Annotated in this window: 37 protein-coding genes and 1 tRNA gene (2 of these 38 running past the window's edge); 18 read left to right on the top strand and 20 right to left on the bottom strand. The window is 33.8% G+C overall.

Annotated features, from left to right (window positions below):
• The 6 genes from ABD935_RS07400 to ABD935_RS07375 all read right to left on the bottom strand — a co-directional run.
• Positions 1-136, bottom strand: the 5' end (the start) of a protein-coding gene (locus ABD935_RS07400) for a VCBS repeat-containing protein (RefSeq protein ID WP_345191132.1). The gene continues 3,161 nt to the left of window position 1, outside the view; the window shows 136 of its 3,297 coding nt (coding positions 1-136); the start codon lies at positions 134-136; the stop codon falls past the left edge of the window.
• An 11-nt stretch (positions 137-147) separates the two neighbouring features.
• Positions 148-996 (bottom strand): N-acetylglucosamine kinase, encoded by an 849-nt coding sequence (locus ABD935_RS07395; RefSeq protein ID WP_345191130.1) that lies wholly within the window; start codon positions 994-996, stop codon positions 148-150.
• Between the two features lie 15 nt (positions 997-1,011).
• A complete protein-coding gene (locus ABD935_RS07390; protein ID WP_345191129.1) occupies positions 1,012-3,057 on the bottom strand; it encodes a beta-N-acetylhexosaminidase in 2,046 nt (681 codons plus the stop codon).
• A gap of 10 nt (positions 3,058-3,067) precedes the next feature.
• Positions 3,068-4,996 carry a glucosamine-6-phosphate deaminase gene (gene nagB, locus ABD935_RS07385; RefSeq protein ID WP_425550207.1) on the bottom strand — a complete coding sequence of 643 codons (1,929 nt, stop codon included), beginning with the start codon at positions 4,994-4,996 and terminating at the stop codon, positions 3,068-3,070.
• A 98-nt stretch (positions 4,997-5,094) separates the two neighbouring features.
• A complete protein-coding gene (locus ABD935_RS07380) occupies positions 5,095-6,681 on the bottom strand; it encodes a RagB/SusD family nutrient uptake outer membrane protein (protein WP_345191127.1) in 1,587 nt (528 codons plus the stop codon).
• A gap of 11 nt (positions 6,682-6,692) precedes the next feature.
• A complete protein-coding gene (locus tag ABD935_RS07375; protein WP_345191126.1) occupies positions 6,693-9,707 on the bottom strand; it encodes a TonB-dependent receptor domain-containing protein in 3,015 nt (1,004 codons plus the stop codon).
• Between the two features lie 236 nt (positions 9,708-9,943).
• On the opposite strand from ABD935_RS07375, the gene ABD935_RS07370 reads away from it, so the two are divergent.
• Genes ABD935_RS07370 through ABD935_RS07355 form a run of 4 tightly spaced genes read left to right on the top strand, consistent with a single transcriptional unit; the run spans position 9,944 to position 14,215 of the window.
• On the top strand, positions 9,944-10,984 hold the full coding sequence (locus ABD935_RS07370; protein WP_345191125.1) for a sensor histidine kinase: 1,041 nt from the start codon (positions 9,944-9,946) through the stop codon (positions 10,982-10,984).
• Positions 10,981-11,709, top strand: coding sequence for a LytR/AlgR family response regulator transcription factor (locus ABD935_RS07365; protein WP_345191124.1), 729 nt, complete (start codon positions 10,981-10,983; stop codon positions 11,707-11,709). The genes ABD935_RS07370 and ABD935_RS07365 overlap by 4 nt, the downstream gene beginning before the upstream one ends.
• A gap of 23 nt (positions 11,710-11,732) precedes the next feature.
• Positions 11,733-13,058 carry a sugar MFS transporter gene (locus ABD935_RS07360; RefSeq protein ID WP_345191123.1) on the top strand — a complete coding sequence of 442 codons (1,326 nt, stop codon included), beginning with the start codon at positions 11,733-11,735 and terminating at the stop codon, positions 13,056-13,058.
• Positions 13,059-13,117: 59 nt separating this feature from the next.
• On the top strand, positions 13,118-14,215 hold the full coding sequence (locus ABD935_RS07355) for an acyltransferase family protein (protein WP_345191121.1): 1,098 nt from the start codon (positions 13,118-13,120) through the stop codon (positions 14,213-14,215).
• A gap of 19 nt (positions 14,216-14,234) precedes the next feature.
• Here ABD935_RS07355 and ABD935_RS07350 read toward each other — a convergent pair whose 3' ends face one another.
• The 10 genes from ABD935_RS07350 to mce all read right to left on the bottom strand — a co-directional run bounded on the left by ABD935_RS07350 (position 14,235) and on the right by mce (position 31,015).
• Positions 14,235-17,537, bottom strand: a complete 3,303-nt coding sequence (locus ABD935_RS07350) for a CRTAC1 family protein (protein WP_345191120.1) — start codon at positions 17,535-17,537, stop codon at positions 14,235-14,237.
• 16 nt (positions 17,538-17,553) lie between these two features.
• Positions 17,554-19,230, bottom strand: a complete 1,677-nt coding sequence (locus ABD935_RS07345; protein WP_345191118.1) for a glycerol-3-phosphate dehydrogenase/oxidase — start codon at positions 19,228-19,230, stop codon at positions 17,554-17,556.
• Between the two features lie 10 nt (positions 19,231-19,240).
• A complete protein-coding gene (gene glpK, locus ABD935_RS07340; protein WP_345191117.1) occupies positions 19,241-20,722 on the bottom strand; it encodes a glycerol kinase GlpK in 1,482 nt (493 codons plus the stop codon).
• A gap of 17 nt (positions 20,723-20,739) precedes the next feature.
• The gene (locus ABD935_RS07335; RefSeq protein ID WP_345191115.1) at positions 20,740-22,395 is read right to left on the bottom strand and encodes a solute:sodium symporter family transporter; all 1,656 of its coding nucleotides are present in this window, start codon (positions 22,393-22,395) and stop codon (positions 20,740-20,742) included.
• A gap of 6 nt (positions 22,396-22,401) precedes the next feature.
• The gene (locus ABD935_RS07330; RefSeq protein WP_345191114.1) at positions 22,402-24,171 is read right to left on the bottom strand and encodes a glycoside hydrolase family 36 protein; all 1,770 of its coding nucleotides are present in this window, start codon (positions 24,169-24,171) and stop codon (positions 22,402-22,404) included.
• Positions 24,172-24,300: 129 nt separating this feature from the next.
• A complete protein-coding gene (locus ABD935_RS07325; protein WP_345191113.1) occupies positions 24,301-25,875 on the bottom strand; it encodes a RagB/SusD family nutrient uptake outer membrane protein in 1,575 nt (524 codons plus the stop codon).
• An 11-nt stretch (positions 25,876-25,886) separates the two neighbouring features.
• The gene (locus ABD935_RS07320) at positions 25,887-28,901 is read right to left on the bottom strand and encodes a SusC/RagA family TonB-linked outer membrane protein (RefSeq protein ID WP_345191112.1); all 3,015 of its coding nucleotides are present in this window, start codon (positions 28,899-28,901) and stop codon (positions 25,887-25,889) included.
• A gap of 170 nt (positions 28,902-29,071) precedes the next feature.
• The gene (locus ABD935_RS07315) at positions 29,072-30,088 is read right to left on the bottom strand and encodes a GntR family transcriptional regulator (protein WP_345191111.1); all 1,017 of its coding nucleotides are present in this window, start codon (positions 30,086-30,088) and stop codon (positions 29,072-29,074) included.
• A gap of 240 nt (positions 30,089-30,328) precedes the next feature.
• Positions 30,329-30,402 (bottom strand) — tRNA-Ile (locus ABD935_RS07310).
• A gap of 202 nt (positions 30,403-30,604) precedes the next feature.
• The gene (gene mce, locus ABD935_RS07305) at positions 30,605-31,015 is read right to left on the bottom strand and encodes a methylmalonyl-CoA epimerase (RefSeq protein ID WP_345191110.1); all 411 of its coding nucleotides are present in this window, start codon (positions 31,013-31,015) and stop codon (positions 30,605-30,607) included.
• Between the two features lie 167 nt (positions 31,016-31,182).
• Between mce and rbfA the strand changes: the two genes are divergently transcribed.
• Both rbfA and ABD935_RS07295 read left to right on the top strand, forming a co-directional pair.
• Positions 31,183-31,587 (top strand): 30S ribosome-binding factor RbfA, encoded by a 405-nt coding sequence (gene rbfA / locus ABD935_RS07300; RefSeq protein ID WP_345191108.1) that lies wholly within the window; start codon positions 31,183-31,185, stop codon positions 31,585-31,587.
• 1 nt (position 31,588) lies between these two features.
• Positions 31,589-32,794: an ABC transporter permease gene (locus ABD935_RS07295; protein WP_345191107.1), complete on the top strand. Its 1,206-nt coding sequence runs from the start codon at positions 31,589-31,591 to the stop codon at positions 32,792-32,794.
• A gap of 683 nt (positions 32,795-33,477) precedes the next feature.
• Here the strand turns inward: ABD935_RS07295 and dusB are convergent.
• Entirely contained in the window at positions 33,478-34,473 is a 996-nt protein-coding gene (gene dusB / locus ABD935_RS07290) for a tRNA dihydrouridine synthase DusB (RefSeq protein ID WP_345191105.1), read from the bottom strand.
• Positions 34,474-34,630: 157 nt separating this feature from the next.
• Between dusB and lepA the strand changes: the two genes are divergently transcribed.
• Entirely contained in the window at positions 34,631-36,427 is a 1,797-nt protein-coding gene (gene lepA, locus ABD935_RS07285; RefSeq protein ID WP_345191104.1) for a translation elongation factor 4, read from the top strand.
• Between the two features lie 52 nt (positions 36,428-36,479).
• On the opposite strand, the gene ABD935_RS07280 is transcribed toward lepA, so the two are convergent.
• Positions 36,480-36,734, bottom strand: coding sequence for a hypothetical protein (locus ABD935_RS07280; protein WP_345191102.1), 255 nt, complete (start codon positions 36,732-36,734; stop codon positions 36,480-36,482).
• A 772-nt stretch (positions 36,735-37,506) separates the two neighbouring features.
• On the opposite strand from ABD935_RS07280, the gene glgA reads away from it, so the two are divergent.
• The 6 genes from glgA to ABD935_RS07250 all read left to right on the top strand — a co-directional run bounded on the left by glgA (position 37,507) and on the right by ABD935_RS07250 (position 48,406).
• Positions 37,507-38,709 (top strand): glycogen synthase, encoded by a 1,203-nt coding sequence (gene glgA, locus ABD935_RS07275; protein ID WP_345191101.1) that lies wholly within the window; start codon positions 37,507-37,509, stop codon positions 38,707-38,709.
• Positions 38,710-38,782: 73 nt separating this feature from the next.
• A complete protein-coding gene (locus tag ABD935_RS07270; protein ID WP_345191099.1) occupies positions 38,783-40,048 on the top strand; it encodes a glucose-1-phosphate adenylyltransferase in 1,266 nt (421 codons plus the stop codon).
• Positions 40,049-40,176: 128 nt separating this feature from the next.
• Positions 40,177-42,114, top strand: a complete 1,938-nt coding sequence (locus ABD935_RS07265) for an alpha-1,4-glucan--maltose-1-phosphate maltosyltransferase (RefSeq protein ID WP_345191098.1) — start codon at positions 40,177-40,179, stop codon at positions 42,112-42,114.
• 3 nt (positions 42,115-42,117) lie between these two features.
• Entirely contained in the window at positions 42,118-43,749 is a 1,632-nt protein-coding gene (locus ABD935_RS07260; protein WP_345191097.1) for a trehalose synthase, read from the top strand.
• Between the two features lie 3 nt (positions 43,750-43,752).
• Positions 43,753-45,660, top strand: coding sequence for a 1,4-alpha-glucan branching protein GlgB (glgB, locus tag ABD935_RS07255; protein ID WP_345191095.1), 1,908 nt, complete (start codon positions 43,753-43,755; stop codon positions 45,658-45,660).
• 343 nt (positions 45,661-46,003) lie between these two features.
• Positions 46,004-48,406 (top strand): glycoside hydrolase family 31 protein, encoded by a 2,403-nt coding sequence (locus tag ABD935_RS07250; RefSeq protein WP_345191094.1) that lies wholly within the window; start codon positions 46,004-46,006, stop codon positions 48,404-48,406.
• A 94-nt stretch (positions 48,407-48,500) separates the two neighbouring features.
• On the opposite strand, the gene ABD935_RS07245 is transcribed toward ABD935_RS07250, so the two are convergent.
• Positions 48,501-50,369, bottom strand: coding sequence for a cation:proton antiporter (locus tag ABD935_RS07245; RefSeq protein ID WP_345191092.1), 1,869 nt, complete (start codon positions 50,367-50,369; stop codon positions 48,501-48,503).
• 98 nt (positions 50,370-50,467) lie between these two features.
• Between ABD935_RS07245 and ABD935_RS07240 the strand changes: the two genes are divergently transcribed.
• Both ABD935_RS07240 and ABD935_RS07235 read left to right on the top strand, forming a co-directional pair.
• Entirely contained in the window at positions 50,468-51,316 is an 849-nt protein-coding gene (locus ABD935_RS07240; protein ID WP_345191090.1) for a universal stress protein, read from the top strand.
• On the top strand, positions 51,313-53,517 hold the full coding sequence (locus ABD935_RS07235; RefSeq protein ID WP_345191089.1) for a SulP family inorganic anion transporter: 2,205 nt from the start codon (positions 51,313-51,315) through the stop codon (positions 53,515-53,517). The genes ABD935_RS07240 and ABD935_RS07235 overlap by 4 nt, the downstream gene beginning before the upstream one ends.
• Positions 53,518-53,529: 12 nt before the next feature.
• Here the strand turns inward: ABD935_RS07235 and ABD935_RS07230 are convergent, their stop codons facing one another.
• Positions 53,530-53,856 (bottom strand): DUF202 domain-containing protein, encoded by a 327-nt coding sequence (locus tag ABD935_RS07230; protein WP_345191088.1) that lies wholly within the window; start codon positions 53,854-53,856, stop codon positions 53,530-53,532.
• Positions 53,857-54,036: 180 nt separating this feature from the next.
• Here ABD935_RS07230 and ABD935_RS07225 point away from each other — a divergent pair, with 180 nt between their 5' ends.
• From ABD935_RS07225 to ABD935_RS07215, 3 genes are all read left to right on the top strand, one after another.
• Positions 54,037-54,897, top strand: a complete 861-nt coding sequence (locus tag ABD935_RS07225; RefSeq protein WP_345191087.1) for an MBL fold metallo-hydrolase — start codon at positions 54,037-54,039, stop codon at positions 54,895-54,897.
• Between the two features lie 14 nt (positions 54,898-54,911).
• The gene (locus tag ABD935_RS07220) at positions 54,912-56,516 is read left to right on the top strand and encodes a S8 family peptidase (protein ID WP_345191086.1); all 1,605 of its coding nucleotides are present in this window, start codon (positions 54,912-54,914) and stop codon (positions 56,514-56,516) included.
• Positions 56,517-56,624: 108 nt separating this feature from the next.
• Positions 56,625-57,671 carry the 5' portion of a M1 family metallopeptidase gene (locus ABD935_RS07215; protein ID WP_345191085.1) on the top strand. Its footprint extends 816 nt past the window's final position, so only the first 1,047 of its 1,863 coding nucleotides appear in the window; its start codon is at positions 56,625-56,627; its stop codon lies off the right edge, out of view.

The following is a 57,671-nucleotide window of genomic DNA, read 5'->3' as shown; positions in this document are numbered from 1 at the left end:
TATGTTGATTTTCAATTAAGTCGAATAACGTTAAGTTTTCTATTTCCTTTGGGTTTTCACAAGCACAGAATATCACAAAAAGTAAGCATAAAAATGCTTTGATTGGAGATAATAAATTTTTAATCTGTGCCTTCACAATCTTAAATATTAGTTAATCGTACTTTGTTGCTTAATTATATTATCAATCGGGCTTTTAATAAAGCTAGATGCTTTCAAACCTTTTTTACTAAGGGCTAGCTGTATATAATCTTGTGCATAATATGCTATAGAGCCTACAAAATGTAACGGAACCGTTTTTAATTCTTGGTTATATAATGAAATATGATTATTAACAAAGGTGTTCATGCCTCCCATTATTAATTGTTTTATAAAAGGATGGTTTTCATTTTTAAATAAGAAGCGAGCAAATTCTGCTAAATATTTATTTGGAGTTGGGGATTTGTATAATTTTTTAACGACTTCTTTTTCTTTTAAATTATAGTCCTTCTCAAACAGAAGTCTTAACTCTTTAGGCATTTGTTTATAATAATAGGTTTTTAAAAGTTCTTTGCCAAAGTAGTTACCACTGCCTTCGTCCATTAAAACATAACCTAAAGCCGGAGATTTTAAATGTGCTGTTTTCCCATCATAATAGCAACAATTAGAACCTGTACCTAAAATACAAACTACCGCAGGCTCTTTTGTTGTAGCCATAATAGCGGCCATGGTATCTTCGCTTGTTTCAGATTTAGCATTTTGAAAATAGGACTCTAATATTTTATTTACTTTATTTTGACTCTTTTTTGTGCCACAACCAGCTCCGAAAAAATGAATGTTTGTTACTATATCTTTATATTCATTTAGGGCTTCACTTTTGTTTAAAATCTCAGAGAATTCTTTTTTAGACAAAATAGCCGGGTTAAGCCCTTTAGTCTTTATTCTAATTGGTGCTTTTCCTGAGTTATCACAAAGAATCCAATCACATTTGGTAGAACCGCTATCTGCTATTAAAATCATGTTTTTAAAATGGTATTAGTTCGATAAATATTTTGTTTCGCAATAAGCAGTCAATGCTTTTAATGTATCTATGATAACGACCTCAACATCTACTAAAGGATTGTTTAAAATTTCAATATGATTTTTAACTGCGTTGAGGTTTTCAGTTGAAATACTTTTGCTTTGAATAGCATTTGAGAGTAAAAGTGATACTTCGGAAAGGTTTTTTGATAAACTTTCTAGAGGTTGAATTTTAGGATTTTTTTCAAGCTTCATATAGTTATCATGATTTTTTGCCCAATTATTCAAGTAAAACAAAACCTTATTCGTATTGTTTTCATCATTAATAAAACTAATTACAGTATGGTTGAAAGCTGAAGCATCTGTGGCATTAACAACACAAGCATCGGCAAATAGCATAAAAGAAGAATACGTTTTATATTCTATCCCATCCTTATTCCTAGCATATATTTTTAAAGGTTCGCAAATTTTTGACAACGTTATAAGCGCAGTAATATCTTGATTGTTAGTCATACTTCTTAAAATAACATCTCTATTTTTAATATGTGTTAGCCCTAATTCTTCTAAATGAAAAGACACCTTTTTAAGGCGTTTTTTCATGTCATCAACATTATTGATGTTTTGCGGTGACCAAAAGCGTTCTGCTATAGCTGCCGTTCTGGGCCATATTCTAGAGTCTATCGTTAGTGGTGTAACCAATTCACTCCACATCGTCGCTTCTCCACCTAAAATACGAGATTGCTCGGCTTCAGTTAGTTGTGCATTTCCTATAGGGTCTACAGTGTAGTGATGTTCTATTGGCAACATTCTATCAATATAATAGCCGTTGGAAAGTACGGTTTGATAGCCTTTTTTAGCAGCAGCTATTAAAGAACCACCATTTGGAAGTCCCTCATTTTCGCCTCGCCATGAATGTATTACAGCGGTTGTAGGCATATTAGGCGTCATTATTTCATCCCAGCCCATTAGCTTTTTACCTAATTTATTAAGGATTTTTTCAAGCTTAATATTAAAATAGGTTTGTAAATCGTGATTGGTTTGTAAACTGTTTTGATTTTTGAATTTTTGAATATCTATGTTTTCATCCCAATGTTTACCTTCGTTTTCATCGCCTCCAATATGAAAATAAGTGTCTGGAAAAAGTGGCGTGATTTCTTTGAATAAATTTTCTAAGAATTCATAGGTAATATCTTTTGTAGGATTTAAAGTGGGGTCAAAGACTCCGGAAAATCGTTCAATATGGTATTCATATCCATCTTTGCTTCCTAATTCTGGATAAGCGGTTAGAATAGCTGAAGCATGACCAGGAACATCAAACTCAGGAATAACACGAATCCCTAAATTATCAGCATAAGCCACCAAATCTTTAACTTGTTCTTGTGTGTAGTATAATCCATCTGAAGCTAATTCATGAAGTTTTGGATATACTTTAGATTCAAATCTAAATCCTTGGTCATCGGTTAAGTGCCAATGAAAGACATTCATTTTAACAGAAGCCATAGCATCTAAATTTCGTTTTAAAACATGAATGGGCTGAAAATGTCTTGAAACGTCAATCATTAACCCACGCCAAACAAATCTTGGCGCATCGTTGATGGTAATCCCTGGGAAAAAATAATGGCTTTCGTTGTTTTGTGTTAGTTGAAGCAGCGTTTCTAAACCTCTAATGGCACCAACGTCTGTTTTGGCGGTTATAGTTATAGAAGTATTATTTACATTGAGCGCATAAGATTCGTCATTTTTAATACCTAGTTTAGCAATGGTGCTAAACGTTATATGAATACTGCCTTTTTTATCTGTTGTAGGAAATCCTTCATTTAAAAACACTCCAGTTCTATTGCTTAAACGCCTTAAAAAATTAACAGCGGCATTACGAACTCGCCCTCTATTATAAGGACTTAATGAGATCGTAACGTCGCTATTAATAATAAACTTAGCAGGGTTTTCTTTAATATCTTTAGGCCAAGGCATCAAATTAAATGTCTGTGATAACTCATTTTGAGAAACCAATTGCCCGCTAAAGACATTACATAGAATTAAAAGCAATAGAATTTTTTTCATTTCAGGTTTTTTAAAAGTGATAGCGCTTAAAAGCTTCTATGGCTGCATAATCTGCCAATCCTAAATCATTATATTTTTTAGCTGTTAATCTATTTCTATCTTCAACACGTACCCAAAATTCACGAGAATCTCCACCTTGGAACATAACCCCGTCTTTTTGTGATTGGTGATAAAAAATGGCATGTCGTTTTTTAAGGACTTGATCTGGGCTCATAGGAACCGCCATTTCAATTTGGTAGGATTCCCATTCGTGCCATGCACCACGGTATAACCAAACCCAGCAATCATCCATGTATTTGTTATGTTTTAATTGCTCTAATGCTATAAACAAGGCATCTAAACACACTTTATGCGTGCCGTGTGGGTCTGCTAAATCTCCTGCGGCATAAATTTGATGTGGTTTTATATTTTCAATTAAACTACACATGATATTAACATCATCATCAGAAATATTATTCTTTTTAATGGTGCCTGTCTCATAAAAAGGCAAATCAAGAAAATGAACGTTTTCATCGTTAAGACCTAAATATCTTGTGGCTGCTAATGATTCACTTCGTCTTATTAATCCTTTTAATTGTCGTACTTCATTTGAGTCAATATCATTTTCTGTTTTAAGTTTTAGAAAATTGATAATGCTTTGTGTTTCTTCACAATCAGGACAAAGTGTTTGGGTTATTTCAGCAAATTTTAACGCTTCTTCATCTGAAACCGCAATATTTCCTGAGGTTTGGTAGGCAATATGCACATCGTGTCCTTGTTCTACCAATCTATCAAATGTACCCCCCATAGAGATAACATCGTCATCAGGGTGCGGGCTAAATATAATCACACGTTTTTTCGGGATATTGGCGCGCTCTGGTCTGTTAGAATCGTCTGCGTTTGGTTTTCCACCTGGCCATCCCGTAATAGTATGCTGCAACTTGTTAAACATTTTTATGTTTAAATCGTAAGCTGTTCCCTCTTCAGTAAGAAGACCGGACATACCATTATTATTATAATCCTTATCAGTTAATTTTAAAATAGACTTGTTTAAAAGCTCAGAAAGCCAAACTACGGCCTTCAATTTTAAAGGTTCATCCCAAACACAAGAGGTTACTAACCAAGGTGTTTTTACTCTTGTTAATTCCGAGGATGCACCTTCATCTATAATAAATGTGGTGTTATTGTGATGTTGTAAATATGTTGCTGGAACTTCGGAAGTTATTTCGCCTTCAATGGTTTCTTTAAGAATTTCGGCCTTATTCGCTCCCCAACCTAAAAGGACTATGCGTTTGGCAGCTAGTACAGTGCCTATTCCCATAGTAATGGCTTTTCTTGGCACATTATCAATCCCTAAAAATGCAGGTGCGGCATCTACACGTGTAATATGGTCTAGAGTAATGCTTCTAGTGCCCGAATTAAGATGCGATCCAGGCTCGTTAAAACCAACATGACCCGTTCTACCAATACCTAATAGTTGAAAATCTAATCCGCCAACGGCCTTAATTTTCATTTCGTAATCAATGCAGGATTGGTATAAATCTTCGCTCCTAACCTTTCCGTTTGGTATGTTGATGTTTTCAGGTAAAATATCAATATGATTAAATAGGTGTTCGTGCATGAAATAAAAATAACTTTGAATGTTACTTTTATCCATAGGGTAGTACTCATCTAGGTTAAACGTAATGACGTTTGCAAAACTTAAGCCTTCTTCTTGGTGTATTCTAATTAACTCTTCATAAACCTTAATAGGCGAAGAGCCAGTAGCCAAGCCTAAAACGCAAGGTTTATTTTGACTTTCTTTTTCCCTTACCAAATCAGCAATTTCTTGAGCAACAAGAATTGAAGCCTCCTTGGAATCTTTGAAAATAATATTGTGTATTTTTTCAAAACGTGTTTCTTCAAACTTTCCTGCTTGTGTGTAGGCTATATTTTTATGGCTTGCAATTTTCACGGTAATATTATTTTGTGGTTAATAATTTTGTTATAGCAAACGGAAAACCTAAATCTTCCGTTTGCATAACATCAAACTAAACTAAACTAATTTCAACTTCATTATTAAAAATTTGGCGCTCCAGTGTCCCACCATAGGCGAGTTCCAGCATTATCAGCACCTCCAAGTTTAGAGACTGCGCCTAAAACACCATCTGGATTTGTTGAAAGCTCACTATCTACAAATGGAATTCTCCTAATTTGTATATCGGTATCAACTGTACCGCCACTTTGGTTGCTAGCTACTGGGAAAATTTTAGGGTAACCTGTACGTCTAAATTCGCTCCAAGCCTCTTGTCCTTCTGGAAACATGGCAATCCATTTTTGAGTGATTATTTTTTCTAATCGTTCTTCATCACTTGCAGCGTCAGCCCAAGCAATAGTTACATCACTTAATGCTGCGATATTATTTACAGGGTTGATTGTATCGACATAATCTATAAAAGTAGATGAGTTATCTGCTGTATAACCAGCAGCTCCACTAACACCATGTTGATCGAATGATAATTGAATTCCTGTTTCATAGTTTGCTTGCGCATCTCCTGCTCCTGCCCAACCTCTTAATGCTGCTTCAGCTTTTAAGAAAGCTACTTCTGCGGCAGTCATTAATTGTACACTTGAGGTATGAATATTATCATTAAGTGCAGAATAATTAATATAATCAGCTTTTTGAGCTAATTCATCTGCGTAACCTGGTAATAATGGTAAACCACCTCTTACACCTTTAAGGTCTCCAGTAGCTACAGAATTATCAAAATAAGCATTACCTCTAGGGTCATTGTATCCAACTAATATAGATTCCATAGAAGCATTCATTCTAATATCTCCCCAAGAATTATCAATGGTTTGTAGCGGGTGATCTAAAGCACTATTTACAAAGAAACTATCTGTATTTGCTTCCATAACACCTAAGCTTTGACTTAAAGCTTTCTCTCCTTCAGCTTTAGCTTTAGCAGGATCTACTTTAGAGATTCGGATAGCTAAACGCAATCGTAATGAATTTGCTAATTTTACCCATTGTGCGTAATCTCCATCATAGGATAAATCAAAAGCTGTAAATCTTGGGCTATCAATATTAGCCATAAGGTTAGCTTCTGCTGTATCTAAATCTACAAAAAAGGCATTATAAACTTCTTGTTGAGAGTCATAGACCCCAGCGTTTGATAAGTCTCCAAAGTTAGTGTACACTATAGGTCCAAAAACATCTGTTACGCGATGCATTGCTGCAACTTTTAAAATTAATGCTGTACCATGAAATGTTGGAAAATCATCTTTTGTTAAGTCACTAATTGTTTGTACGTTATTCATAACATTAGAATAAGGTACATCCCAAATAAAACCATTCCAACCACTTACTAAGTTGTAAGTTGTATTGTTTGCACCAGACACAAATGGTCTTGGTGGCGTTTGATAACCTGAAAATACATCAGCATTCAAATTTTGCTGTAATTGGTAAGACCATGCTGGAGTATATTGGTAAATACTCTCAAAAATAGGTCTGTATTTTGAGCCTACATGTTGGAAGTCAACCTCCAACTGCTCTTGTGTAATATTTCTATCGTTTTCGTTAAATTGTTCTAAATCACTACACGATGTACTAACTAGACCCAATACAACTAAACATGCTAATATTTTACTTATATTTTTCATCATTTTAATTTTTTTTAGAATGTTAAATTAAGGTTCAGACCTATGCTTCTTGTTGATGGAAGCGCTAAAACATCTACGCCTTGTAACGAATTCCCTGTACTTAGAGATAGATTAGGATCATGTGGTGCATCTTTATAGAAGAAAAATAAATTGTTTCCTACCAAAGAAGCTTTAATTCTTGAAAAGAATGAATTTTCTGCAAGGTTGAAGTTATATCCTAAAGCAAATTCTGCTAATCTAACATTAGTTGCGCTATAAACATATTCTCCCGTAAATCCATTTCTACCACCTACTTTTCCATAATAATCTTGTGCAGATATTGTAGTAGCAGCACCATCGACTTGTACATTTACAGTGCCATTTGAAGTTTCTCTAGCTGAGTTGTTACTAAACCCTTCAACAATAGCTTCTGTCATACTCATAGTCTCGCCACCAAATTTCCCGTCAATTAAGAAATCTACAGTAAAGTTTTTATACTCAAAAGAGTTGTTCCAACCTAAAGTAAAATCTGGGTTAGCGTTTCCTACTTTTGTTAAACCATCAATTGTATTATCATCGTTTGCTATTACAGCATCACCTTCTATAATTGGTAAGCCATCTGCATTACGTCTTACAACTTGAGCATAAATATCTCCAAAAGAACCACCTTCAACTAAGTATGATCCAAATGTATTTACACCTTTAGCCGAAAGCGTAAAGAACTCAGGTTCTATTAAACCTTCTAATACTTGACCATTATAGATTTTTACAATCTTGTTTTTATTTGAAGCAAAGTTTACGTTTGTTGTCCATTTGAAATCTTCTTTTTGAATTGGAATAGCGAAAGCCGAAATCTCCAGACCTGAATTTGAAATTTCTCCTGAATTTAAGTAAGCTTGTGGCGCCCCAATAATAGATGCAGAAGTTGAAAAAGCGTAATACTGATCTACTGTTTTAGTGTTATAGTATCCTATATCAAAACCAACTCTATTATTATTAAATTTCCATTCCGTACCAATTTCAAAAGATTTTTGTCTTTCCGGTTTAGGTGTAGAACCTGGGAAAGGTTTGATAGGGCTTAGTGGATTTATACCGCCACCACCAAAAATAATGGTCTCGTCAGGGGTTATTTGATCTGCAGCAAAACCATTCCCTACTTCTGCATAAGATGCTCTTAATTTAGCAAATGATATACTTTCTGGTAATTCAAATAATTCACTTAAAACACCTGTTACACCTACAGATGGGTAAAAGAATGAATTGTTTGCTGCTGGCAAAGTAGAAGTCCAGTCATTTCTTGCTGTTAAATCAACAAAGATTCTATCATTAAAGCCTATTGTTGCACTTGCAAACACAGAGTTAACTCTAGTTTCTAAAGAATTTTGAGTAAAATTAACTGAAGGGTTACCATTAAAGTTTTGGTATGAAAATACATTTGCAAATTGCAAACCACCATTAGTTCCAGAATCTGCAACTAAGGACTCTGTAGTATTACGTGTTGTACTTGTTCCTACTATTGCTGAAAGAGAGGTGGTCTCATTAATTTGGGTGTTAATATTTGCAATAACATCGCCATATAATTGTGTGAAATCAGTTTCATTTACAATATATCTACCATTTAAAGGCGCTAAAGTGGCCTCAGTTGTAGCATAAATCTTTTTTTCGAAGCTAAATTGAGACTTATCATAAGTTCCTCTAGTTTGAAGTGATAACCAATCATTTATCTTGAAATTCAAATTTAAAGAGGCCACCAATTTATTATTAACATCTTTACTGGCATTACGGTTTATTACCCAATATGGGTTTTGTTCAATATCAGATGTGCCTCTAAACCAACGTTGAGCCATAATATTTCTATTAGGATCTAAAGCTTCAAAATTTGAATAATCAGATAAACTTTCTGTAGCAGACTCAAAAGCATAAGCACCAACAAGCGGATTAAAATACAATCCAGAAACTGGTCTGTTCTTTATGTTTTGCGTAGATGCCATTACACTAGCATTTGCAGTTACTTTACCATCAAAAAACTTAGCAGTTTCTCTAACATTAAAGGTATGCTGCTTTAACTCATTTGTTGGCAATACGCCTTCTGCGAATGTGTTACTGTAAGAAAAATACGTTTGTGCATTTTCAGTTCCACCAGATGCAGATATTGAGTTAATAGTAGTAATACCAGTATTTAAAAAATCGTCAATATTATCTTGTGTAGTATCATTAAAATCCATAGTATAAGCTGCGCTATCAACCGTTATGTTTGATGAGAAATCAACTTTAAAACTTCCAGATTTTCCTTTTTTAGTAGTGATTAATATAACACCGTTTAAACCAGCACTACCATATAATGCAGATGCAGATGCGCCTTTAAGTACCGTTAAAGATTCAATATCATCTGGATTTATTAATGCTAAAGCATCACCGCCATCTCGATTACCACCGCTAATATCACCAAAAGTTAGTGTTGGTTGGCTAGATGTGGGATTAGATAATGGCACCCCATCAACAACATAAAGTGGTTGATTGCTCCCTATAGAAGAGTTTCCTCTTAATGTTACTTTAACAGATCCACCGGCACCCGATGAACTACGTGAAATAGCAACACCAGCTACTTTACCCGATAAACTATTAATAGGGTTCGTTTGCTTAACCTTGTTTAACTCATCTGCATCAATGTCTTGCGCAGCATACGTTAAAGATTTTCTCGTTTTCTTGATGCCTAGTGCGGTTACTACAACTTCGTTAAGTTGCTCAGCGTCCTCTTCTAATTGTACGTTAATAACATTGGAGTCGCCAATAGTAATCTGAATAGTTGTCATGCCTACATAAGAAAAATTTAATACATCACCAACGGAGGCGGTTATTGAATAATTCCCATCAAAATCTGTTTGGGCACCATTAGTGGTTCCTTGTACAATAACATTAACTCCAGGAAGGGGAATGCCATCTGCTTTGGAGGTTACTGTTCCTGTAATCTCTAATTCCTGCGCAAAACTTATTTGTACAGTCAATAATAAGAAAGAAAACAAGAATAGTGTTCGTAAATTTTTTTTCATAATTTGATTATTTTGAGTTTTAAGTTGAGCCAAACTATTCATTATCAAAATAGTTTTAAAAAAAATTATATAAACGACATGGTTTTACACACAGACAACATTTTATGTTCGATAAGTGATTTTACCTAAATAAACAATAGTCAAATTAATTGCTAGTTAATGAATATATCACTAAAATTGCTCTAAATTAATAAGGTTTTAATAAAAAAATCTGTTTAAACTTAAGAATCATTTCATTGTTTAACAAGAAAATAGGCGATACAATTCCCATCAAATATCATGTGATATTTTGGTTGGGCTACTTCCTTTTTAATGTTGTGAGATGGGGAAGTTACTTTGATGATTACTGGTATTCATTGAAATCTAATTTAGTGGAATTTCCAATTCATATTATAATAGTATATATAAATGTCTATTATTTGATTCCTAAATTTATACTTCGGAAAAAATATTGGACTTATGTTTTATCGTTAGTCCTTATGTTAGCTTTGGTATATCTTGTTAGAACGGGCCTTAATTACCTTTTGGTTACAGAAGACATTTGGCCTGAGGCCGAAGATCCAGCAAATTTTTTGGAATTAAATCATATAATAGCCGTGGTACTAGGTGAATTATATGTAATTGGATTTGCTTCTGCTATTAAGCTCGTTATAGATTGGTCTATAGAAAAACGAAGAAGTGAAGATTTGGCAAAACTTCAAATGAGCACGGAGCTTAAGTATTTACGTACTCAAATACAGCCTCATTTCTTTTTTAATACTTTAAATAATTTATATGCTCTAACTCTAAACAAATCAGATAATGCGCCACGATTGGTTATTAAGTTATCCGATATGATGCAATATATTTTGTATGAAGTAAAAAGCTCTAAAGCAAGCTTATTGAAGGAAATAAACCATATAAATAATTTTATTGATATTGAACGCCTTCGGTTTGAAGATAGAGTGGATGCTGAAATTGATATTACCGGAGATATTGAAGACGTTTATGTACCTCCTTTGTTATTGCTTTCTTTTGTTGAAAATTGTTTTAAACATGGTATGAAAGAAAACGACAAATTAAAGATTAATATGAGTTTTGATGTTTTGAACAATGGCTATTTAGAATTTACTTTAGTCAATAATTTTAAGCCAAAAGCCTCGCAAGAAGATAGCCTAGGTATTGGTAACGAAAATGCTAAACGACGATTGAAATTACTGTTTTCAAACGATTTTATTTTAGACTCTAAAATTGAAGGAGATACCTATAACCTGTTCTTAAAAATTCCTGTCAAATGAAAATTAAGTGCATTATTATCGATGATGAGCCCCTAGCGATTTCTGTGATTGAAAATCATTTAAAGAATTTTGACCATATTGAAATTGTTGAAACATTTAATAATCCGTTAAAGGCGTATCGTGTTTTAGAGCAAGAAAAAATAGACCTTATTTTTCTAGATATAAATATGCCCCAAATGACGGGTTTTTCATTTATAGAAAACCTGAGTTACAAACCTTTAATTGTTATTACAACGGCCTATCGAGAATATGCCGTTAAAAGTTTCGAGCTTAATATTTTAGATTATTTGGTAAAACCAATTCCTTTCAATCGGTTTTTAAAAACCATAAATAAGGTATATCAACAGGTTTATGTTAGTAGCATCAAAACAGATGCTAGTTTACAGCAGGAACCACATATCTTTTTAAAAGTCAATAAAAAGCTTATCAAAATAAACCTAAACGATATCCTTTATATAGAAAGCCTTAAAGATTATATTAAGGTCATTACTACTTTAGGAGATTATGTGGTCCATAAATCGCTTACTGCTATAACCGAAGAATTACCACAATCAAATTTTATACGTATTCATCGGTCTTATACCATTTCAATCAATAAAGTTATTGCCCTAGAAGGTAATACCGTTGAAATTTCAAATAGAAAAATCCCGATAGGGCGCAATTATGTAAAACAAACCAAAGAGCGCATATTTAATATTAAAGACGATAAAGAAAATAAAAACTAACCATAAAAATAACATAAATAATTATGTCTAATACTCAAGAAATACCTTCAAAAAACAAAACCTTCATACCTATACTTATTATAGCTGGATTATTTTTTATTTTCGGATTTGTTACATGGATAAACGGTGCATTAATTCCATTTATGAAAACCATAAATGAATTGACCGATGCACAGTCCTATTTAGTAGCATCTGCATCGTATATTTCGTTTGTTGTTATGGCTTTACCAGCTTCTTATATTATAAACAAAATTGGTTATAGAAAGGGAATGTCGTTAGGATTAATAATAATGGCAATAGGAGCATTGGTTTTTATCCCTGCTGCTGAAGCTAGAACCTATTGGATGTTTTTAACAGCTATTTTTATACAAGGTACTGGTATGACTTTATTACAGACAGCCTCAAATCCTTACATAACTATTTTAGGGCCTATTGAAAGTGCAGCAAAGCGAATTGCTATTATGGGAATAGCAAATAAGGTAGCAGGAGGATTAGGTTCTGTAATATTTGGTGCCATTTTGTTATCAGGAATAGATGGGATTAAAGAAAAACTAATCCTTGTAGATGATGCTGAAAAAGCCAGCTTATTAGATGCTATGGCAGATAGTGTTGTAACTCCATATATAGTTATGGCAATTGTGTTGTTTTTATTAGGTATTTTAATTAGAAAAGCACCTCTGCCACATGTAGAGGCAGAACCAATTAAGGAAGAAAAATCTGGAGAAAAAACAAAATCAAGTATTTTTCAGTTTCCACATTTATGGCTGGGCGTTTTAGCACTGTTTGTTTATGTAGGCGTTGAGGTTATTGCTGGGGATACTATTATTTCATATGGAATTTCACTTGATATTCCTGTCGAGCAAGCTAAGTTTTTCACCTTATTTACATTAATGGCCATGGTGGCTACTTATGCTTTAGGCGTGTTTTTAATCCCTAAATATATAAGTCAAGCCTTAGCTTTAAAAGCAAGTGCTGTTTTAGGGATTTTATTGTCATTCTGTATAGTATTTACAAATGGTTTTACATCGGTACTATTCGTTGCTGCTTTAGGTATTGCAAACGCTCTGGTTTGGCCAGCCATTTGGCCACTGGCACTAACAGGTTTGGGTAAATTTACAAAAACAGCTTCGGCATTATTGATTATGGCTATTTCTGGTGGCGCTATTCTTCCGCCTTTATACGGCGCTTTAGTGGATAATAAAAAGGAAGGATTGTTGGCAAGTGGTGTAAACGAAGTGAATGCCATGGCAGAGGCGGCCTCTTTTGGGTATTGGATTTTATTGCCTTGCTATATTATCATTCTTTACTATGCGTTTTGGGGACATAAAGTTGGATTGAAAAAAGCGTAGTTAAAATAGACCTGTCAGGTTTTGAAAACCTGACAGGTCTCAGAAAATGAACTCCATTTATGAATACAACAAAACGTATCGAATCTGTTGATATTTTAAGAGGGTTTACTATTATGGCTATGATTTTGGTAAATACTCCAGGCGATTGGAGCCATGTATATGAACCTCTATTACATGCTGAATGGCATGGATTAACACCAACCGATTTAATATTTCCTTTTTTTTTATTCATTGTTGGAATCTCCATTTATTTCGCTTACAAGAATAAACCGAATAGTAAATCAACATATAAAAAGATAGCTATTAGGAGCTTAAAGCTTATAGGCTTAGGGTTGTTTCTAAATGTATTTTTACCTTATTTTCCTTTTATCCAAGATTTTGAAACCATGAGATTTCCGGGTGTTCTTCAACGCATAGGGATTGTGTTTTTTATTTCATCTGTATTATATCTTAATTGTAATTGGAAAAGTTTACTCGGTATTTCAATTTTTATTTTACTTGGATATTGGCTGTTTCTTGGGTACATGCCTTTCCCAAATCCAAACGATATAGCACCAACCTTTGATAGAGCTCCAAATAATTGGGCTAATTATATAGATTTAAATATTTTAGGAAAGCATATGTGGCAACCCGATTATGATCCAGAAGGTGTTATCAGTACAATTCCTGCAATTGCAACCTGTGTTTCAGGTGTTTTAATAGGTAAATTGTTAGATGGACTTGCTCAAATTAAACTATTGTTTTTTATAGCTTTTGGATTGTTAGCTTTAGGATATATTTTTAACATCTACTTTCCAATAAACAAAGCTATTTGGAGTAGTAGTTTTGTTTTGGTAACAAATGGTTGGGGTACTTTGATTCTTGCTATTATCTATTATCTAAAAGACATGAGGCAGTATAAATTCGGAACTGTTTTTAAATATGTTGGGATGAACGCTATTACTATTTATTTTTTGTCAAGCTTCATCTCTAAATCTATGTATTTAACTCAAGTTGGAGCAGATAGTAATATCCATTCACGGGTTTATAATACCGTATTTATACAAGATTTTGTAAGTCTTAAGTTTTCTTCATTATTATATGGACTTACCGTGACAATGTTCTATATAACACTGGCTTATTTAATGTATAAGAGAAAGATATTTATAAAAGTATAGAAAATGAGTTGCTTCTTTTTTAATCAAATTTAATAAACTGAAGTGAATCGTTATTTTTTCCAGCTATAATGTAATTTTTACCATCAACAGAGATAGGCTTTAAATCTTTTACATCACCACGTGTAAAAAACCCGCTTTCTGAAGATTCAATAGCTTTAAAATTTCCAATATTATTTCCCTTTAAAAACAACCCATACCCTGCATCGTTTCTTGGAGTCTCTACTTCAGAAGAAAATAAATTTCCTGCTATTAAAGCATCGAGGATCCCATCGTTATCGTAATCATCTACTAATATTGTATTGATACTAGAAATTTGTGCTTCTACGGGTAATTCATGACTAATAAATTTTCCGTCTTTATTTTCTAAATAAACACTAGCAAAAGATTTTACTTGATAGTGAATAGCAGATTCTAGAGCCTCCTTTTCGTAAACATCAACAAGTGTGGCATTAGAAAATGTCTCATAGTTTTTGAATTTTTCTTTAATCTCTGGAATTTGCTGCGATGAACATTCACGGCCTCGAACTGGATATTGCTTGCCTTCATTGTAATAACTTAATACAATATCTTTTTTGTTGTCGTTATCAAAATCATTTACATAAATATCAAAAGTTTCATCTTCTGTTGCTTTGTATTTATAATTTAAACCGTTATTTCCAACTATATAGTCCATATCACCATCGCCATCAAAATCACCCTGATTAATACTCCACCACCAACCTGTAGTGTCTTTATTAAGTCCCAGGTCTTCTGAAACTTCAATGAAAATTCCATTTGTATTTTTAAAAACTCGAATGGGCATCCATTCACCTACAATGATGATATCTTCTGCATTATCATTATTAAAATCGGTTACAATTGCTGCCGTAGCCATTCCTAAATTTTTAAACGCTTCCGCGGAAGCAATAGTAGCATCTTCAAATTTCACAACACCGTTTTCAGTTTTGTTTTCTAATAAATACGTATTAGCAGGAGCAGGATAATTTCCAGGAACTTGCCTGCCTAAAACCAGTAAATCTTGTTTTCCATCTTTGTTAAAATCAAGATTATAGACCTTTGAACCACTTGTAATCATTTCAGGAAGTGTGCTTGATTTTGTGAAGTTTCCTGAACCATCATTCACATAAAGTCTGTCTTGAAGCATTTTAGATTTAGGTGAAAACTCATAACCACCACTAACTACATACAAATCGTTGTCGCCATCATTATCAGCATCAAAAATTAATGCTCCAACGTCTTCACTAAGTTTATCATCTTCTAGGAAGATGCTTTCTTGCTTTTCAAATCCATTTTCAGTCTGAAAAAACAAACTTCCTATCCTGTTAAACGCACCTCCAACAAAGTAATCATCCAGTCCATCGTTGTTTAAATCGCCTACCGTAAGTGCTGGACCAAAGGTTGACATTTTATGAGGCAGTAATACTTGGTATTTAAAATCATCAAAAGTGTTTTCGTCGTGTTTGTGCTGAGGAAAAACATCTATTATATTCGAATCAAATAATGATTTTTTTTGATTAATAATTTCATTTTCTTGACTAGCATCGGTATGTTTTAAAGTGATTTTTTGGTTAACAAAAATATTAGATTTAGTCTCTATTTTACCATCTGTCCAAACGACTTTTAATTCATCAATTTTTTCAGATTGACCTAAACCGAAGTGCAATTCTGGAGCTACAGAAGATTGGAAACCACGTGTTAGAGTCAACTCCTGCATTTGTATTTCTCCATTTGCAGTGATAAAAACACGATTTCCTAAACCTAATTTATTATTAGAAACACCTTCAAAATTTATAGTGATATAATTATTAGTTTCTGAACTGTTGTTTTGAAAAACTGAAGCTTTATCGTCAATATTATTTGTGATGATTTCTAAATCACCATCATTATCTAAATCGGCGTAAGCTACACCATTTGAAAAACCTTTAAACTCGATTCCCCAATCATTATTGGCTTGTTTAAAGTTTAAATTTCCGTTGTTTTTATAAATGAAATTATCAATGCGCTCTGAAGGAATTTTTAAGCTCATCTCTAAAGTTTTGTCACTATCAATAGTAAATGCATCATCAATTTGATTGAAAAAATCGCGATTGTTAACTTCACGACGTGTCCCGTTGGAAACGAATAAGTCCTTTAACCCATCATTATCAAAATCGGCAAAAAGTGGCCCCCAGCTCCAGTCTGTGGACGACACGCCTGTAATTCTGGACACATTTGAGAAAAATGGATTTCCTTCCTCGAAAACTCCCGTATTCATCTGCAAACAATTCTGCATGTATTGGTAATGAAAACCAGCATCTACAACACCCCAAAACAAATCAGGGTTCATACCTGCCATATTTGCTTTTTTGCGCCTGTTGGTTTTGGCGTCCATATCTACTTGAAAAACATCTAAGTTTCCATCATTATTAAAGTCAGAAATATCAACACCCATACCATAAAAAGCCGTATGCGACGTTGCTTCTTTTATAACTTCTCTAAACGTACCATCTTGATTGTTCATATATAAATAATCAGGAGAAGCGAAGTCGTTTGAAATATAAAGATCTGGCCAGGAGTCATTATTCAAATCGCCAACGGTGGCACTTAAGGTTAAGCCAAAACTTTTAACACCAGATTCATCTGTAACATCTACAAAACTAGAGCCATCATTTCTATATAAATGGTCAGTTTCAACGTTGCTTACAGTTTTCATTTTTTGCTCATAAACATAAACCGAAGCATTGAATTTTGTAATGGGATAGTTGGCTACATACACATCTAAATCCCCATCTTTATCATAATCAAAAAAAGTAGCTTGCACGCTATTTCCAATATCTGCTAAACCGTATTCTTGAGCTTTTTCAGAAAACGTTCCATCTTGATTGTTGATGAATAATTGATTTTCTTTAGGGCCAGATTTTCCTGCCACAGAACAATAAATATCCAAAAAACCATCAGCATTTACATCTCCCATGGTTACTCCGGTATACCATCTTTTATCTCCTGAAATACCTGCCTTTTCAGTAATATCTTCAAATTTAAGATTGCCTTTGTTTAAGTATAATTTATTAGATACTTGGTTTCCTGTGAAGAAAACATCTTTTAAGCCATCGTTATTGATATCGCCAACAGCAACACCACCGCCCATGTATAAATAAGAATAGGTAAAGTAATTTAAGCTATCGTTTTCAGTAAGTGTGTTTGAAAAATTTATCCTAGAAATTGAAGCATCAAGAGTTTCAAAAATTTGTTTTGACGAAGTTGTCCCCCCTTCTTTTTCACAATTAAAAAAAAGTATCAATACAAATAAACAAGTTACTAGTTTTAACGTTCTATTTTTCATGTTACCAATATGGATTTTATTCAAATTCTTCGTTGTAATATGTTGATGCATCTTGTAAAAATAGTTCTAGATTTTCTACTTCTGAAGCGATACGTTTGGAATCCCAATTTAAATAATTTGCACAATCATCGGAAATGATTTTCATATACTTTTTCACACTAGGGATATTAAAGTACAATCGACCCGTTCTGCGCACAAAAAAATCTGTTAAACTATTAGTCATTTCGTGATGCATACCGTACCAAAGTTCGGCTCTAATTAATCGTTCTAAAGCATCTTTATTATCGAATGTTTTTGATTTATCGATAATAATATCCGATTGTTTACCATAGGTTGTGCACAAATACCAAGCATGATAAGCATCTGAAATATCCAATTCTAGAAGTTTTATTTCTAATTCTTTTTGATAAATTTCTACGTTATGTGAATTTTCAAGTGAAGGGCTAACCAAAGGAATTTTTTCTGTTTCAGACTTTTTTAAGTCTTTTTTTTGCTTACTCTTCATGGTTTTTAAAACCGCTTCAATCACACGGTCTGCCATTCTACGATACCCTGTAAGTTTTCCTCCAGCTATAGAAATCAATCCGCTTTCAGAAATAAACAATTCATCTTTTCTTGATAATTCAGAAGGGTCTTTATCTTCTTCATGGATTAATGGTCTTAAGCCTGCCCAGTTAGATTCAATATCATTAATAGATAAATTAACGTCTGGAAATGTAGCATTTATGGCATTTAATAAATATTCAGCATCGTCTTTAGTGGCAACAACACGGTCTAAATTTCCTGAATAATTTGTATCGGTAGTACCAACATATGTGGCGCGACCTCTTGGAATGGCGAAAATCATTCTACCATCAGGCACATCAAAATAAAGCGGTTGCTTTACGGGTAGTTTTTTAAACGGAAATACTATATGAACGCCTTTGGTTAAATGTAAATATTTATTGTTCATGGAATGGTCTTTGGCACGTAATTTATCCACCCAAGGACCAGCAGCAGACACATAATTCCTTGCTTTTATTTTAACCGTATTTCCTGTATTTCCATCTATACAATTCAGACTTTTAATTTTAGAATCATCATTGTAATTAAATGATTCCATTTTGCAATAATTAATGATGGTTGCTCCAAAAGATGCTGCTTTTTTTAATATTTCGATAGTCAATCGAGCATCATCTGTTCTATATTCTGCATAAAGACCGCTGCCTAAAACGGCATCTTTATTAAGTAAAGATTCTTTCTCTAAAGTTTCTTCTTTATTCAGCATGCGGCGTCTGTCATCGCCTTTCACATCAGCTAAAAAGTCGTAAACTTTCAGTCCGATGGAGGTCATCATTTTTCCATAAGTACCGCCTTCAACTAAAGGCAATAACATTTTTTCAGGAATGACTAAATGTGGAGCTAATTTATGAACTATGGCACGCTCAGAACCTGATTCGCGTACTAAACCAATTTCAAATTGTTTGAGGTAACGTAATCCACCATGAATTAATTTTGTAGATTTATTACTGGTGCCTGAGGCAAAATCATTTTTTTCTACAAGACAAACTTTTAAACCACGAGAAGCTGCATCTAAAGCTATTCCTGCCCCTGTAACACCACCACCAATAATGGCTAAATCAAATTTTGTACTTTGTAATTTTTCGATTTGAGCCGTTCTATTTAAAACTGAAAATTCTATGGTTTTTTCCATCTCCAACATCTTACTTTCTTTTTGTTCGTTTAATAGCTTTTTTCCAGCCTTTATATTTATTTTTTCTTGTTTTCTTATCCATTTTGGGAGTAAAAACAGTATCTATTTCTCTTATTTGTGCAATGTCCTTTTTTGTCCAAATCCCTGCTTTTATACCTGCTAATAGTGCCGCTCCAAAAGCGGTAACTTCAATCATTTTAGGTCTGTCAACTTCTACATTTAACAAATCTGATTGAAATTGCATCAAGTAGTTGTTTGTGCTTGCACCTCCATCTACTTTTAAAGTTACCATTTTTTTATTGCTATCCTTTTCCATAGCGCCAATAACATCTTTGGTTTGATATGCTAAGGCTTCAACAGTTGCTTTAATAAGTTCTTCTCGTCCTGTATCTAGCGTCATGCCGTAAATACTACCTTTTGCTTTGCCGTCCCAATGTGGAGCGCCCAAACCAGCAAAAGCGGGCACTACATACACGTTTTTTAATGGTGGAATGCTATTGCAAATGGCTTCTGTATCACTAACATTTTCTATAATTTTCATGCGGTCTCTAAGCCATTGAATGGAAGCACCTCCTGCAAAAACACTGCCTTCTAAAGCATAATTTATTGGTTCAGAATCTAAGCTACAGGTAAGTGTTGTAAGCAATCCTTTTTTAGATTTCACTTGCTTTGTTCCTGTATTTAAAAGAATGAAACAACCTGTACCAAAAGTGCTTTTTGCAATACCTGCTTCAAATCCGCCTTGCCCAAATAACGCCGATTGTTGGTCGCCAGCAACACCATAAATTGGAATTTTATTCCCTTTATAATCTATAGTTCCAAAATCTGAAGATGACGTTTGAACTTTTGGTAATAAAGATTGGGGGATGTTTAATTCGTTTAATAATTTTTTATCCCAATCTAATTTTTTGATATTATAAATCATGGTACGCGATGCATTGGTATGGTCGGTAACATGTTTTTTTCCGTTTGTGAATTTATAAATTAGCCAAGAATCAATGGTGCCGAACATTAATTGACCAGCTTCTGCTTTGTCTTGCGCCCCTTTAACATAATCTAAAATCCATTTTAATTTGGTGCCAGAAAAATAAGAATCTATGACTAATCCTGTGTTCTTTTTGATATAATTTGAAAGCCCTTTGTCTTCTATATTTTTACAGATATCAGTGGTTCGTTTATCTAACCAAACAATAGCTTTATGAATGGGTTTTCCTGTTTCTCTATCCCAAACAACGGTGGTTTCTCTTTGGTTAGTAATGCCAATTGCCGCAATGTCTTTTGGATTAATTCCTGAATCTGAAACCGCTTGGTTAAAAGTCTCTAATTGGTCGTTATATATTTCTAAAGCATCATGTTCTACCCATCCAGGTTGCGGATAATATTGCTTTAATTCTTTTTGTGAAATTGAAACGATTGCACCTTTTTCATCAAAAACAATGGTTCTAGTGCTTGTAGTACCTTGATCGAAGGCTATAACATATTTTTTGTTCATGTTTTGCAGTTTTCAATTTAAAAAATTAAATAGGTGCTTAATACTAAAATAGTAATAGCTACACCAACTACTTTGGCATACTTCCAAGGTGTAATATCAATTTCGTCTGTAATTTTAGGAGTGTACACATTTTTATTAGGGAAGAGATTACCCATTATTAACATGAACCCTACATTAATTACGAATAAAATACCCATAATATGTAAGAAATGTGGATATGCTTTTGCTTTTATAATGCTCAGCTCCTTAGCATCTGTAATGCCGTTTGCAGCAGCTTCTGCTAAAGCGGCGTCCACAAAATGCGGACTAAGTACAAACTGACTTATTAAATACATCATTACGCCAACGGTTAATACAATTTTTGCGCCCAAAGCTGGCACATTTTTGGTTGCCATACCAACAGCAACAACTGCTAAAATTGGCACACTTAAACTACCTAAAGATTCTTGAATGTATGAAAATAAACCATCTGGAGCGTTTGCAATAAATGGTGCGATACTCATAGAAATCAATGCGAGTAAAAGACCAAATACCTTTCCGGCTTTTACCATTTTGAGTTCGGAAGCATTTTTATTGAAATATTGACGATATAAATCGACTCCAAATAGCGTTGAACTGCTATTTAATAAACTATTAAAAGAACTTAAAATTGCTCCAAATAACACAGCGGCAAAAAATCCTAAGAATGCCCCTGGCAATACTTTTCTAACCAAAGCAGGGTATGCTTGGTCTGCATTTTTCAAATCATTCCCAAAAACATGCCACGCAATAACACCTGGTAGTACTACAATTATAGGGATTAAGAATTTTACAAATCCTGCCAATATCATTCCTTTTTGCCCATCGGCTAAACTTTTAGCACCAAATACACGTTGTAAAATAGACTGATTTGTGCCCCAATAATACATTTGGGCAATCATCATTCCTGTGAAAATCGTGCTGAACGGTATAAAAGAGTCTATCTCGCCTTTAGCATTAAATTTTTCGGGGTTTTCTGTCCATAATTCACTTAAACCATCTGAAACACTACCGTCTCCAATAAGCATCAAGCCAAAAACCGGAATTAAAAGCCCCCCAATTAATAGTCCAATGGCGTTTACCAAATCTGAAACAGCTACAGCTTTGAGTCCACCAAAAATGGCATAAATAGAACCAATAATACCTATAGACCAAACGCATATCCAAATAACTACAGATTGTGATATTCCTAAGGTTTCAGATAAATCGAACATGGTGCTAAATGCTAAAGAACCTGAATATAAAATGGTTGGTAGCAATACGATACCAAATGCCACTAAAAAGAGAATGGATAATATAGATTTTGTTTGTGCATCAAAACGTTCCTGAACAAACTCTGGTATGGTAGTAATTCCCGAACGCATATATTTTGGCAACAAATAAATGGCTGTAACTATCATAGAAATAGCAGCTAATGTTTCCCAAGCCATTACCAAAACGCCTTGTGCAAACGACTGTCCGTTAAGTCCAACAATTTGTTCTGCAGAAAGGTTAGTTAAAAGCAAAGAGCCTGCAATGGTTATTGCGCCAAGACTTCTGCCTCCAAGGTAATAACCATCGGCTGAATTTTCATCAGTCTTGCGGGTTGCATACCACGCAATAAAGGCTACCAATAAGGTGAATCCAAGAAATGAAACAATTGATAGCGTATCCATAAGTTGTTATTTGTTTAAAGTTAGTTGAACTAAACCGCATACTGGGACATTAATTTCAATAATACCTTTGTTTAATTTTATATTTATTTCCTTTACTAAATCTCCTTTGCATTTGAATATACGGCAATTATAGCTTCCAAAATCCGCATCAGTTTTAATTATAACACTGTTTGATAATTTTGCATTTAGAATATCAATACTATCAAATGATTTATCAAGTTGAGCAACATGGTCATCATGTAAACCAATAAGCAGTTTTTCATCATTGCTCACTTTTTGAATAGGATAATTGGCTAAGGGTCTATAAGGTGTAAAATGTCCTTGAGTGATTAATTTTTTGTTTGAATTCCAATATTCTGTGTAAAACTTCACCATTTCTAAATGGTCTTTAGGAATGTCTTTAAGAACCACTGAAATTTGAGGCACACCAAAAAGCGTGTTTACCATTTGTAAAGCAGCTACTTCTAAATCTTCATCATTATGCCAAGTAATCATATCAGAATGAACAGCGGTATTTCCAGCTAACATTCTAATATCTGCAATTCGAACACGGTTCATAGTAGCATCTCCAGGACAATCAAATGCTCTGAACATATTACCATATTTTCTCATGGCAGGACCAACATATTTTTGTCTGAATTCTATAAAAACTTCAGGGTTAATATTTTTTAGAGTTGTAATGACGTCTGTTAATAATCTATCAACGGCTGCATTAATGGAAATAAAATCCATGTCATCATTAGCTTCTGGTGTGTCACCATACAATCTGAAATCATCAATAAAATCGAGTTTAAAACCATCTAAATCCCAATCAACTATTGCATTTTTATAAATATTGATAAGGTATTGCCTAACTTCAGGATAACGTGGGTCAAAAACAGGTGCCCAACGATGGTTTTCGGTTAAAAATTTTCCTTTAAAACGCTTATATGCCTTTGATTTTTTTCCGCAGAAAGGTACTGAATACCAAAAACCAATTTTCATACCTGTAGCATGAATATCTTCAACAAATGCTTTGGTTTTATTTAAACGTTCTGGTTCCCAATCGCCTGTAAAATCATAACCTCTATTACCGTCATTGGTTTGCCAGCCGTCATCTATAATAATAGCTCTATAACCTAAGCTGTAAGCTGTTTTACATTCTTCAATTAAAACATTTTCTTCTAAAGTTTGATGAAAATTGTACCAAGTAGAATATAATGGTGCTAGTGCAATATCTGGAACAGAAGTTGGTTTTAAATTATCAAAAGTCTCCCACCATTTTGATACTTCTTTTAATGCTTCAGAAAAGTGTTTTTCGCCTTCATCGATTCTTAACTGAATGTTGTAATTGTCTATTTTAGAGTGTTGTTCTAAAAACAAAGTAACATGGCAGTAGAAAAAATCATCTTCTTCTCTAATTTCGGCATTAAGTTCTAACTTATTAATGGCATTAGAACAGGCAAACGTATGACGATTACTATCATCATGACCAAACAAACTAATAACTGGCGCATCAATTGAGACTCTAGATTCCATGTGATCTAGTTCCCAATCTGCTTGAATACGTTTAGCAAAATCTGTTGTTGGTTTCCAAACACCTTTTACATTATGTGCAGGAATCTTCCATTTAAGCGTTAATGGTTCAGGTTTTTTTGGTGTATCAGAAGTGATTTGAATGTTAAATATGGATACATTCGAATTTTCAGAAACAGTAATTATTTCAGTTTTAAAATTATTACACCCACTTTTTATAGTGATGTCTTTTTTGGATATAGTATCGACAGTTTGTGTCATGTTACTAATAGAAATTGATAATTAATGTCATGTTTTTTGAAATATACTTTGCACAATTGATTTGAGTAAAAGCCGAGTCAAACTAAAAACTCGGCCTTTATTCAATCAAACTAAACTAAATCAAATATTTTATTCATAACCAGGATTTTGGTCAAGGGTTGGATTTGCATCTCTTTCAGAGTTTGGAATCCATATTAATTCATGTTTTCCGTTTTCAAAAGATCCACCACTTAAAGATTTTGGATGAGCACCATGTAAAGACGTTGCTCCCATATAATCATCAGCAAGTCCCCAACGTACCAAATCAAAGAAACGGTGTCCTTCACCTGCTAATTCCATAGCGCGCTCTTCGATAATTGCTTGACGCATATCGGCTTGGCTTATTGTTGGATTTGTATCTGCAATTAATGATAATCCTGCTCTATCTCTAACCTCATCGAAATGAGGTATAGCCTCAGCAGTACTACCATCTTCATTTAAGGCTTCTGCTAACATTAGCAACACATCAGCATAACGAATTATTCTCCAGTTGTTACCTACGTTAGTTCCTAGAAAGTCAACTGCATCTCTTTCTCCTAAATCCATTCCAGAATATTTTCTTGAAAAAATAGGCTCAACTCCAGCATCATTAGCCGCAATAATATCATCAACCATATCTGTTGCAAATGCAACACCTCCATATCCAGTAGCACCAGGATAATCATAAACTAATGTTTCATTTCTACGTGCCGTATCTCCGTTAGCTTCAAATAAATCTTTTAACCAAGGGTTTACAACATGACTTCTATCAGGTGATTTAGAAGGTGGTGCATAATCAATATGGAAATTCCCCATACTTCCAGTACCAGGGATATCAGACCCCCATACAAATGTATCTTGCCCTAAAAATTGCAATTCGAATACCGATTCACTATTATTTTCGTTGGTCGTTGTAAAGTTATCTCCAAATTGAGCAGCTGGCAATAAACTATATTTACCCACTAAACTGTTTAAGGCTGTAGCTGCAAGCCCATATTCTTTCATGAATAAATAACTTTTTCCTTTTAGAGCTGTTGCAGCACCAGATGTAGGTCTTCCTAAATTGTCTCCTGTCCAGTTTTCAGGTAACATGCTTTCGGCCATTTCTAAATCTGAGATGATTTGCTTCCAAACGGCATCAGTGTTTACTTGCTTTACCAACAGATTATCTAAATCTGGTAAGTCTGTAATTAACGGTACATTACCATATAAGTTTGCTAAGTACCAATAATCAAAAGCTCTTAAAAAATAAGCTTGACCAACTAAATTTTCTCTAGTTGTTGTATCTGAAATACCTTCTTCAGTAACATTAATAATGATGTTGTTACATCTAGCAATCGATTTGTAAAGCTCTTGCCAAGGCTCTGTTGCCCAACGATCTCCCGGGTTTCCTTGAAAGGTTGACATTGCCGTATTAGAACCAAATGGAAATACGTTGAATTCATCTGAACGTAACATGGCGCCTGTATGCACAATTCTACCCCAGAAAAAAGTTCCTGTTATTGGGTGAAAGGCACCATTTATTGCAGATTCTACTTGCTCGACAGAAGTACCAAAGTTTGCTGTTGAAGTAGCATTGTTGTTATTCTGATCTAAAATATCATCAGAACAAGCAACACCAATTGTCATTAATAACGTTGTCGCTATTATGCCTAAAGAGGACTTTATTTTTATTAAATTTTTCATATTCTATATTTTTAAAACTTAGCTTGTAAACCTAACATGAATGTTCTTGCATTTGGATATGCTCTTTGGTCTAACCCTCTACCCAGTAAAGGGTTTACATCTGATCTTACGCCTGGTACACCAGAGTTAATATTGGCTCTACCGCTATTTGTTGATGCCACATCTGGATCGTAACCTGTATATTCAGTAATTACAAAAACGTTTTGAACGTTTAATGATAACCTTACGCTTTTAATCCAATCTACACCAAGGGCATCTTCACCAAAATTGTAACCAATTTCCATGTTTTTAAGTCTGAAGTAAGATCCGTTTTCTACAAAGAATGAAGATGGTTCTTTATTTCCTGCAGAGTCATCAACAGAAGCTCTAGGAATGCTAGTATCTGTATTACTAGGTGTCCAAGAATTTAAAACATCTGTTAGTTTACCACCATCTTGCCATAAGATATTGTAATATCTACTTAAGTTATAAATTTCATTACCAGAAACCCCATTGAAATTTAAAGCAATATCGAATTTTTTGTATTTCCCGTTGAAATTAAGACCATAAGTAAAGTCTGGAGTTGGATTACCAATAATAGTTTGATCGTCAGATGTTATACCAGCAACACCATCTGTATCTACTCTAATAAAATCTCCTGTTGCAGGGTCAACTTTATCTTCAACAATGTAACCGTAAAATGCGCCTACAGGACCGTTAGCTTCAGTTCTATTAACTACACGTAAATCTTCATCAATTCCAGGACCTAATATAGTTGCAGGAATATCTTTTGCTTCATTTTTAAGGTTGAACGAAAAGTTTGTACCTACGCTATAAGTGAAGTCGCCTTCAGATTTTCTGTACGTTACATCAAATTCAAAACCATTGTTTACCAATGTACCCGCATTTCTAGTTACAGGTAAACTTACCCCTGCCGTTGAAGGAATACTAATTGGAACTAGAGCATCTTCAACATCTTTTGAATAATAATCTGCTGAAAGTGTAAGCGCACTATTTAGTAAAGACATATCAACACCAATATCGAATGTTTTTGTGGTTTCCCAAACTAGATTCTCATCAGCTAAAGTTGTTTGTGCTAAACCATTAGCAGTTCCGCCACCAAAACTTGTGTTAGATTGGTTGGCTAGAAACACTGCTTGTGTTGGATAAAACACATCAGGATAAGATCCTAATTCACCATAAGACACTCTTAATTTGAAGAAATTGATAGTTTCAGATTTCCAGAAATCTTCGTTTGAAATATTCCATCCTGCAGAAACCGCTGGGAAGTAACCTACTTGATTCGCTTTTGCAAATCTAGAAGAGGCATCACGTCTTAACGTTCCAGAAAATAAATATTTATCATTATAATTATAGTTTAATCTTCCAAAATAAGATATCAAACCTGCTTCACTATCTTGACCTAATAATATATTTTGATCGTTTGAAGGTAAAGCACCAACGACTCTAATGCTGTTTGCCGGCGTACCTTGACCGTAAATACCGCTACTATTTTGATTTTCAATAAAGCGCGTATAACCAACTACTGCTGATACCTTATGAACATCATCAAACGTTTTATTATAAGATAACGTTGGTTCAAATAATAGATTAACGTCTTCTTGATTAAATTCAGTAAGATCATTTAAATCATTCACGTTTCTTACAGCATCAACAGTGCTCATAAAGTATGTTGGTGTGAATTGAAAGCGTTTTTGAGTTGTATAATCAACACCTAAATTAATAGCAGCTGTTAATTCTTCAGTAATTTCATAATCTAATTTTAAACTTGCAAAAAGTGTGCGTGTAGTTTCTAAATTGTCTTCTAAAGACGCCAATGCAAATTGGTTAACACCTCCAGGACCGTGTATATCAGCTGAAGGCGCTTCAAAGCCACCATCGTTAGCAGCATTTCTTAAAGCCACTGTTGGAGCAGTAGTACCATCAAAGCCATACCAGTTGTTCTCTTGTAATTTCCCTTCTGCCAAACCTAAAGATTGAGTTAATTTGAATTTACCAAATTCATGGCTGCTATTAAACCTTGCATTTAATCTTTTAAATCCAGAACCTACTAATATACCATCTTGATTAAAATAGTTTATTGAAGAAAAGAAAGATGATTTTTCACCACCACCAGATATAGATAATCCGTAATCTTCAATAATTCCGCTTTGTAAATTTTCATCTTGCCAATCGGTATTCACGCCATTAAACGAAACATTTGAAGAACTTCCATCGTTTGCAAAACGTTGATTTAAATAATCGGTGTATTGTTGCCCGTTTATAAAATCCAGTTTTTTACTTGGTGTATCAAAACCTATTCTAGAGTTGAAAGTAACTTCTAAATCTCTATTTTTTCTACCGTGATTTGTTTTAATTAAAACCACACCATTAGCAGCTCTAGAACCATAAATTGCAGCAGCAGCAGCATCTTTAAGTACAGAGATGTTTTCAATATCTTGTGGATTAACATAACTCATATCATCAACAAACAAACCATCAACAATATATAATGGATCTGCGTTACTTAAAGAGTTTACCCCTCTAATAAAAACGTTTCCTTTAGCTCCAGGTTTACCTCCTGGGTTTTCTACCTGAATACCAGTTAGTTTTCCTTGTAGTGCCGAGGTAGGGTTACCAGCTACAGTTGTTGCAATAGCGTCGCCTTTTATAGTACCAACAGAACCCGTAAGTTCTCTTTTGTTAGAGGTACCATAACCTACAATAACTACTTCGTCTAAAGAAGCAGCATCTTCAACTAATACCACATTTATAGTGGTTTGATTTCCAATAGTAACTTCCTGCGTTTTATAGCCTACATAGCTAAAAACAATAATGTCAGTTGAACTAACATCGTTCAAGGAATAGTTTCCGTCAAAATCTGTTGTTGAACCATTGCTGGTGTTTTTAACAATGATGTTTACCCCAGGAAGCGGAAATTCACCATCTGTAACTGTTCCTGATACAGTTGATGTTTGAGCAATAGCATTAATCCCAGATAGGGAAAAGACTAAGCAAAACAATAGTCTTAGTACGTTTTTTTTCATAAGTTAATAATTAAGTTAGTTTTATTTGTGATACAGTATGCTACTTTTAATATTAAGTATGCTACTCTATGCTACTTTGCAAATATATACTTTTTTTTCACAAAAACAATAAATATGCAAAAATACGTGTGGACTTTTATGAATTATTTTTAAAATAGCCTATTTTACTGCTATAATGACTTTCTTTGAATAAGCTGTGAGGGAATTATTTTTCGGACAGGTTCTTTTAATTTTATGTAATTAGCAGATTCTTTAGCCATTTTTTTAAAGTCGATAGAAATAGTTGTAATGCCTCCAAATATGATTTCTTTAATGGCATTATCGTTATGGGCCAATAAACCTATATCTTTTCCTATGATATAATTTTTAGGTTTACTATCTTTCAGAACTTCCCATAAATCACTATCATTAATAAAAAAGTATAGCCTGTCTTTTTTTATACTGCCCGTTTTATATTGGGCTTCTACTTTTGCGTTGATATTGAATTCTTTAATAAATTTATTAAAGGCATTTAATATACCAATTGGATAATCAGAATCGTTTTTAAAGAATAAAACGAATTGCTTGTATTTATTTATTTCTGGAAGCAATTTTTTTAATTGCTCGTAAGTTGAGCTTTCAAATTCTTGGGTTATATATGAGTAATCTTTTGGTAGAGGAATATGCCTATCGACAACCAACAATTTTTCAGAAGGGATTTTTTTTAATAATACACTAACTTCGGGAGTTTGTATTGGAGCTATAACATACATACCATATCTGCCAGAGATTCTAGTAAGAATATCTTTAAATATATCTAAATTATTGTGATGAAAAAATACGTTAATAATGTACTTTTTACCTAGTTCTTCTCTAAACGTATTATAGAAATCTTCTTGGAAAGTATGAAAAGCATAAAGCACAAGAGCAACTCTTAGCTTTGTTTTGGTATTAACATCTGCAATATAATAGCCCTTAAAGTTTTTAGATTCTACTAAACCTCTGCCTTTTAAATCTTCATAGGCTTTAACAATAGTTTTACGAGCAAACCCAACTTCAGCTACCATTTTATTTATTGAAGGTAAACGATCTCCTTTTTTTAATTCTTTAGATTCAATTTTGCTAATTATTGCATTCACTAACTGTTCGTGTTTAGTTAGCGGCTTAATTTGTTTTAAATCATTTATTTTTTCAAATAAAAATTTCATAATTTAATATTTCTGGGGCTTTATAATTAACTCGTATATTTTTGTCTTGAATCAAAAGTAAATAAAAGATTGAAGAATCGATAGTTTTTCAAGATTTTAAGCTAAAAACAGATCTAACTCCTGTGTTTAGCTAAATCTGTATGTATATTATATAAGGGTTTATAATCTGCTAATGGTCCATCCTATTAATTATACAAAAAAAAGCCTCACATTGCTGTAAGGCTTTACAATTTCTAAAAGTGGTCCCACATGGACTCGAACCATGGACCACCTGATTATGAGTCAGGTGCTCTAACCAACTGAGCTATAGGACCGAAATTGGAGTGCAATATTACTACTTATTTTAATTGTTAGCAAGAAAATTATTCCTTTATACCAAATGAATTTTGAAATGATTGATAGTAAATTCGAATTGTATTTTCTTTAGATAAAATAGAAAATATAAGCATAGCCTTAGTTATGCTTTTATTTTATATTGAAATATCAGGGAAATAGAAACGAATTTAATCGATTATTTTAATGTTTATTTGGTATGTCTTGGCATAACTCAATTAAAACGCCATTTGAAGATTTTGGATGTAAAAAAGCCACTAACTTATTGTCTGCACCACATTTTGGTGTTTCATTTAAAACTTTAAAACCCTCTTTTTTAAGACGCTTTATTTCTGCTTCAATATCATCTACATCAAAAGCTATATGATGAATGCCTTCGCCTTTTTTTTCTAAAAACTTAGCAATCGGGCTATCCTCTTTTGTGGCTTCTAATAATTCTATTTTATTACCGCCTACTTTAAAAAAAGAGGTGTTAACACCTTCGCTTTTAACTTCTTCTGTTTTATAATGGGGTTCTCCAAAAAGCTTAGAAAACAACTCATTAGAGTCCTTAAGGTTTTTTACCGCAATACCAATATGTTCAATTTTATTCATTGGAAATTATATTTTTTCATTTCCTCGAATCCCGATAGCTATCGGGAGGAAATCTTTTCAAATTAACTCAATTTCCATATCAAAATACGAAAATAGCACGCTAAAAGTAACATAATCTTTAAATATCCGTTATTTTTGCATCCTAAACCTTTAATAGGTATTTACAAATGAGTGATATAGAGGAAAGTCAAAGACAAAAAAAAATAGGAACTGTTTTACAACAAGATTTAGTTGAAGTCCTTCAAGGTGCTGCCACACAAGGCGGTATGCGTGGTGTTTTAATATCGGTTTCTAAAGTAAAAGTAACTGTAGATTTAGGTGTTGCTAAGGTCTATTTGAGTATTTTCCCTAATGATAAAGCTAAAGAACTTCTTGAGGGTATAAAATCCAACACGCCATTAATTCGTCATGAATTGGCACAACGTACCAAACACCAATTAAGACGTATGCCTAATTTAGAGTTTTTTATAGACGATTCTTTAGAGTATATAGACCAAATTGAAAAATCTCTAAAAGGAAAAGAAAACCCTATTAAAGACCCTACCATTTTAGATAAAAGAAAAAAATCTTAGATTGAGCTTCCCTCTCTATATAGCAAAACGTTATTTACGCTCTAAAAGCACTAATAATGCTATTAATTTTATAACATATATTGCTATTATTGGTGTTATTTTGGGAGCAGCATCGTTGTTCATCGTGCTTTCTGGTTTTGCGGGTTTAAAAGATTTTACACTTCTGTTTTCAAGCGAAATAGACCCCGATTTAAAGGCTGAAACCGCTACAGGAAAATCATTTTTTCTAACAGAAAATGATATTAACAAGCTCAATGATTTAGATGATATTGCCACCTATTCAAAGGTTATAGAAGAACGTATTATCATTTCTTCTGAAGACAAAAATACTTTGGCAACCATAAAAGGTGTCGACGAACATTTTCAAAGCGTGGTTAATATAGATTCCGTTATAGATTATGGCAGTTGGCTTGACCAAAAATCAAATCAGATAGTAGCAGGTTGGGGCATTTCAAATAACCTGTCATTTGGCGTTTTAGATTACACGAAAGCTATAAAAATCTATGTCCCAAAACCCGGAAAAGGACAAATAACATCTACAAAAAATGCCTTTAATACGGTTAATGCCGTAAACGTAGGTGTATTTTTTATTAACGAAAAACTAAACGATACGTATGTTTTTGCGCCTATAGATTTAGCAAAAAACCTTTTAAATTATAAAGACAACCAAGTATCGTCCATAGAGTTTAGGCTTAAAAAAGATGTTGATGAAGATTTAGCAAAAGCAAATATACAAGCCATTTTAGGCGATAAAGTCATTCTAAAAAACAGAGAGCAATTAAATGATGCGCTTTACAAAATGCTAAACACCGAAAATTTAGCCGTTTACTTAATTTTCACACTCGTTTTAATCATTGCATTTTTTAATGTTATTGGCTCGTTAATTATGATGATACTCGATAAAAAACAAAGCTTAAGCACGCTTTTTAACATGGGAGCCACCGTAAAAGATATTCGAAAAATTTTCTTTTTTCAAGGCAGTTTAATGAGTGTTATAGGCGGACTTATTGGTTTAGGCGTAGCACTAATAATAACCATACTTCAAAAAGCGTTTAATTTGGTTATGATAACCCCATCACTCGCCTACCCAGTAGCCATAAGGCTTGAAAACTTTTTTATTGTGTTTTTAACCATTTCCGTTTTAGGGGTTATGGCTTCAAAAATAGCATCGGTCCGGATTACAAAAAAATTGGTTCAAGGGTTTTAAAATTTGGGCGATCCCGAAGAAAATTCGGGACAGGCTTTCCGCTATATCTTTCTTGTGCTGAACTTGTTTCAGTATCTCATCAAGTTTTTTCTGTATATCTTAAAATCAGTTTCTACACCAAACTTATCATTTAGCACAAAAAAGGATGCCGCTGCAATCCTTCTCGCGGGATTATCCGCTAACTTAGTTTTTCAAAAAAAAACCAAGTTTATTTGCTCTAATCATCACTCTAAAAAAAATTATAAATGTACACTAAAATATAAATGCTACTTGAAATTTCGACACAGTCGGAATCAACGGTTTTCAGAAATAATGAGCTCTAAGCATTGTTATAATGCTCTATCTAGGATTGAAACTCTAAAGCTTTTAAAAAATCGAAACTAAAAATGCATTAGCAAATGGTGCGCAGCAATTTCCTAATAAATCGTTTTGATTTTTTGTTTTTTGTATTTAGTCAAAATGTCTACTAGACATTCTTAAGACTAAATAGTGCATCAAGGCAAAATGAAAAGAGGAAAATTTTAATTAAAGGTATTTGGAGATACATACCCAATTTCACCTTAAAACAAGCTCAATAAAAACACCCCTAAGGGCTTCCCTCGGTAATTTCTAAACAAAAAATATTTGTTTCTCATTAACCTCAAGGGGACAACCCAAACCAAGAAACATCACGTATAAAAAACCTACTCCGTAAACTGATGTCCAGCAAAGTTTTCAAGAACTTCATCGAAAGCAGCAAAAACATCTTTAGAATGGTCTGAAGTTACCATTTTCATGCGGTATTCCTTAAAATGCGGAATCCCTTTAAAGTAGTTGGTATAATGGCGTCGGGTTTCAAAAACACCAAGAATTTCACCTTTCCAATCAATGGCCATTTGTAAATGCCGGCGTGCGGCTTCCACACGTTCTTCCAAAGAAATAGGAGCTAAATGCTCGCCAGTTTCAAAAAAGTGTTTTACTTGTTTAAAAAACCATGGGTTTCCAATAGATGCGCGACCAATCATGGCACCATCTAATCCGTAATCATCTCGCATTTCCATAGCACGTTCAGGGCTGGTTATATCGCCATTTCCAAAAACGGGAATATGCATTCTTGGGTTGTTTTTTACTTGTGCAATAGGTTTCCAATCGGCATCGCCTTTATACATTTGCGCTCTAGTACGCCCATGAATAGCTATGGCTTTACAGCCTACATCTTGCAGGCGCTCGGCAACCTCAACAATTCTTATAGAATCATGGTCCCAACCTAAACGGGTTTTTACGGTAATAGGAATGTTGGTGCGTTTAACCATTTCGGCAGTAAGTTTTTCCATCAAGCAAACATCTTTTAAGATGCCTGCACCTGCGCCTTTACTCACTACTTTTTTTACGGGGCAACCAAAATTAATATCGATAATATCTGGTTTAGAAGCCGAAACAATATCTATGGTTTGCAGCATACTATCTAAATTAGCTCCAAATATTTGTATGCCCACAGGGCGTTCTTTTTCATAAATATCAAGTTTCATAACGCTTTTTGCGGCGTTACGAATTAAGCCTTCGCTAGATACAAACTCGGTATAAACCACATCGGCACCTTGCTCCTTGCATAACGCACGAAACGGTGGGTCGCTAACATCTTCCATAGGCGCTAAAAGCAATGGAAAGTCAGGAAGTTCTATGTTGTCTATTTTTACCAAGTGTTTTAATTTGGTCGCAAAATTAATCTTTTTTCCTTAAAGACCTGTGAAATTAGATACTGAAACAAGTTCTGCACAAGAAACCTGACAGGTCTAATCGTAAACCTCATCTAAATCAACTATCTTTGCCAAATCTTTTTTATGAAGATTGTTGACTATGAAGAACATCAGAAATTTTTGCATTATTGCACATATAGATCACGGTAAAAGTACGCTTGCAGACCGTTTGTTAGACGCTACAGGATCCGTAACCGCTAGAGAACAACAAGCCCAATTACTGGATAGTATGGACTTGGAGCGCGAACGTGGTATTACCATCAAGTCGCACGCCATTCAAATGGACTATGAATATGAGGGCGAAAAATATATTCTAAATTTAATTGATACACCAGGCCACGTAGATTTTTCTTATGAAGTATCGCGTTCTATAGCTGCTTGCGAAGGCGCTTTATTAATTGTTGATGCCGCACAAAGCATTCAAGCGCAAACTATTTCTAATTTATATTTGGCTTTAGAAAATGATTTGGAAATTATTCCTATTCTTAATAAAGTCGATTTACCAAGTGCAAATCCAGAGGAAGTAACCGATGATATTGTAGATTTATTAGGCTGCGACCCTGAAGAAGTTATTCACGCTAGTGGGAAAACAGGTTTTGGTGTCGATAATATTTTAAAAGCTATAATAGAGCGTGTTCCTGCGCCAAAAGGGGATCCAAATGCACCTTTGCAAGCTTTAATTTTTGATTCGGTCTACAACACCTTTAGAGGGATTGAAACTTATTTTAGAGTCTTTAATGGCGAAATTAAAAAAGGTCAAAAAATTAAATTTGTTGCTACAGATAAAGAATATTACGCCGATGAAGTTGGTACCTTAAAACTAACACAAGTAGCTAAACAAAGTGTAAAAACAGGTGATGTTGGTTATTTAATCACTGGTATTAAAACCGCTAAAGAAGTAAAAGTAGGTGATACCATTACAGATTTCGACAACCCAACCACAAATATTGTTGAAGGTTTTGAAGATGTAAAACCCATGGTTTTTGCAGGTATTTACCCTGTTGATACAGAAGATTACGAAGAACTCCGTAACTCCATGGAAAAATTACAACTTAACGACGCATCATTGGTATTTGTTCCAGAAAGTTCTGCTGCCTTAGGTTTTGGTTTCCGTTGTGGATTCTTAGGGATGCTGCACATGGAAATTATTCAAGAACGTTTAGAACGTGAGTTTGATATGACGGTTATCACAACTGTTCCCAATGTATCATACCACGCCTACACCAATAAAAATCCAGACGAAGCTTTTATTGTAAACAACCCTTCCGATTTACCAGAACCTTCCACCGTAAATCGCGTTGAAGAGCCTTATATTAAAGCTACTATAATTACCAAAGCAGATTTTGTTGGTAACGTGATGTCGCTTTGTATTGAAAAACGAGGTATTATTACCAATCAAACCTATTTAACTACTGAGCGTGTTGAGTTAACTTTTGAAATGCCTTTAGCAGAAATTGTTTTCGATTTTTACGATCGTTTAAAAACAGTCTCAAAAGGTTATGCTTCATTTGATTATTCGCCAATTGGTATGAAACAATCCAAATTGGTGCGTTTAGACATATTATTAAATGCACAAACCGTTGATGCACTTTCTGCCTTAATTCACGCTGATAATGCACATCATATAGGTAAAAAGATGTGTGAAAAATTAAAAGAATTGATTCCGCGTCAGCAATTTGATATTCCAATTCAAGCTGCTATTGGCGCTAAAATTATTTCTCGCGAAACCATAAAAGCACTTCGTAAAGACGTAACGGCAAAATGTTATGGTGGCGATATTTCACGAAAGCGTAAACTTCTTGAAAAACAGAAAAAAGGTAAAAAACGTATGCGTCAAGTAGGTAATGTAGAAATACCTCAGCAAGCGTTTATGGCGGTTTTAAAGTTGAATGATTAAAAAAAGCCATCTAATAATTATTAGATGGCTTTTTTTATTATCATAATACTTTCTAGTCACAAGTACCTAAAAGCTCAATACCTGAAATAAACTGTGCAAATGTAGCACCATCTAAATCTTCTATTTCTTCTTGACCATTTGTAGTAATAGTAACTGTTCCGTCTTGGTTATTACAATATTCTTGAGTAACACTAAATATTTCACAAGTTTTACATTCGCTTGACGAAGCATCTTTACTATCATCACTACTGCAAGAACTAAGAGCCAATACTCCAGTTAAAAAAGCATTTATGGTTAATTTTTTCATAAGGTTGGTTGGTTATAAAATTAGGCTCAAATAAAGGGATTTTAGCTTCAAGAAGCTAATTTTCAGTATCTTATTATTAATATTACTAATAATTTATAGTGTTTTTAGGTCTTACTTCATGTAGGTTACTAACATGAAAAGCCAACCAAAAAAATTCTCATCTGCAATGACCATCAAATTGTTATTGATGGTTTACTTTCTATATTTAAAAACCAATCCGATTATACTGTTATAGGTTAGTTACTAATAGCGAAAATGTTTTATCTACCGTAAAACTGAACCATCAAGATGTATTACAAGTGGACTTAAATCTTCCCTTTTTAACGATTTCATTTTCTCTACGCACCAAAAAACTAATAGTACCTACTAGGTGTTACTGTTAAAATTGATTATCTGATTTAAAATAAAACACTGCTTTTGTAAGCTTTTTTTATAGATAATCTCATTTATTCGGAAAAACACCTTTTTTTCAATAAAAATAAATTAACGTCAAAATTGTTAATAATTATTTTGTATGTTTATAACTTAGTAACCGTTACAAATGGTTAAACTATTAACAAGTCCTTAATTATACTGTGTTTAACTAATACTAGATTAATTTTACTTGCAAATTCAAGCGAATAATTGTTATTAACAATTTAAAGGTTTACATATAATGCTTTGCCTGATTTTCAATAACATACATCGTAAATAATGATTACAGATTTTTAATTAGTATCTTTTTTAAATTTCTTTTTTTGACTTAATAATTAATTTTTTTTGACATTTTTATATGAAAGCACTTTTTTACACTAGAGAATTTCCGCCATATGTTTATGGTGGAGCAGGAGTTCATGTTGAATATTTAGCTGGCGAATTAGCCAAACTAATGGAAATGGACGTAAGGTGCTTTGGTGATCAAGACGATAAGTCAGGCAGCCTAACCGTAAAAGGCTATCCTTTTGACAATCCTGTTTTTGATGGTGCCGATGATAAATTAAAATCGGTTTTTAAAACACTAAGTACCTGTCTTCAAATGAATACCGAACCTATTGATGCTGATGTAGTGCACTGTCACACATGGTACGCGCATTTTGCGGGTATTATTGCAAAGTTATGTTACGGAACCCCTTTAGTTATAACCACACACTCCCTAGAGCCTTTAAGACCATGGAAAAGAGAGCAACTAGGTAGAGGTTATGATGCTTCTTCTTGGGTGGAAAAAACAGCTATAGAAATGGCTGATGCCCTAATTGCTGTTTCAGAAGAAACTAAAGAAGATGTTATAAAGCATTTTAACGTTGATGAAAACAAAATACATGTAATATATAACGGGATTAACCTTCAACAATACATAACAACTTCTGAAACATCTACACTAGATGAATATGGCATAGATAAAACCAAACCCTATGTACTTTTTGTTGGTAGAATTACAAGGCAAAAAGGTATTATTCATTTAGTAAATGCTATAAAATATATTGACTCAGACACGCAAATAGTACTTTGTGCAGGAGCTCCCGACACACCAGAGATTGGCAAAGAAATGGAAGACGCTGTTAACGAAGTAAAGAAAACTAGAGATAACGTGATTTGGATTGACAAGATGGTTACTAAAGAAGAAATCATTCAATTATATTCACATGCTCATGTGTTTTGCTGTCCATCAATTTATGAACCCTTCGGAATTATCAATATTGAAGCTATGGCATGTGATACTGCTGTTGTAGCAAGTGCTGTTGGTGGCATAAAAGAAGTGGTCGTGCACGGAGAAACGGGTCTTTTAATTCCTTTAGAACAACAAAAAGAAGCCCCTTTTGAACCTATTGACCCTGATAAATTTTCTAGAGATTTAGCCGATGGTGTTAATAAGGTCATTAACGATAAAGCCTTAAGAGAAACTATGGCGAAAAATGGCAGAAAGCGCGTAGAGGACTATTTTGATTGGATTGCCATTGCCAAACAGGTTGAAGAATTATATAAATCTTTGATTTAAAAACTATAAACTACTGAAGCACAAGTCTTCTCTTATAAAACTATATTCTATAACATACATAAACTAGCTACACATGATAAACAACAAAGTATTAGCCATAATATTAGGCGGCGGTCAAGGTTCAAGATTATATCCATTAACCGAATCAAGATCTAAACCAGCAGTTCCTATTGCTGGCAAGTATAGATTGGTAGATATTCCTATCTCAAATTGTATCAATTCAGACATTAAACGGATGTTTGTATTAACTCAATTTAATTCAGCATCGTTAAACAAACATATAAAAAACACCTATCATTTCAGTTTTTTTAGTAGTGCTTTTGTTGATGTATTAGCTGCTGAACAAACGCCACATAATAAAACTTGGTTTCAAGGCACTGCTGATGCCGTACGCCAAAGTATGCACCATTTTCTTCAGCATGAATTTGATTATTTCTTAATACTTTCTGGAGATCAACTGTATCAAATGGATTATGATAAGATGATTGCAGCCCATATTAAAGCTAAGGCTAAAATATCTATAGCAACTATACCTGTTAATGCTAAAGATGCAACAGAATTTGGGATTTTAAAATCGGATGATAAAAATGTTGTCACTTCATTTATTGAAAAACCAGACGCCAGTTTATTACCAGATTGGACCTCTGAGGTAAGTGACGATATGAAAGGTCAAGGTAGAGATTACCTAGCATCAATGGGTATATATATTTTTAACAGAGACTTGTTAACCCAGTTAATGGAAAACCCAGACACTAATGATTTTGGTAAAGAAATCATTCCTCAAGCTATAGACGAACATAAAACGTTAAGCTACCAATATGAAGGCTATTGGACAGATATAGGAAATATAGATTCATTCTTTGAAGCAAATATTGGACTAACGGCAGATATCCCTCAATTCGATTTATACGATAAGAAAAAACGTATTTATACACATGCTCGTATGCTACCCACTACTAAATTAGCGGGAACTATGTTAGAAAAAGCGGTCATTGCCGAAGGTTGTATTATTAGTGCTGCTAAAATTGAGCAATCTGTTATTGGTATTCGTTCGAGAATTGGAGACGAATCTACCGTTATAAATACCTATATGATGGGTTCTGATAGATATGAAACCTTAGAGCAAATAGAAAGTAAAAAAATAGAAACGCTTATGGGTATAGGTGAACGCTGTTTTATAAAAAATGCAATTATTGATAAAAACTGCCGCATAGGAGATGATGTTAGAATTAATGGTGGAAAACACCTAGAGGATAAAGAAACCGACACCTATTTTATAAAAGAAGGCATTGTAGTTGTCAAAAAAGGAGCGACCATTCCTAAAGGATACGTTATTTAAAAAAAAGAATCTCGCAATCCTGATAAGCCCTGAAAACTATCGGGGTGGAAGACAAACTAAAAAATTTATTTTCTTATGCCAATTTAGCTATATAATATAGCTAAATTGGCAATATATAACTAACTAATATGCAAGACCAAAAAAGAGTTGTTATTGATTATGTCTCGCCTAGTGTTAATTGTGGCGACTTTTATATTAAACGTGTAGTAAACGAGATTGTCAATGTAGGCGCGCATATAATGGCCGACGGACATGATGTTCTAGGTGCATCTGTATTATACAAACACGAAAAAAGCAAAAAATGGAATGAAATTAGAATGGGTTTGCTGTCAAATGATGAGTGGCAAGCATCTTTTTCCGTTGAAAAGCAAGGCTTTTATAGTTATAAAGTACAAGCATGGGTAGATTACGCACTAAATTGGAGATATGGTTTAATCAGAAAAATTAATGATGGCCAGCACGTTGTTTCAGAATTACTTGAAGGCGTTCAGTTTATTGAAGCCATTTTAGATAAAGTTAATGTTGAGGATAAAATTTATTTAGAACACCTACATCGTATTTTTCAAAATGAAAACGATTATGGCGAAGCTATTACCGAAGCAAGTACAGACAGGTTATACCAAATATTTTATGCTAATCCTATAAAAATCCTTGATAATTCTTCTAAAGAATATCAAGTATATGTGGATAGAAAAAAAGCACGATTCAGTACTTGGTACGAATTTTTCCCGCGTTCAGCATCAGAACACGAAGGGGTACATGGCACATTTAAAGATTGCGAACGTTTGCTTCCTAGAGTAAAAAACATGGGGTTTGATGTGGTATACTTACCTCCTATTCATCCTATTGGTGAAGTTAATAGAAAAGGTAAAAACAACACGACCGAAGCCAAAGAAGGCGATGTGGGTTCTACTTGGGGTGTTGGTTCTCAATATGGCGGACATAAAGATATTCATCCACAGTTAGGTTCGCTTGATGATTTTAAATCTTTAATTCAAAAAGCAAAAGAAAATAACCTTGAAATTGCCATGGATTATGCGTTACAAGCGGCTCCAGACCATCCTTGGGTAAAAGACCACCCAAAATGGTTTAAATGGCGACCAGACGGTACGGTACAATACGCTGAAAATCCACCTAAAAAATATCAAGACATCCTTCCTATATATTGGGAAAGTGAAGACTATAAAGCCCTTTGGCATGAATGCTTAGATATTTTAATGCATTGGATAGATTGTGGTATTAACATTTTTAGAGTAGACAACCCACACACCAAACCATTTTATTTTTGGAATTGGATTATTTCTGAAGTTAAAGCAAAACATCCTGATGTTATCTTTTTAGCAGAAGCGTTTACCGCACCTAAAGTTATGCAACAACTTGCAAAACAAGGGTATACACAATCTTACACCTATTTTACTTGGCGTGAAAGCAAGCACGAGATTATTGAATATGTTGAGGAATTAACAACTAGTGAGCTAAGTGAATATATGCAGCCTAATTTCTGGCCAAATACACCAGATATTAATCCATACCATTTACAAGGGGCTAACGAATCCAAACACATTCAAAGGTATGCCTTGGCAGCAACATTAAGTTCTAGTATTGGTATTTATGGACCTGTTTTTGAATACATGCTTTCAAATTCACTCCTTGGAAAAGAGGAATATCTAAATTCAGAAAAATTCCAAATCACCCATTATGATTGGGAAATTCAAAACAAGCTGATTAACGTTATTGCAAAAATAAATTATATAAGGCACAATAATCCAGCACTTCAACAAACCAATAATATTAAATTCTGCCACATAGGAAACGATAATTTGTTGGCTTTTTATAAATGGAATGACGACAGAACAAATCAAATATTTGTTATTATTAGTTTAGATCATCACAATTCTCAGCAAGGAACAGTACAAGTTCCATTGCACGATATAGGTGTACATCATGGCCATAATCTAGAAATGCACGATTTAATAACAGATAGTCGTTACAATTGGAATAGCGAATGGTGCTACGTGGAATTACATCCTACGATGCCATTTCATATCTTCAAGATTAATAAGTAATCTATGGTTAACCAAACTTCAATAGCATCGGTTAAACCACTTTTCAAGTCTGAAGATTCTTGGGAAGTATTGCTAGATAATGAAGCGTTTGTAAAAACCTTCTTGTCCGATGTATTAGAAGCCTATATTATTAAACAACGTTGGTACGGTGGTAAATCAAGTCAATTAAAATATATAGAACTTGCTGAATATTTTAAAATTCAACAACATGGCGAAATTTATTTTGGACTTATTTTAGAAGTAAATTTTGTTGAAGCTTTTTATCAGCATTATTTTTTACCCATTGCTTTTGTAACAGATAAAAATTTCGCTCAAAACGATAGAATTCTTCCTATTAGTATTAAAAACCAAGAAGGTTATATTATAGATGCTATTAACTTAGAGTCTTTCAGAAGACTAGTTTTTGAACGTATTGCAACCGCAGAACCAAAAGACACTACAAAAGTTCAATACCATAAAAGTCATTTATTTGAAAATAAATCCTATGAATCGTCTCGTTTTATGGGCTTAGAACAAAGTAATACCTCTTTAGTTTACAACGAAAAGTATGTATTAAAGTTTTTTAGACGGATTTTTGCCAATAAGAATCCTGACTATGAAATGAGTCGTTTTTTATCAGAGAAAAAGGAATTTAAAAACACCCCTGCCTATTTAGGGAGCATCAATTTAGTGGACTCTGAAAACAACAATATTACCATTGGTTTAATGCAGGAAATGATTCCTAATGAAGGTGATGCTTGGGATTATATGCTAAAAGAATTACATAAAGTATTTTCAAATTTAGAATATAAAAACATCAGCATTGATGCGCTTCCAAATACCGAGTTATATCAACGTTTAACTATAGAAGATATTCCTCCTCAAATTATAGATTGGGTAGGCTTAAACTTATTTAATCAAGTTAAAACATTGGCTAAACGTACTGCAGAAATGCATATTGCTTTAGGTTCAGAATTTGAAGAAACTGCTTTTACACCAGCACATTACAATGGCGATTATACGGTTTGGTTAAAAAACAAAATGTTGTATCAGTTTCAAAACAGACTAAATATTATTGAAAACAGTTTAGATAAACTAGAAGGCTTGGCTTTAACCTTAGCGAAAGAATTTCTTGATAAGAAAAACAGTATAAGAAAACGTTTTGTAGATTTTGATTGGACCAAATTAAAAGGCGAACGTATCCGCATTCATGGCGACTATCATTTAGGTCAAATTTTAGTACAAGACAACGATTTCTACATTATAGATTTTGAAGGCGAACCAGAAAGCACCATTAGAGATAGAAAAGTAAAGCAACCCCCTTTAAAAGATGTGGCTGGTTTATTTAGGTCATTTCACTATGCTATTTATGCCACGGTTTTCAACAATAGCAAAAAACATTATATAGCAACGGAAGACGACTTATTTAAAGCTTCAGAGATTTTATATAGGTACATCACCGGTTTGTTTTTAGGAACCTATGTTACCGAAACACAAAACGCAAATTTAAATTTAGGATATAACCAAGAGCGCATTTTCATACTTAAATATTGCCTGCTTGAAAAAGCAGTATATGAATTGGGTTACGAACTCAATTCTCGTCCAGAATGGGCAGTCATTCCCTTAAAAGGAATATCTAATATTATAAATCATTAATTTATGGCACAAGTAAAACCTTATAGTTTATTTACAGAATTCGATATCAACCTTTTTAAGTCTGGAAAGCATTACAGACTTTATGAAAAAATGGGCTCGCACCTAGTAACCGTAGATGGTATCGATGGTGTATATTTTGCGGTTTGGGCACCAACAGCAAAACAAGTATCTGTAGTTGGCGACTTTAATTATTGGATGGAAGGCGAGCACCAATTAAACGTTCGTTGGGATTCCAGTGGTATTTGGGAAGGCTTTATTCCGCTTGTTGAAAAAGGTGCTGCGTATAAATATAAAATACAAAGCAACAATAACGATATAAAAACCGAAAAAGCAGATCCTTATGCCAGGCGTTACGAACACAACCCTAATACGGCATCGATAGTTTGGGATGACGATTATAAGTGGAAGGATAAAGACTGGATGAAAACGCGTAAAAAGCATAATGCTATAGATGCACCTTATTCTGTTTACGAAGTACATTTGGGGTCTTGGAAAAGACACGCTGAAGAAGATCGTTTTATGTCTTACTTCGAGTTAGCAGATGACTTAGTCAAATATGTAAGTGATATGAATTTCACTCATGTAGAGTTGATGCCCATTATGGAATTTCCTTATGATCCATCTTGGGGTTATCAAGTTACGGGGTATTTTGCACCAACATCACGATTTGGTTATCCAGAAGAATTCAAATATTTAGTTGATAAATTGCACCAAGCTGGCGTTGGAATTATTTTAGACTGGGTACCTTCGCATTTTCCAGAAGATGCACACGGACTAGGGTTCTTTGATGGTTCACACTTATATGAACACCCAGATAAACGCAAAGGCTATCACCAAGATTGGAAAAGTTTGATTTTCAATTATGAACGTAATGAAGTCCGTTCATTTTTAATAAGTAATGCCGCATTTTGGATGGATCAGTACCATGCTGATGGTTTACGTGTAGATGCCGTTGCCTCTATGCTATTTTTGGATTATTCAAGAGAAGATGGCGAATGGGAACCAAATATTTATGGAGGTAGAGAAAACCTAGCGGTTATAAGCTTCTTAAAAGAATTAAATGAAGAAATTTATGCGTCTTTTCCAGATGTACAAACCATTGCTGAAGAATCTACAGCATTCCCTATGGTTTCTAAACCTACATTTGTTGGTGGTTTAGGCTTTGGAATGAAATGGATGATGGGTTGGATGCACGATACCCTAGAGTACTTTGGCAAAGATCCAATTTATAGAAAACACCACCAAAACGATATTACCTTTAGTTTAGCATATGCGTTTACCGAAAACTTTATGTTACCCCTTTCACATGATGAAGTTGTTTATGGTAAAAATTCAATTCTAGGAAGAATGCCAGGTGATGAGTGGCAGCGTTTTGCTAACCTTCGTTTATTATACGGCTATATGTTTACACACCCTGGCACAAAACTCTTGTTTATGGGAAGTGAATTTGGGCAATACAACGAATGGAATTTCCAAGAGAGTTTAGATTGGAACTTATTGGAATTTAAACCGCATAAAGACATGCTAAATTACTATAAGTCTCTTAATGCCTTATATAAAAATACACCTGCACTTTATGAAAAAGGATTTAGTGGTGAAGGCTTTGAATGGATTAGTTATGATGACCATGAAAACTGTGTGATTTCATACATAAGAAAAGGATACAAAGAAAAAGGCAATGTTGTTGTAGTTTGTAATTTAACCCCAACCGTTAGAAAAAATTACAAAATAGGTGTAACAGCTAAAGGAAAACTCATTGAAATTTTTAACAGTGATGCCAAAGAGTTTGGAGGAAGCGGTATAGAAAACAAAAAAGAAACAACTATTAAAAAAGATCCTTGGAACGGTAAAGACTATTCAGCAGAAATTACGCTGCCACCTTTAGCAGTAACCATTTTTGAATTTAAATAAATATAAGTCTTAAAACATAAATATTTACACTTCCCAACTATTGATTTTAAATTCAATTCAATAGTTGGGAAGTTTTTTTGTAATATCGCATTCAAAATATAAAGCTTATCCCATTTTAGGGAGTTTAACCCAACTTATTTCAGGAGTTTAACTCAAATTTATCATAATTAAAATTCGTTTAAAGTCTCAAAAACCTGACGATTTGTAGTTGATTGAATAATATATAATTAAAGGGCTTATTATTTGCATTTTATATAATATATTCCTCATTTTTTTAATAAAAAGAAACGAGAGGGGTGTTTTAATTTTAGTATTTTCGCCAATTATTATTGATACTTAATTTATGATATTAAATACAGAATTAGAATATAAAGGAAACCTGTTTCCATCAAAAATAGTTTCGTACGAAAAAAACCTTAACGTACTTTCTTTTACTACTGCAAATGGCGCTATTTTGCAAGTTACTGTTCGAAGAGATAGTATACTTCGCTTTAGATTTACAACTACTGGTATTTTTGAAAATGACTTTTCTTATGCCATTACTAAATACGCAAGTAGAGGATATAACCTTCTTGAAGTTTCTGAAAATGAGGATTATTATATCATAACTACTTCTAAGTTAATTTGTAACATTTCAAAATTAGATTTAAGAACTTCTATTTATGATGCTAAAGATAAATCTTTGATTTGTGAAGACGAACTTGGTTTCCATTGGGAAGAAAGTTATGAGCATGGTGGCAATGTTGTAAAAATGTCTAAAACCGCTCAACCAGGTGAAAGTTATTATGGTTTAGGAGATAAGCCAGTTGACAATAACCTAAAAGGTAAACGTTTTGAAAATTGGGTAACAGATTCTTATGCCTATGGTAGAGATACTGATCCTATTTATAAAACAATTCCTTTTTATACAGCCTTACACAACAAAAAATCTTACGGAATATTTTTTGATAATACCTTCCGTTCATTCTTTGACTTTTGCCATGAACGCAGAAACATAACAAGTTTTTGGGCACAGGGAGGCGAAATGAATTACTATTTCATCTATGGTCCTGAAATGTCGGATGTTGTTGTAAATTATACCGATTTAACTGGGAAACCACATGAAATGCCGGCTTTATGGACATTAGGTTACCACCAATGTAAATGGAGTTATTATCCAGAATCCAACGTAAAGGAAATCACTTCTAAATTTAGAGAATTACAAATTCCTTGTGATGCTATCTATTTAGATATTGATTACATGGAAGGCTTTAGGTGTTTTACATGGAGCGAAGAATACTTCCCGAACCCAAAAAGAATGGTTAAGGAATTAGCAGATGATGGTTTTAAAACCATTGTTATCATTGACCCGGGAATTAAAATAGATATGGATTATTCTGTGTTTAAAGAAGGTCTTGATAAAGATTATTTCTGTAAACGTGCAGATGGCCCCTATATGAAAGGTAAAGTATGGCCTGGTGAATGTTATTTCCCAGATTTTACAAACCCAGATGTTAGAGAATGGTGGGCTAATTTATTCCAAGAGCTAGTTGAAGATATAGGTGTAAAAGGTGTTTGGAATGATATGAACGAGCCAGCAGTAATGGACGTTCCTGGAAAAACATTTCCAAATGACGTAAGACACGATTATGATGGAAACCATTGTAGCCACAGAAAAGCACATAACGTTTACGGTATGCAAATGGCTCGTGCTACTTACCAAGGATTGAAAAAATTCTCGTATCCAAAAAGACCTTTTGTAATTACAAGAGCTGCTTATTCTGGAACACAACGTTACACCTCTAGTTGGACTGGAGATAATATTGCAACTTGGGATCATTTAACTATAGCAAACTTACAAGCACAACGTATGTGTATGTCTGGATTCTCGTTTATAGGATCTGATATTGGTGGATTTGCCGAACAGCCAAACGGCGAATTGTATGCTCGTTGGATTCAGTTAGGAATCTTCCACCCATTCTGTAGAACACACTCTTCTGGAGATCACGGTGATCAAGAACCTTGGGCTTTTGGAACAACTATTACAGATGTTGTAAGAAAGTTTATTGAAATAAGGTATCAATTACTGCCTTATTTATATACAGCATTTTGGAGATATGCTGAAGAAGGTATTCCAATTTTAAAATCTTTAGTATTATACGATCAAGCTGATCCCCAAACACATTATAGAAATGATGAGTTTATTTTTGGTGAAAAAATACTGGCTTGCCCAATAACAGGACCAAACCAAAAAGGAAGACGTATGTACATCCCGCTTGGTAAATGGTATAACTTCTGGAGTGATGAGGTTGTTGAAGGTGGTACAGAACAATGGGTTGATGCCGATTTAGATTTCATGCCAATTTTTGTTAAAGAAGGTGCTATTATTCCTAAATACCCAATTCAACAATATGTAGGTGAAAAAACTATTGATGAACTAATACTTGATGTATACTATAAAGAAGGTAAAGAAACTTCCGAAGTATATGAAGACGCTACTGATGGTTATGACTATATAAAAGGTAGATATAGCTTAAGAACCTTTAAGTTGAACGGTAAGAAAAAGGAATTAATCATTCAGCAGCATAAATCAGGTAAATTCATAACAACTTACAAAACCTTTAAGGTGAGTTTACATGGTTTGCCATTTAAAATTTCTAAAGTTGAAATTGATAATGTTATTATTCCATTTAAAGACCTAAAACTTAATGGTGATAATACTTTAGTGCTTACTAAAGAGTTTACAGAGCTTCATATTATGGCTTAAAAAAAGCCTGCAACATAATAAAACATTAAAGCCTCTCTTTTTAAATTAAGAGAGGCTTTTTTATGGGCTAAGACGGTTATTAAAACTATTAATTTTATTCTTCTTTTGACGCTTTAGTTTCGGCGGTAGGCACTTCTTCAACATCAAAAGGTTTTCCTAAATAAACAAGTTGATAACCTGCTTCAATAGCTTTAACCTCCAAATTATAAGATGATATAATATGAAGTTCTCCTTCATTATCTTTTACAAACAGTGGAATAATATCTTGATCATGATTCGAGATTTTAATTAAAGTCTCATAATGCGACTTATCTTCTAAGTCAATTTCTTGAATTGAAGGGTGTTTTCTTGTTAATTCAGTAAGCACATTAAAATCATCTTTATGAGAAAACAACCCTTCCTTCGGGTTATTAGTGTCATCTAACATTTCTTGAGTGGTTACCAATCTAAAAGAACCATTTTCGCCAAACTGATTACTAAATTTGTTAATCGCATACTTATTAATATCGGAATTACCAGTTAATGCCATTAAATAGCCCACATCATTCAATTCTATGTTATCTGTTAATGTTTCAGAATAAATGTTAGTAGTCAAGGCTTCTAGCCCTAATTCCTTAGCTTTTTCGATATTTCGTTCGTTACTATCAATAAGGACAACATGTCTTCCATTAGTTTCTAGATAATGCCCTAATAATCTAGAAACTTTTGAAGCTCCAATTATTAAAATACCTTCAGATTTTTTAAGAAATACACCTACTACTTTTGCGAACAATCTTGCTGTAGTAGCATTTAATAATACCGTGCCTAACACAATCATGAACACTAATGGCGTAATGTATTCCGCACCTTCAATACCTTGCTTTATAAGTTTACTTCCAAAAAGCGAAGCAATACCTGCGGCAACAATACCCCTAGGGCCAACCCAACTGATAAATACTTTTTCATTAGTCTTTAATTTGGTACCCATAGCACTTAAAAATACCGCAATTGGTCTTACTAAAAAGACTACCGCAGCAAAAAGCACCGCAGTTTTCCATGTGTAAAGCAACATCATATCCTCAATATTAATATTGGCTGCCAAAAGAATAAATAATATGGATATTAATAAGACGCTTAAAGATTCTTTAAAATAAAGCAGTTCTTTTATGTTTTCTAATTTACTGTTTCCTAAAACCATACCCATAACAACAACCGCCAGTAATCCTGACTCATGAGCAAAAATTTCAGATTCTACAAAAACCAATAGCACGGTGGAAAGTGATACGACATTTAATAAATAATGCGGAATTAATTTTTTGTTGATTGCAAAAGCTAAACCATGGGCAAACGTAAAACCGAAAGTAGTTCCGAATAAAACAATTTTTCCAAACTCAATTAAGGCCGTTTTTGTAAAACCGCTATCGCCTTCAACACTAATAAATTCAAAGACCAAAACCGCTACTAAAGCGCCAATGGGGTCTATTAAAATCCCTTCCCATTTTAAAACAGTTGAAATATCTTTTTTTAGCGGAATATTTCTTAGAATGGGTGTGATTACTGTTGGTCCCGTAACAATAATAAGCCCTGAAAACAAAAAGGACAATTGCCAGCTTAAATCAAAAATGAAATGCGCCAATATACCAGCCCCAAAAAACGTAATAGCAGAACCTAATGTAATAAGTTTTGTAATTACGGGACCAACGGTTCTAATTTCGGAACGTTTTAGTGTTAACCCACCTTCAAAAAGTATGATACTAATGGCTAAGGACACAAAATAATACAAACCATCGCCAGGAAATAGTCCTTTTTCGCCATTCCAAATGGGTTCTATCCATTTGGTACCATCTTCACTTAAAAACTCAGCAGCAATAGGTCCGACTAATAAACCAATTAAAATTAAAGGTAAAATGGCAGGGATTTTAAATTTCCATGCCACCCATTGCGCTAATATTCCTAAAATAATAATTCCAGCGAGTTCTAACATAAGCAATATCTTTTTTAAAATACTAATTTAGGTAAAACAGATGACTTCATGTTTTTAAAAAATGTTATCTTTCGGATTTGACTTAAAAATTAAAACCTTTGTCTTTAAAGACTTTTAAAAGTATCGGAATTGGTGTGGCATTCTCACCAAACTTGAAAGCAAACCTCTTTGAGGCCGCTCGGTTATCTGTGTTTTTTGGAGCAAAATTATTTTTAATACATGTAGGTGAAGCTTCTAAGGATAAAATAGATATGCTGAGTATCATCCTTAAAGGTTTTGAAAAAGATAATCTAGATTATGAAGTGGTTTTTAAAACTGGAGACCCAGTAAATGTTATTTTATCAACTTCAGAAAGAAAAAAAATAGACTTATTAATTCTTGGTGCTGTACAACGCGAACGCTTTGTTAAATATTACGTAGGGTCTATTGCTAGAAAAATTACACGCCAAGCAAAATGTTCTATTTTATTATTAATCAAGCCTTCCGTGGAGCGCATTTCCTGTCAACATATTGTTGTAAACGGATTGAAAGACCCTAAAACAGAACAAACCATTACCACGGCCTTTTATGTGGCAAAACAACTTAATGCCAGTAAAATTACTATAGTTGAAGAGATTAATCAGGATCAGGTTTCTGTAAAGGTTGATGACGACAAGTCCCTTAGAAGAGCTACCATTATGAAGGAGCGCATTAAGCTTAGGGAAAACTCCAGAATAAAAGAAATTATCAGTCATATTCCAGAAGCATATACTGAAAATAAAACAGTGAAACTACAACCTATTTTTGGTAGAAAAGGCTATTCCATCGGGCATTATGCACAAATTATGCGTGCTGATTTATTAGTGATGAATGCGCCAACTAAGATGACCTTCTGGGACCGATTATTTCCACATGATATTGAACATATTTTAACCGAATTACCAACCGATGTGTTAATTCTACAATGAATCCAAAAAAAAATAACATAAAAGGTTTTTTTAAGGCATTACCTAAAAACATATTTTCTGGTTTTGTGGTAAGTCTTATTGCTTTGCCTTTAGGTTTAGGTCTTGCTATGGCAAGTGATGCGCCTCCAATTGCCGGTGTCATAGCAGCCATAGTTGGCGGTATAGTAGTCTCCATTTTAGGAGGTAGCCACGTTACCATAGCAGGACCTGGAAACGGATTAGTTGGGGTCCTATTAGTAGCTATTGCCACATTGGGTTTAGAAAGTGCATATGTGGCTATAATGTGTTCTGGAATATTGCTATTGCTCCTTGGTTTTTTTAGAATGGGCAAACTTGCCGATTTCTTTCCATCTTCAGCAATTCAAGGCATGTTGGCCGCCATAGGGCTCATTATTTTAGGAAAACAGTTTCATATTATGCTTGCCCATAAAATAAAACGAGAAGATACTGTAGATTATCTTTTGGAAATTCCATACACCATAAATGATGCGCTTCATTACGGAAACAAAGGGTTAATTTTTGCTTCACTTGCTGGAGTACTAAGTTTAGCCATTATGTTGTTTTATTCCAAAATTAGAAACAAATATTTACAACTTATTCCCGCTCCTATGTGGATTGTTCTTTTATCCATTGGGTTTAGTTATTATTTTGAATTAGGGCTTCATGAACCAAACCCTATAGCCAAAGAATATATGATTTCTGGTATTCCCGCAATTCAAGATATTATAGCCGATATACCAAGGCCTAATTTTAGTGGTATTTGGAGTCTCTCATTCTGGGGTAGCGTGTTGGCATTAACCCTTATTTCTAGTATAGAATCTCTTTTAAGTATTAAAGCCGTAGATAAGTTAGATTCTGAAAAACGACGCTCTAACGTAAACAGGGACCTTAAAGCTTTAGGCTTGGCAACCGTTGGTAGCGGGCTTTTAGGTGGTTTAAACGTGGTAACCGTTATTGCGCGTAGCTCAGTAAACGTAAACAATGGCGCTACTAACCGCTCATCTAACTTTTTCCATGCCCTTTTTTTAGTTGTATTTATTGTGTTTTTTAGTACGCAATTAACCCGAATTCCGCTTCCGGCATTAATGGCTATTTTGGTTTATACGGGTTATAAACTGGCTTCTCCAAAAGTTATTACAAAAATGTTTTCTATCGGAAAAGAGCAACTTATTATCTTTTTCGTAACGCTAATCGTAACTTTAAAAATTGGTTTAATTACTGGTATTTTGGCTGGTGTTATTACCACTTTAATCATTCATACTATAATAAATAGAAGTGCTGGTTATGGCTTATTTATAAGAAATGTTTTAAAACCAAATGTTTTAATGTATAAAGAGCATGACAGGAAACATAGTTACTATGTAAGTATTAAGCATTTTTGCAGTTTTTTAAATTATTTCAGATTAAAACAACAACTAGATACCATACCAGAAAACGAAGATGTTATCGTAGATTTTTCTATGTGCGAGTTTGTTGATGACACTGTTATGGAAAACATAAATAGCTATCAAGAATTGTTTGCAAAACGAGGTGGTCATTTTGATGTTATTGGTTTGGATATGCACGATACCGACTCTAAGCACCCATTTGCTTCACGACGTTTATTACCTGTGCCAAAAATTATTAAAAACAGCCTTACAAGGCGTCAAACAAGTATAGAAAGCTTTGCTGATGATTACCGTTTAAATTATAGTTCTAAAAAGCAAAAAGACATCTCTTTTTTAAATAATTTTTCATTTTTCAGCACAAAACAAATCAATCATATTTATAACAAATTATCTCATAAAGATAATGCCATTAAATTATTTGATATAGAATTTTCTGAAGGTGAATTTATAGCAAAAGAAGTGATTCGTTCCACCATGATGCATATCGATTTAAATTTTGCCATTCCAGAATTCACATTAGACAGAGAAGGCTTTTTAGAAAAGCTATCTGCCTTTGCTGGATTTAAAGATATCCCTATTGAAAACCACGATGATTTTTCTAAGCGGTTTTATTTATTAGGCGATAATGAAGCAGGAATTACTGAATTTTTTAATGATGATGTCACTCATTTTTTTGAAAGCAACCCTTATTATCATGTAGAATCCAATGGAAATGCTTTGTTGATATTTAGCAAAGAACGATTGGCGAGCACAAAAGAAATTAAGGCCATGTTTGATTTCGGAAAACGCTTAAACCAAGTTATATCCAATTAAAATAACAAGACTTCAGTTTGTGTTTACTCCTTTGGTTTCAGACATATCATAGAGTCTTTTCAAGCTCTTTTTTAAAAGCGTGAATCTGTAAACTCCAATGACAAAAAATACAGCGCTAAAAGCAACGGACGCTAAGGCTAAATATTCGAAATTTGGAAAATTCTTAAGTTGAAAAAAAGCAATACTTCCCAATAGTAAATACAACGACGACCTAATATATGATAACAGTGTTCTCTCATTGGCTAAACGCGTACGCTCAATGGCTAAGTAATCTCTTAAAATAACCTGTTGATCAGGTTTAAAGTCACGGCCAAACTTAAGCAATCTCATTTTTTTCATTTCAGGAAAGGTTTAAACTTGAGTCCATTTTAAATACTTTAGATAAATGTAATTTAATTTTCAAGGGCTACAAAAATAATGTGTCTTTAAAATGTTAAAATAAATCAAATATTAGAGCCTAAACCTTAATATCTTCAATGCTTTTAGTAATTTGCAATTCAAATTAATCTGAACTTTTTTATGCATTTATACCCTATAAACACAGGAAACCTGAAGCTAGACGGTGGTGCTATGTTTGGTGTTGTTCCAAAATCATTGTGGCATCGCACCAACCCTGCAGATTCTAATAATATGATTGATATTGCCACGCGATGCTTACTTATAGAAGAAGGCAACCGGCTCATATTAATCGATACAGGAATGGGCAATAAGCAATCTGAAAAGTTTTTCGGGTATTATTTTCCTTGGGGCGATTTCAGTTTGGATACATCACTTAAAATGCATGGCTTTCATCGAGATGATATTACCGATGTATTTATGACGCATCTACATTTTGATCATTGTGGTGGCAGTATTCAATGGAATAAAAATAAAACAGGTTACGAGCCCGCTTTTAAAAATGCTCATTTTTGGAGCAATAAAGACCATTGGCTATGGGCTACACAACCAAACAGACGTGAAAAGGCTTCGTTTTTAAAAGAAAACATAATGCCCATGGAAGACAGTGGGCAGCTCAAGTTTACTTCGCTTCCAAATGATGCTATTTTGAAAAATTCTGAATTGGGTTTCGATATTTTTTTCGCTGATGGACACACAGATAAACAAATGATTCCTTTAATTAATTATAAAGGAAAAACCATTGCTTTTATGGCAGATCTATTACCAACCGTTGGGCATCTTCCAATTCCTTATGTTATGGGTTACGACACCAGACCGCTTTTAACCTTAGATGAAAAAGAAGTCTTTCTTAATATGGCAGCAGAAAAGAATTACTACCTGTTTTTGGAACATGATGCTCATAATGAAATTATCACGGTACAAAAAACCGAAAAAGGCGTTCGATTAAAAAACACATACACAACTCAAGATATATTCAATTAATTCTAATAGTAAAAATGAACATAATTAAAACATTAGCAATATCAGCCTTTTTGGCCATCCTTTTTTCTGGTTGTGGAGGTACTGCCGCAATTATATCAACACCTGTTGAAAATATAGATACTTCACCATTAAAAGTTTCTGAATTAACAGCATACGAAAAACAAAATTGGGGTCATTTAGATTTGGTTAAAGATACCATTCCAGGTATGAGTGTTAATAAGGCTTACACCGAAATTATTAAAAAGAAAAGAGGGAAAACGGTTATTGTTGCCGTTATAGATTCTGGCATGGATATAGACCACGAAGATTTAGATGATGTGATTTGGATCAATAAAGGCGAAATACCTAACAACGGAAAAGATGATGACAAAAACGGTTATGTTGACGATATTCATGGTTGGAATTTTTTAGGTGATGGATATTATGAACAGTTAGAATATGTTAGGCTGCTTGCAAGTGGAGATACAAGTAATCCAAGATATGCTGAAGCACAAGCTTTATATGAAAAAGAACGTCAAAAATATCTTGGTCTTAAAGAAAATTACGATGGGTTTCTAGTTCAGCTAACAAGTGCAGACGAAACGATTACAAAGCATTTAGCTAAAAAAAACTACACTAAAGAAGATGTTAATGCCATTAAAACTGAAGATAAAGGCTTACAACAGTCCATTTCAATTATCAAATACGCATTTACTTTAGATTCTTCAATAAGCAAATTTAAACAACAACTAAAAGATGGACTAGAAGAGTTCAATAATCGTTTAGATTATATGCTGAACAAAGATTACAAAGGGCGTTTAACTGGAGATAACCCCAACGATTTGAATGATAAATTTTATGGTGATGGCAATATTAAACAAAGGAAGAAAAGCGAAAGTCATGCTACACATGTGGCTGGTATCATAGCGGCAGAACGTAATAATAAAAAAGGGGTCAATGGTGTTGCAAACCATGTTAAAATTATGGCAATTAGAAGCACACCCCGTGGTGACGAATACGATAAAGATGTGGCGCTTGCAATCCGCTATGCTGTGGATAATGGCGCTAAAGTAATCAATGCTAGTTTTGGCAAAAGCTTCTCACCACATAGCGATTGGGTTCGGGATGCTATAGCATACGCAGGGAAAAAAGATGTGGTTTTTGTACATGCAGCAGGAAATGATGGTAAAAATGTAGATATCGAACCTAATTTCCCTGACGATAACATAAACGGCAAAGAAGTTTCAGATACTTATATTAGAGTTGCTGCTTTAGCATCAAAATATGGATCTAATTTAGTGGCAGGGTTTTCTAACTACGGAAAGCAAAATGTAGATGTTTTTGCACCTGGAGATGCTATTTATTCAACCATGCCAGAAAACGAATATGACTTTCAAGGAGGTACGTCTATGGCTGCTCCAGCAGTTGCGGGTGTTGCGGCATTAATTCGTTCTTATTACCCAGGTTTAAGTGCGGCTCAGGTAAAACAAATCATTATGGATTCTGGTTTAGCATTAAAAACTAAAGTTATTGTTGGTGGTGATACTAGTAATATCAAACCTTTTTCAGATTTAACAAAATCTTCAAAAATGGTAAATGCCTATAACGCATTGATTATGGCAGCTAAACTAGCTAAATAGTATATTTTGTCTGTTCGAGCGCAGTCGGGAACTATTAAGCATCTCCTTATTTAAATATCTCGACTGCGCTCGAAGAGACGCTTTTTATTTATTTTAAACTTACCCTATATGAATCGATTCTTTATATCTATATACTGTGTATTAATTTTTTGGTCTTGTAACACTTCAAAAAATAGTGTGGTTACAGAACCCGCTATTTTAACAACACCTCAAACACCAACAACACCTTCGTTATCAAAATCTACCTATTGGCAGCAACATGTAGACTATAAAATGGAGATTGATATGGACGTAAACACCTATCAATATAAAGGAAAACAAACCTTAGTTTACACCAATAATTCACCAGATGTTTTAAACCGCGTGTATTATCATTTGTATTTTAATGCCTTTCAACCGGGCAGCGAAATGGATGTGCGTTCTCGAACTATTGCAGATCCAGACCGAAGAGTTGGGGATAGAATAAGCAAACTAAAACCTAACGAAATTGGATATATAAAAGTCAATTCCTTAAAACAAAATGGCAAAACTTTAAAACACGAAACTGTAGGAACAGTTTTAGAAGTTGATTTAGTAAAACCTATACAACCTGGAGAAAGCGTTACTTTTAATATGGATTTTGACGGACAAGTTCCTGTTCAAATTCGTCGTTCTGGACGCAATAACCAAGAAGGCGTTGCGCTTTCGATGGCGCAATGGTATCCAAAATTAGCAGAATACGATTTTGAAGGCTGGCATGCCCACCCATACATAGGCAGAGAGTTTCATGGTGTTTGGGGAGATTTTGATGTAAAATTGACCATTGATAAAAATTATGTTGTAGGTGGAACAGGGTACTTACAAAACCCGAATAGCATTGGTCATGGTTATGAAACTGGCGAAATAAATCGGCCTAATACCGATAAATTAACATGGCATTTTGTAGCACCTAAAGTGCATGATTTTACTTGGGCGGCAGACCCAGATTATATTCATGATACAACACAGGTGCCTAATGGCCCCATGTTGCATTTTTTCTATAAAAAAACCATGTCTGAAGAACAAAAAAATAATTGGAAGAGGATTCAGCCTAAATCTGTTGAGTTTATGCAATATTATAGTGAAACCGTTGGCAAATATCCATATAAACAATATTCTATAATACAAGGTGGTGAT

Origin of the sequence: Algibacter agarivorans (assembly GCF_039543245.1) — a bacterium.
In the GTDB taxonomy this organism is placed as follows: domain Bacteria; phylum Bacteroidota; class Bacteroidia; order Flavobacteriales; family Flavobacteriaceae; genus Algibacter_G; species Algibacter_G agarivorans.
Note: the sequence above shows the minus strand (reverse complement) of the source record. Positions and strands in the feature narration are given on the sequence as shown.

Excerpts from the sequence above, each read along its gene's own strand:
- ABD935_RS07345 (WP_345191118.1), bottom strand. The coding sequence starts at position 19,230 with ATGGAAAAAACCATAGAATTTTCAGTTTTAAATAGAACGGCTCAAATC.
- ABD935_RS07365 (WP_345191124.1), top strand. The coding sequence starts at position 10,981 with ATGAAAATTAAGTGCATTATTATCGATGATGAGCCCCTAGCGATTTCT.
- lepA (WP_345191104.1), top strand. The coding sequence starts at position 34,631 with ATGAAGAACATCAGAAATTTTTGCATTATTGCACATATAGATCACGGT.
- glgA (WP_345191101.1), top strand. The coding sequence starts at position 37,507 with ATGAAAGCACTTTTTTACACTAGAGAATTTCCGCCATATGTTTATGGT.
- ABD935_RS07280 (WP_345191102.1), bottom strand. The coding sequence starts at position 36,734 with ATGAAAAAATTAACCATAAATGCTTTTTTAACTGGAGTATTGGCTCTT.
- ABD935_RS07230 (WP_345191088.1), bottom strand. The coding sequence starts at position 53,856 with ATGAAAAAAATGAGATTGCTTAAGTTTGGCCGTGACTTTAAACCTGAT.
- ABD935_RS07390 (WP_345191129.1), bottom strand. The coding sequence starts at position 3,057 with ATGAAAAAAATTCTATTGCTTTTAATTCTATGTAATGTCTTTAGCGGG.
- ABD935_RS07350 (WP_345191120.1), bottom strand. The coding sequence starts at position 17,537 with ATGAAAAATAGAACGTTAAAACTAGTAACTTGTTTATTTGTATTGATA.
- rbfA (WP_345191108.1), top strand. The coding sequence starts at position 31,183 with ATGAGTGATATAGAGGAAAGTCAAAGACAAAAAAAAATAGGAACTGTT.
- ABD935_RS07270 (WP_345191099.1), top strand. The coding sequence starts at position 38,783 with ATGATAAACAACAAAGTATTAGCCATAATATTAGGCGGCGGTCAAGGT.
- ABD935_RS07395 (WP_345191130.1), bottom strand. The coding sequence starts at position 996 with ATGATTTTAATAGCAGATAGCGGTTCTACCAAATGTGATTGGATTCTT.
- ABD935_RS07360 (WP_345191123.1), top strand. The coding sequence starts at position 11,733 with ATGTCTAATACTCAAGAAATACCTTCAAAAAACAAAACCTTCATACCT.
- mce (WP_345191110.1), bottom strand. The coding sequence starts at position 31,015 with ATGAATAAAATTGAACATATTGGTATTGCGGTAAAAAACCTTAAGGAC.
- glpK (WP_345191117.1), bottom strand. The coding sequence starts at position 20,722 with ATGAACAAAAAATATGTTATAGCCTTCGATCAAGGTACTACAAGCACT.
- ABD935_RS07265 (WP_345191098.1), top strand. The coding sequence starts at position 40,177 with ATGCAAGACCAAAAAAGAGTTGTTATTGATTATGTCTCGCCTAGTGTT.
- ABD935_RS07225 (WP_345191087.1), top strand. The coding sequence starts at position 54,037 with ATGCATTTATACCCTATAAACACAGGAAACCTGAAGCTAGACGGTGGT.
- glgB (WP_345191095.1), top strand. The coding sequence starts at position 43,753 with ATGGCACAAGTAAAACCTTATAGTTTATTTACAGAATTCGATATCAAC.
- ABD935_RS07380 (WP_345191127.1), bottom strand. The coding sequence starts at position 6,681 with ATGATGAAAAATATAAGTAAAATATTAGCATGTTTAGTTGTATTGGGT.
- ABD935_RS07325 (WP_345191113.1), bottom strand. The coding sequence starts at position 25,875 with ATGAAAAATTTAATAAAAATAAAGTCCTCTTTAGGCATAATAGCGACA.
- ABD935_RS07355 (WP_345191121.1), top strand. The coding sequence starts at position 13,118 with ATGAATACAACAAAACGTATCGAATCTGTTGATATTTTAAGAGGGTTT.
- ABD935_RS07320 (WP_345191112.1), bottom strand. The coding sequence starts at position 28,901 with ATGAAAAAAAACGTACTAAGACTATTGTTTTGCTTAGTCTTTTCCCTA.
- ABD935_RS07330 (WP_345191114.1), bottom strand. The coding sequence starts at position 24,171 with ATGACACAAACTGTCGATACTATATCCAAAAAAGACATCACTATAAAA.
- ABD935_RS07235 (WP_345191089.1), top strand. The coding sequence starts at position 51,313 with ATGAATCCAAAAAAAAATAACATAAAAGGTTTTTTTAAGGCATTACCT.
- ABD935_RS07245 (WP_345191092.1), bottom strand. The coding sequence starts at position 50,369 with ATGTTAGAACTCGCTGGAATTATTATTTTAGGAATATTAGCGCAATGG.
- ABD935_RS07315 (WP_345191111.1), bottom strand. The coding sequence starts at position 30,088 with ATGAAATTTTTATTTGAAAAAATAAATGATTTAAAACAAATTAAGCCG.
- ABD935_RS07375 (WP_345191126.1), bottom strand. The coding sequence starts at position 9,707 with ATGAAAAAAAATTTACGAACACTATTCTTGTTTTCTTTCTTATTATTG.
- ABD935_RS07335 (WP_345191115.1), bottom strand. The coding sequence starts at position 22,395 with ATGGATACGCTATCAATTGTTTCATTTCTTGGATTCACCTTATTGGTA.
- ABD935_RS07250 (WP_345191094.1), top strand. The coding sequence starts at position 46,004 with ATGATATTAAATACAGAATTAGAATATAAAGGAAACCTGTTTCCATCA.
- ABD935_RS07220 (WP_345191086.1), top strand. The coding sequence starts at position 54,912 with ATGAACATAATTAAAACATTAGCAATATCAGCCTTTTTGGCCATCCTT.
- ABD935_RS07260 (WP_345191097.1), top strand. The coding sequence starts at position 42,118 with ATGGTTAACCAAACTTCAATAGCATCGGTTAAACCACTTTTCAAGTCT.